Source organism: Chryseobacterium sp. X308 (assembly GCF_020733145.1).
Taxonomy (GTDB): domain Bacteria; phylum Bacteroidota; class Bacteroidia; order Flavobacteriales; family Weeksellaceae; genus Chryseobacterium; species Chryseobacterium cupriresistens.
The window spans coordinates 115,344-173,014 of the sequence record NZ_JAJFZH010000001.1; the positions used below are offsets into that span (position 1 = coordinate 115,344).

Below are 57,671 nucleotides of genomic sequence, written 5' to 3' on the forward strand. Positions count from 1 at the left end.
AAACAGATACAATTTCGTTATCAGATTTCATCATGTTTTTGCGGGTCTCCAGTTTGCTTTTTTCAATCTCAAGCTTAGCTTCCTGAATATTCCCTTTGTTACGGTCAAAAATGGGGAGATCCATAGAAACCCCCAGTCCTATAAAATCTTTCATGATATTTCCTCCACGGTCATATCCTATAGAAACTGCAACATCGGGCGTTTTCATGGCATTTTGAATTTCCAGATTTTTGGCAGCGTGTTTCTCTTTATTTTTGGAGATCATGATATCGGGACGGTTTTCTTTTGCCTTTTCCATCCATTGATTCACTTCCAGTTCTGATAGTTGTTTTTCGGGCATAACAAATGAATCTGAAATCTCCAGATACGTTTGAGAAGGCAGCATCAATAAAGCTTTCAGTTCTACCTGCTGGTCTTCGATTTCCTGCTTCAATGAAACCAGTTTCTTTTTGAATTCAATTTCCTGTGCTTTTAAGCGGACATATTCAGCTTTACTGATATTACCAAGGTTTAATTGATTATTATAGGATTTTGTTAATTTCTCAATGGAAGCAATCTGTCCCTGATAGATCTTTTGCTGTTCCTGATTGTAAAGAATTTCAGTAATGGTATTTCTGAGCGTCTTCTTAAGTTCACGTAAAACTTCCTGCAGTTCATACTTCTCTCCTTCCACTTCTATTTTCTGAAGTTCAATATTTTTTCTTCTTTTCCCCGCAGTCTGAATCACCTGTTCTATCTCGGCAGAAATCTGAGTACTTTTCCCCCAGTTTCTGATAAGTGCGGGTTGCTCTTCGATGTCATAGGTTCTCCATAAATTCACCTCACTGATACTCAATGTAGGATTAGGCCAGTATTTAGCCTGAACAGCTCTTGCCTCGGCTTGTGAAATTTCAAGCTTCTGTGCAATAAGGTCAAGGTTTTTAGCCAGAAAAATAGTTTCAGCCTCCTTTCTGCTGATTTTCATGGTGTCTGAAATCTGTGCAGAAAAGAAACTGAAACAGGGAATATAAAATAGTGTAAAAAATAGCTTCTTCAAGGGTCTCTTATTTAAGACCACAAAGCTATTTGCCTAATATTAGAGGGAATTGTAAAGAAAATTAAAATTCGGTTAGTTCAACATTAGAGTTTGATTAGAACTTGTTTAAAACACGAAAAACACAAATCTTTTCACAAATAACACGATTATGAATGGGCAGGAAATTCCAGGAGAACATTGGTTCCCACATTGACCGTAGAATCAATTTTCATGACAATATGATGATGATCAAAAATACTTTTTGAAAGTGATAAACCGATTCCGCTGCCTTTTACAGTATCTACATTTTTTCCTCTGTAGAAAGTCTCTGATATTTTCACAAGATCATCAGCCGGAATTCCTCTTCCTTCATCCCTGACCTCAATGTACAACTGACTGTTCTTTTCAGATAATGTGATCACTATAGGTTTGTCATAGGAATATTTGATAGCATTTTCCACAATATTATATAACGCCAGGTAGAGAAGCGTCTCATTTCCCGGGAATTCCAGCAAAGCAGGTTTCGTTACCTGAAGCTGTATTTTGATAGATGAATTGTTTTCTTTTGCCTTGGGTTCCAGTTTTTCATAAATCTTCCAGATCAGCTCATCCACTCTCATGAGTTTGTGAGAAGATTCCAGTTTGGTCATTCCGGACATCAGCAAAAGATTATTGAGAATATTTTCAATCTCATATACGTTTTCCAATGACTCTTTGGCCACTTCCCTATATTCTTCCGGTGTACGGTCTTTTTGGGCAAATACTTCCAGATTTCCGGAAATCGCAGCTAAGGGAGTTTTAAATTCATGAGAAACATAATTGATAAAGTTCTGCTGTAAAAGCACATTTTCGGAAATTCTGCCCAGCAGTTTATTATAAGATTTAATGAGATCTTCAATTTCATCATTGGTATTGGTGGAAGTAATAATTGCCGTAGAAATGTTATCATATTCCACTTTATTGATCCGTTCCACCACATTGGAAATAGGTTTATAAACTACCTTGGAAAGATATCTGCTCAGGAAATAAATCGCAAGCAGGCCGATGACCAATACCGAAAGCATGATAATAGCCAATCTCAGGATTTGCGACTGGAAAGAATCGTTGGAAGACTTCACAAAAACCACAAAGTCACCCTGGTTATCAGGATAAAAAATTCCGTAATAGAATTGATTATCAGACATAAACTGTATTCCTTTATTATTCCGGACAGCCTGCAAGTGGGAAAGTTTTATATTCTTATCGTTCAGATTATGTCCAAAAGTAACTTCGTTATTCTGGTTATAGACCGCAACCCTGTTATTCTGAATCAGATGATTGTATTCTTTTTTGATCTGGGCATGGCGGTCTTTCGGGAGTTCATCTTTTTCCAGATAATAAATAGCAGAGATCAGAGCCGTATTTCTTAGCTTTTCAAAATAAAAAATTTTGGTACTGTCATAATAGGCAAAAAATATCACCGCAGATGTGATAATAGAAACAATGCCGAATGAAAGGCTTGAAATAAGGGTAAATCTGTTTCTGAGGGTCATTTCAGTCTTTGATCAAATATCCGGTTCCTTTTACTGTATGAATAATTTTCTGTTCTGTCTCATCAATCTTATTACGGACATAGGAAATATAAACATCCACTACATTCGTTGTATTATCAAAATCAATTCCCCATACTTTATGCAAAATCTGGGTTCTGCTCAATACTTTATTTTTATTCTCCATCAGGAAAGTAAAAAGTTTATATTCCGTCGGTGAAAACTCTATTTCTTTACCGTTCTGGGTTACTTTATGAAGATCGGTATCAATGGTGATAGTGCCACAAGATAACAATTGGTCTTCTTTCTGATAACTTAATTTATTTCTTCTGGTTAATGCTTTAATCCTTGAAATCAGTTCTTCAAAATGGAACGGTTTTGATAAATAATCATCAGCGCCCATATCCAGCATTTTGATCTTATCATCAGGACTGTTCAAAGCACTTAAAACCAAAATCGGAGTATAATTTCCTTTAAATCTGATAATTTGTGTCAACTGCATGCCATCCAGTCCGGGAAGCATAATATCCATTAAAATAATATCAAAATCATAGGTATGAAGAAGCTCACGTGCCTTTTCACCGGAATCTGCCAGGGTCGTATTATAGCCAGCCTCGGAAAGGCCTTTTATCAGGAAATTACTGATTCTTTGATCATCTTCTACCAGCAAAATATTCATAAGTCTCTGAAATTTCCCATAAATATAGGTATTCTAATTCAGAAAGGAAGATGGAGGCTGGAAGAGAGAAGTAATAGAATTTTATAAAGCAATTGTTTCCATTTTATTTACCTTTAAAAAAAACAGTCAGTTCTTATCGGTCCAAAAGGAACTTCCAACATCCCGCTTCCAGCTTCCAGCCTTTTTTCATAATTTTGAAACATGGAGATGATATATTTAATTATTGGATTGGTTGCCGGTGGCATACTGGGAGCGGTTATTTTATATTTTGCACTGAAATCGTCAATGGTTTCAAGAAGTTCTTATGATGCACTGAACACCTTATCTATTAAAAATCAATCTGATCTTGAAAATTCCAACCTGAAAATTCAGGAGCTTAATCAAATCATCAGTGAAGAGAAAGAAGCCAATATGCTGCAGCAGGACCTTCTGGATGATCTGAAAAACGAATTTTCTAAAATCTCCGCCGAATATTCTGCTTTGAACATCCAGTTTCAGGAGTTAAAACAAATCAATCAGAGGCAGACTTCTCAGATAGAAAACCACATTCTTGAAAAGCAGACCCTTTTTGCTAAAAACTCTGAGCTTTCTGCTAAAAATGAAGGTCTTCAACAATCTCTTGACACCCAGAAAGAAGAAATTATCAAGATTCAGGAAGATTCAAAACTTCAGTTTGAGAACCTTGCCAATAAAATTTTAGAAGAAAAAACAGAAAAGTTTACGGCTTTAAATCAAAATAATTTAAAAAACATCCTTGAACCTTTTCAGGAGAAAATCGCGGATTTAAAAAACAAAGTTAACGAAGCCTACGAAAAGGAAAATAAAGAACGCTTCTCCCTTGCTGAAAAAGTGAAAGAACTGGCAGAACTGAATCAGCAGATTTCTGAGGATGCCAAAAAACTGACCCGTGCCCTGAAAGGAGAAAGCAAAACCCAGGGGAACTGGGGCGAAATGATTCTGGAAAGTATTCTTGAAAAATCCGGACTGGTAAAAGGAAGAGAATATTTCCTGGAGCATGAATTACGCGATGAAGACAATAAAGCTTTGTTTTCAGAATTCTCCGGAAAAAAAATGCGTCCTGATGCTGTTGTGAAATATCCGGATGAAAGAAATGTTATTATTGATTCTAAAGTGTCTCTGACCGCTTTCACAGAATTGGTAGATGAAACTGATGCTGATGTTTACGCCATAAAACTGAGCCAGCATCTTGGATCTATTAAAAATCATATTAATCAATTAAGTCAGAAAGCGTACGATGATTATGGAAAATCCCTGGATTTCGTAATGATGTTTATTCCAAGTGAACCGGCTTATATTGCGGCAATGCAGGCAGATCAGAATCTCTGGAACTATGCCTATGAAAGAAGAATCCTGTTGTTGAATCCAAGCAATCTGATCACTTCTCTTAAGCTGATTGCCGATCTTTGGAAACGCGAATATCAAAACCGAAATTCTATTGAAATTGCTGATCGAGGAGCCAGACTCTATGACAAATTTGTAGGTTTTGTAGAAAATCTGGAAAAAGTAGGACGAAATCTGGATCAGGCGAAAAATGTATTCAATGATGCTTACAAGCAGCTTCATACCGGAAATGACAACCTGGTAATCCAGACTCAGAAATTGAAGTCATTAGGAATTAAAAATAAAAAAGACCTGCCTCAAAGTCTTATTGACAACGGCAATTTTATTGAAACATCTGAAAGCTAAATCTGGATTTTATGTTTTCATTTACAGCACATCCATATCCAAAGTCTGAATCTTTCAAGGAAATTTTCGTTTCTTCACTGGGGGCAGGAATTGCTGTCTATTTGTTTCTGATTATTTTTCAGCCTTTTGGTACGGAAAACTTTCAGCATCCCTATAAATTTGTATTACTTTTTCCCTATTGCATAATCTTTGGAACTGCATTTTTAATGGCCAATCTTATAACTTCCCGTTTCAGCAACTGGAATATTGGTTCGGAACTCTTAAAAATAACTTTCATTCTATGCACGGGTTCTATTCTATCCTACTTTTACAATTCATTATTCTTGAGCCATGTAAAACTTGATATAGTCAATTACTTTTATATGTTCCTGTATACTTTAGCTGTCGGAATTCCTATTTCTATCATCTATATTTTATCACGGTATATCTATTTAAAGACTATTCATGAAAAGAAAGCCCGCAACATTTCACAACACCTTCCCGTTTCGCCTCCTGCTGAACGACAAAATCTGTTAAAAATATCAGCCCAGAATACCGAGCTTGTCATGAATAAAAAAGATTTTCTTTGCGTTCAGTCTATGGAAAACTATTGTACATTTTACTTTTTAGAAAACAACAGCTTACAAAAAGCACTGATTAGAATAAGTTTAACCAATGCTTTACAACAAATCGAAACAGGCTCTGTCAAAAAATGCCACCGTTCTTATATTGTCAACCTTGGAAGGGTAAAGAAACTCAAAGGAAATGCTCAGGGTTATAAATTAATTCTTCCAGAAGTTGATTTTGAAATTCCTGTTTCAAGAAGTTTTATTCCTTCAATTATTCCTCAGTTACAGAAGCAAAATCTATAAATTTTGTCATTCGTCACTATTCTTTGTCATTCATCACATTAACTTGAAAGCATTGATTTAAAGCTACATTTTTGCTCAAAATTAACAGACATGAGTAAAAACATCCGCTTCTTTTCCATCTTTATTCTAGGGTTTACAGCCTATTATTTCTTCGATTTTCTCTTTTTTAAAACCATACAGACTTTCTCAAAAGATCTGTTTCACAGTAAAGCAATAGCCCATATAATTGCTTATTCGGTAACATTAATTCCATTGATACTCACATTAAGAATTCTGTTACCCCAAAAACAGATCCTTGATCTGTTCTCATTAAACAAACCCATTATCAAAGGATTTATGTTAGCACTTACAGGAACTGCTCCTATGCTCATTGGATACCTGATTCATTTTAAACCAATCTCAAAAATAAATTTTGAATCTCTGTTTATCAATACTCTTTCATCAGCATTTTTTGAAGAGATTATTTTCAGAGCTTTTCTTATCGGAATACTATATCGTTTTACCAGACTCGGATTTTTATCCTCTGCATTATCAGGGTCATTGCTGTTTGCACAAGTACATTTGTATCAAAGTCAGAACTTAATAGAACTTACCGAAATATTTACTATTACATTTTTAGGATCAATATTTTTCGCCTGGGCATATTTTGAATCGGAATACAATTTATGGACCGCCATTTTCCTGCATTTTTTTATGAATCTGTACTGGGAAATCTTTAATGTATCAGAAAATGTTTCCGGGAATTTCTATGGAAACCTCTATAAATTCCTATCCATTGTCTCCCTGATCTTAGTAGTCATCTATTTTAAAAGAAAAAATAAAATTCCAATGGAGATGACATGGAAAAACCTTTTTATCAAAACCAGAGAAGTTCAATCATAAATTTTGCATAATTTTGCAGCATGTTGATAGAAAGTTTTCAAAACGATAAAATAAAAAATGTCACTAAGCTCCTTACTGACAACAGGTTTCGTAAAAAATCAAAAGTTTTTGTAGTAGAAGGCCAGCAGGAAAATGAAAGGGCCATTCAGTATGATTTTGAACCGCTGGAGTTCTTTATCTGTGAAAATATCTTTAAGGGAACTCTTCCCAATGGAAAAATCCATTATGTAAGTGAGAAGGTATATGAAAAAATCGCTTACAGAGGAAGTTCCGAAGGAATTATCGGCATTTATCATACCAAAGAAAATTCACTTTCATCATTTGTTCCTAAAGAAGATGCTACGATAATCATTGTAGAAGGAGTGGAAAAACCAGGAAATCTTGGCGCTATTTTAAGAAGCTGCGAAGCATTTGGTATTGATGCGCTGATTGTTGCTGACGGGAAAACCGATTTCTACAACCCTAATGTGATCAGATCCAGTGTGGGATGCCTGTTCGGAATGGAAGTCTATCAGGCGGAAAATACGGAAACATTGGAATTCCTGCAGAAAAACAGTTTTAATATCTATACTACGCTGATGGACGAAAGTGCTGAAGACCTTTATCGAAGAGATTTCAGACAGCGTTCTGCCGTATTATTCGGGACGGAACATTCCGGGTTAAGTAACTTCTGGATCGGAAAAGGAAAAAACACACTGATTCCCATGGCCGGAAGTATTGATTCTTTGAACCTGAGCAATGCGGTAGCAATTACGTGCTATGAATCTCTGAAACAAAAGAAGGGATAAACTCTTGGTCTTATTCTGATAGTAAACAGATTGCTTCACCTAAGTCTCGCAATGACTAAGCATAAAAAAACCGTTTCACTGGGTGAAACGGTTCTTTTATTGTTAAGCGTATGCTAGAATTATTTCTTAGCAGCATCTTTAGCAGCATCAGCAGCTCCTTTAGCAGCATCAGCAGCACCTTTAGCAGCGTCAGCAGCACCTTTAGCAGCATCTTTAGCAACTTCAGCACCAGCAGCAGTAGTAGCAGCAGCAGCATCTTTAGTAGCTTCTACAGCAGTAGTTGCAGCAGAATCAACAACTTTAGCAGCAGAATCAGAAACTACAGCAGCAGAATCAGCTACAGTAGCAGCAGCAGAATCAGTTGTACCTTCAGTAGCAGTAGCTTCAGTTTTTTTACAAGCAACTAGAGAGATTGCAGCGATAGCAGCTACGAATAATGACTTTTTCATAATAAATTAAATTTAATTTTGTTAATATTGTTTTATAAAATTTTCTTCTGTTCTGTTATTTGAACAAGACAAAGGTAGAGCAGTTAGAAAATTTGTCTATGAAAAATAATTGTAATACCTTTGTAAAATAGTTTTACAAAAAAACATAGCTGATAATCAACAATTTAATTATTTTTTGAAAAATTGACAGATTTGGATCTATTACACTTTGAACAGCTAAAAAAGGATGTTCAGGGTCAATACTTAAAAGAATATACCCCTTCTCAGGATGACATATCCAAGTGGAAGGGTATAGATATTATATATTTTCAGGAAGACCTTCGAAAAAAAGCGAAAGGAAACATCAGTGAAAAGTCATTTTACACTTATTTTAAAACTTCACCGGTTACGAAACTACCAAGAATAGACATGCTCAATTTATTGAGTATTTATGCGGGTTACGACTCCTGGTATGAGTTCAAAAAACAGCATCTTTTTGCGGGTGAACTGCTACAGGAAAATGAAAATTTTGATGAAGAAGATATTGATGAAATTGAAAAAACGGTTTCTTCAGCTCCCGAACTTCCAAAAACTGAATTTCAGCCTAAAAAAGTTGAAACCAGAGCTCAAGAAAACACTGATTTACAAAAATCAAATACTGAAAATCAATCAGTTAATCAAAATAAGACAATTACCCACCAAACTGAAATTTCATCTGTTCCGGCAAAGAAAAATTTCTTCAAAAAGAATGCCTGGGCACTTGTTACTTCAGTTTTGATTACCATTACCGGTCTTTTAGGTTTTAAAGATGTTCTTTTTTCAAAAACTTATAAATATTGTTTCATTGATAAGGACAGAGGTGTCTCTGTGATCAATACTTTAGAAATAATGGTAGTGAAGGAAAATGAATCTCCGTTGATGTATAAAATAAAGCCGGGCGAATGTTTTTATTATTCTACCAAGGATAAAAATTTAAAAATGCGAATCAGCGCTCCTTTCTATGAGCCTCTGGAAGTGAACAGAAATCTTGAAAATGCTCCTGAAGAAGAAAAGATCGAATTAAAGCCGGATGATTATAAGATGGCTGTCTATTATTTCTCTATAAAAGACATCAAAGGAGGAAATCCTGACGAACAGGTTGCACTCATTAAGCAGAAGAGAAACCAGCTGGAAAACCTAATCAGCAGTAATGCCGTGATCTACCAGGTATATGATAATGATACTTACGGCATTGAAAGGCTGGATAAGCAGAAGTATATCACGCTGGTAACGACTCCAACGACTTCACTGAAAAACCTGAATGTAATAGAAATGAAAAAGGATACCAAAGGTAAAATTGTATCCATCAAATTTAAAATTGCTACCACAGATGAAAAGAATAAGTAATTTTTTAATTTTCACCGTGCTTCTGACGTTATTTATTGCCTGTAATAATAAAACCTCAGAGGTAAGCGACCTCGATAAACTACGAAACAGCACCAACGAAAAAAGCTATCCTGCCGTACAGATGGATAGCATGCAGGCGATTAATTCCATCACCAAACAGAAAGTTCAGGAACTTCTTGACCTGTCTACCCTATATCTCAGCGGAAACAGAAATACGGAAATAGATACAGTCATTTATTCCCAGATGGAAAGCTATTTTCACAAACCGGATTCACTGACATTTAAAAGATTGCTGAAAGAACTGGACAGCATGAAAGTAAAAACCGCGAAAGTAAGCAATCTGAATGTATATAAAGATTTTTATAAAAAAGATACACTAGACTATGCCAGGTTTAATGTGGAATATTTTGATAGTAAGAACAAGTCTCTGGGAAGCTTTGAAAAGAATGCACAATACATCTTATTGTCTACATCAAAGCTTAAAAAAGAGTTTAAATTCTACTTTTTAGATTTTTATTCCAAACCGCTTCAAAAAGACAGTACTTCGGTAGGAGTAACCAAATAGTCAAGAGGAATATCATTTTCCCAGACATCATCCACATATTCATCGGGGGCAAAATAATTGACTCCGATTTTTTTTGCCTCGGGAGAAATACTTTGAAACAAGCTGTCATAAAATCCTTTACCATAGCCTACTCTATTCCCTTTTTTGTCGCAATACAACAAAGGCGTAATCACATAATGAAAGTATTTTTCGCCAGAATCTTCATTGGAAACAGGTTCTGAAATCCCCCAACTGTTGGTTTCAAAAGCAGTATCTTCAGAGATCTCAATATTAATCAGCTTATCCGCTACAATTTTAGGCACATACACCCGGATATTCTGTGCTAAAAAATATTGAATGAAGATTTGGGTATCAATTTCTTTCCTTGCCGGAATCGGGATAAAAACGTGTACTTTTTCTGATTCTTTTGGCTTAAAATATTGAATGAAATTTTCAAAAATCTTCTCAGATAACAGAAAAGCCTCATCGGCAGACAAGGCTTTCCTTTTTTGGGTATATTTTTTTCTAAGCTCAGCTTTCAGCATAATGATCAAGTAATTCTTACAGAAATAATTTTCACTGGACAGGCGTTGGCTGCTCTCTCCAAATATTCAAACGCTTCGTGGTCTGGTGTTTTTAACGTGTAAAAGCCTTTTTTATCAATAGTCTTAAGCAATACCGATTTACCATCTTTTTTAGACATTCTAAAATATTCCGGAGCAAATTCGACACAGTAATTACACCCAATACATTTATCTCTCTGAAGTGTAGCAATGACCATTACGCTTTAACAATTTTATATAATTTGTCACTTGGCCGTACACGGAACTTCGTAGGGAAAGTAATCACATCAGACTTTGTTGCCTTGTCTGCCCCTGCCTTCTCATCAACAATCATACTTTCGATGACCATTTCCTGTGATCCTGTAGTAGGTCCCTGTATAAGGACACTGTCTCCTACAGAAATATCATAGGCTTCAACCACAAATTCTGCGATATTGGATTTCGGATAGAAATGCCTTCCTTTTCCAATATAAACCTTCTTTTGTGTTGCACTGGAACCGGAGTTTGAAGACCACTCACCCAGCTCCTGACCAAGATAATATCCACTCCAGAAGCCTCTGTTGTATACGGTCTCCAGAAGTTTCATCCATTCATCCACTTTTTCCTGAGAAAACGTTCCTTCCGCAATACTGTCAATTGCTTCTCTATAACATTTTGTAACTGTTGCTACATATTCCGGAGCCCTTCCTCTTCCTTCTATCTTCAAGACTTTCACGCCGGCATTCACAATCTGATTCAGGAAACCAATCGTACAAAGGTCTTTGGGAGACATCATATATTCGTTATCAAGTTCAATTTCAAAACCTGACTCCTGATCAATCACAGTATATTTTTTCCGGCAGTTCTGTTTGCAGGCCCCCCTGTTTGCTGACGAATTATGGGAATGCAGACTAAGATAGCACTTCCCGGATACTGCCATACATAAGGCACCATGTCCGAAAATCTCCACTTCAACAAGATGACCGGAAGGTCCTTTTACCTGATCTTTTTCAATCTGAGTACAGATTTTTTTGATCTGGCTGATACTTAATTCACGGCTCATCACCATGGTATCAGCAAAAAGAGCATAGAATTTTACGGTTTCAATATTGGTTATATTAATCTGGGTGGAAATATGCACCTCCATACCAATTTGCCTTGCATAAGAAATTACAGCCTGGTCCATTGCGATCACTGCTGTAAGACCTGCTTCTTTCGCTTTATCTAAAAGTGTTCTGACGATAGAAAGATCATGATCATAGATGATGGTGTTAAGGGTCAGATAGGTTCTTACTCCTTTTTCAGCACATCTTCTGGCAATTTCCGGCAGATCATCAATGGTGAAGTTCATTGTTGCTCTTGCACGCATGTTGAGCTGCTCAACTCCAAAATAGACAGAGTCTGCACCGTTATCTATAGCTGCCTGAAGTGATATGAAATCTCCTGCAGGAGACATCAGTTCTATTTTTCCGCTTGTTGTCATTGTAAGTCCGGAATTATTAAGTTGTTAAAACAGAAACAATTGTATTGACAGATCTGAATTATGCATTTTGCACAATTCTGTACAATTTATCAGATAAACGAACTCTGAATGGCAGTGCAAACGTAATCTGATCTCCAATGTTTGCCGTTTCACAAGGCCCTCCGTTAGCATAGATTTCAGTAATGGTAACTTCCTGCTCTCCTGTTGTAGGACCTGAGATCAATACTTTATCACCCACTGATAAATCTTTATGCTCAATTAAAAACTGTGCAATTTTTGATTTTGAATAGTAATGCTCTGCTTTACCAATCAATTCTTTTTTAACAGCAATCTTCTGACGGATATTTTTTGTTTCAGCTTTTGCCAAAGGCTTATCAGTTAAATCTCCTGAGTTTTTAAATTTCAGTGCATCTGATTTTCCTTTTCTGAATACTTTATTTCCAACCTGTAATCCCTTTCTCAGTTTCACCTGTTCATCCCAAGGTAAATGAATGGTATCCAGACATTCTGTAGAACAGCAGTTTTCCATTGCCGCTTTACAGTCGTCACATTGGATGAAAAGAAGGTGACAGGCATCATTGGCACAATTGGTATGATTATCACAAGGTTTTCCACACTGGTGGCATTGTGCAATAATATCATCTGTAATTCTCTCCCCCAGGCGGTGGTCAAATACAAAGTTTTTACCAATGAATTTACTTTTTATTCCTTCTTCTTTGATCTGGCGTGTATATTCAATGATACCTCCTTCCAGCTGATATACATTTTTGAATCCCTGATGTTTGAAGTAAGCACTTGCTTTTTCACAACGGATTCCACCGGTACAATACATCAGCAGGTTTTTATCTTCTTTAAAATCCTGTAGCTGTTCATTGATGATGGGTAAACTTTCTCTGAAATTTTCCACATCTGGAGTAATGGCACCTTCAAAATGTCCTACTTCACTTTCGTAGTGATTTCTGAAATCTACGACAATGGTATTGGGATCTTCCAGCATATTATTGAATTCCTGAGCTTTTAAGTGAATTCCTTTATTGGTCACATCAAAAGTTTCGTCATTCAAACCGTCAGCAACAATTTTGTTTCTGACTTTTATGGTTAATTTTAAAAATGAGTAATTGTCCTGGTCTACCGCTACATTCAAACGGATTCCTTTCATGAAGTCATAAACTTCCAGCGTATCACGAAAAGCCTCAAACTGATCTGCAGGAACACTCATCTGAGCATTAATTCCTTCTGTCGCTACATAAATACGGCCAAGAGCATCAAGGGCATTCCAGGCTATAAATAATTCGTCGCGAAATTTTTTGGGGTCTTCGATTTTGGCATACGCATAGAAAGACAAGGTAAGACGGTCTTTACCGGCTTCATCAATAAGTTGAGCTCTTTCTTCTGCGCTTAAGGTGTTATACAGTTGCATGCTATAAACGTTTTAAGTGAGAATAAAAATTTTTGCAAAGATAATAATTTTAGAATTAAGTATATTTATAACACCAATCACGAACAATAAACAGTAACCTGCCAGCAATGAAAATCAGATCACTATGTATAATAAGTCTGCCATATTTTCTTTAATTTTTTTTTAAGTTTTGTTAACTGTGGCATTAACAATTATGACATAAGGCACAAAATCATATAATAGCCGTTAAATTTTAGTTAAAATTGAAACATAGCATACTAATTGCTTACTTATTTAACATTAAATTTGTTTACTCAAAAACATAAAAAGAAAATTAATTAATAAACAAGAAAGATATACAATGAAGAGTACTTTAAAAAAACTATTACCATTTGCAGTAGTTGGAGTCCTTTCCGGAGCTACTACCGTTGGAGCTTTACAATATTTCGGACACGGCTCCAACAATGGAGATCAATCTTATTTCACAACAGCAGCACCCAACACTTCATTCGCAGGAATGAATACGGGAGCAGTAGGTGATGATTTTGTAAAGGCGGCTAAAACAACCGTTCCTGCTGTAGTAACTATTAAAAATTATCAAAGCAGAACATCAAGCAGAGCTTCAGAGCAGGATTTGTTTGACTTTTTCTTCGGAGATCCTTTCGGAGGAAGAGGCCAGCAGAGACAAAAGCAGCAGGTTCCTGATAATATGCCATCGGGAATGGGTTCAGGGGTAATCATCTCTCCGGACGGTTATATCATTTCCAACAACCACGTGGTAGCAGGTGCCAATAAGCTGGAAGTCGTACTAAGCAACAAGAAATCATATATTGCAACATTGGTTGGAACAGACCCTAATACAGATATCTCTTTATTAAAGATTGAAGAAAAAGGACTTCCTTATCTGAATTTTGCGAATTCTGACAATATTGACGTAGGGCAATGGGTTCTTGCGGTAGGAAATCCACTAGGATTAAACTCTACGGTAACAGCAGGTATTGTTTCTGCTAAAGGAAGAGGTATCGGAATCCTGGGAAGCCAGGGAAAGGCTGCTAATCCTATTGAAAGTTTCATCCAGACGGATGCTGCTATTAACCCGGGTAACTCGGGAGGTGCGTTGGTAAATACCAATGGAGAACTTATCGGGATCAACTCTGCGATTCAGTCTACCACAGGATATTACCAGGGATACGGATTTGCCGTTCCTTCTAACCTGGCGAGAAAAATTGTTGAGGATATCAAGAAATTCGGAATCGTACAGAGAGGATTCCTTGGAGTTCAGTCTTTAGATCTTTCAAATGATCAGTTAGTAGCATCTTACAACAAGCAGTTTAAAACAAATCTGAAAGTAGGTTCAGGAATCTATATTACAGGATTTGGTGAAAACAGTGGTGCTGAAGATGCAGGATTGAAAAAAGGAGACGTTATCACCAAAGTAGACAACTACGATATTACAGACTTTGCTGATCTTTCCATGTCTATCGGAAGCAAGCGTCCTGGTGACAAAGTTCAGGTAACCTATTCAAGAAATGGTAAAGAAGGAACTACTTCGGTAACGCTTAGAGACCAGAAAGGAGGAACTTCAACCAGAACGAAAGCTGATCTTAGTGTAACAGAAAAAATCGGATCTGAATTCGACCCTCTTACGGAGCGTTTCAAAACAGAATACGGACTGAACAGTGGTGTAGTAGCTAAAAACGTATCTGAGGGCAGCGAAATGGCTAAAATCGGAATTGTAGATAACTATATCATCATTGAAGTCAATGGTAAACCGGTCAATTCACAAAAAGATGTTGAAAAGATCCTTGAGAAATACCAAGGAAATGTACAGGTGAAATTTGTGGATGATTACGGAAGAATTTATACAAAAGGATTCAAAATGCCTTAATTGAATTTTTTTAATTTCACATTAAAAAGTTAACCATTCTTGCTTAAGAATGGTTTTTTTTGAAAAAAAGTTAACTGAGTTCAATGCAGAAACTAACACAAGCCATATAAAACACTGATTAACACACTTCTATTTTTTATATATTTGAAAAAACAAAAGTGCATGAAAAAAGCTACCTATGAGGATAGAGAAAAAGTCGTTACTATTTTATGCCAGTCTTTCATAAATGTTCTTATTCCTAATTCTATCAATTTTGTCATAAAGACTTCTGGCAACAGATATAAGAGATTGAAAGCATTAATGGAATTTCAATTTGATTTATCAATGCTAAATGGAAGCATATTTCTCAGCGACGATCACAAAGCGTGCATTTTATACTTAGACAAATTCCCGATCAGTTTAAAAAAAATCTGGCTTGAAATAAAATTGCTGTTCAATTGTATTGGAATTGAAAATATCTTTAAAGTTTTAAAACGAGAAAAACTCTTAGCAAAATTTCATCCGGAAGAAAAATTTGTTCATTTATGGTTAATGGCTGTAGTTCCCGGTGAACAGGGAAAAGGAATTGGAACAAAACTTTTAAAAGAATCTATGAGTAAATATGAGAACGAACTCATATATGTTGAAACAACAACATTAGAAAACAGAACGTTCTATCAACAAAATGGATTTACCATTTTCCATGAAACATTTGAGCTGGATTATCCTCTTTATTTTTTGAAATATGTTTAGTATGGAAATCTACTAATTTTCTTCATATCAACAAAAAACGCTGCAGAATCTGCAGCGTTTTTTTTATTGTTTATTTAGACTTGTTCATTTTGTCAGCAATACTTTTCTTTTTATTTCTTTCATAGATCACTTCTACAATCTTCCCTCCAATCCAGGAAAACGGAAAGAACGTAAGAAAAATGGAGATCTTATAAAATGTAGGATGATAAGGAAAAATAATAACATCCAACATGGCAATAAAAAGCATAATAAAGCCAATCAGAATAGCATAGGCTACTTTAGCATATTTAACGATAATTGCTGTTGCCACTCCTCCAATAGTAGTTCCTAATCCGGAAATAAATAAAAGGAAGCCGAAAAACGCCTTATCATCTTTCATACTGAAAAGAAACCTTTGCCAATGCTCAAATGGAGCAAAAGCCTCAAAAGTTACCCATTGCGGAAAAGCCCTTATACCAAGAGTAATAATAAGCCCTGCAATACCAAGACCTATCAGAACCGCAATTGTATTTCTTATAAAATTCATTAATCCTGATGTGCAATCATAGAAATTTCGATATCCACATTTTTAGGCAAACATGAAACCTGTACTGTTTCACGGGCAGGATAGCTTTCTGAATCCAAGTAAGATGCATAGATATCATTCATTACAGCAAAATCATCCATACTTTTAAGAAAGATAGTAGCTTTTACAACGTTTTTGAAAGTCATGCCAGCTTCAGTAAGGATTGCTTCAAGGTTTTTCATTACCTGATGCGTTTCCTTTTCAATTCCTTCTACCAGTTTACCAGTTGCAGGATCTACAGGAATCTGCCCGGAGATATACAAAACTCCGTTGGCCATATTAGCTTGTGAATAAGGTCCGATCGCTGCAGGTGCATTAACTGTGTTGATTATTTGTTTCATATGCGGATATTTAATTTTTTTCTAAGGGTCATAAGCAATCACTATCTGCCATATTCTTTGGTCTTTGAATTCTGCCAACAGTGATTTCATTAGAATTTATTCTGCCTGCAAATATAAAATTTATATTCTCAAATGCCAATCTGATATTAGAAAGGTGCATTAGGCTGGGTAAAGCTTCTGTCTTTGTACTTCAAGGCATCACTTAAGATATTGGCTTTGATACCGATAAAGAAGTCATACACTTTATATTGTCCGAAAGGAACCCAGTTGAAATTGATCGTAAAGCTTCGCTGATCTCTTGAAAAACCAATTCTTGTATATGCCAATTCTTTGGTCACCATATCATAATGGGTACTTCCGTTGATATTCCAGTATGGAGTCAGTTTGAGGCTTCCATCCAAACCTAAAGATGCAATTTTATTACCAAACCTGCTTAATCCTTTAGAATAAGCGTAATTGGCGCTGACATTTAAAGTCCAGGCCTGATCAAAATGAGCATAATGATCATCATCAAAATAATAATTTTCATTTCGGATTTCTCCTTTTGAGGAATACTTTTTGGCATAATCTGTTTTTTCTCCAAAAATTTCGCTGCTTAAAGGATACGATAGCTGAACATTGAATCCCTGTACACTGAAGTGTCCGAACTGCTCTGTTCTTATTCCTGTATCCTGTCCCGGCAAGAACTCAATTTTATAAGGTTCCAGCGCAAGGCTGGTATTTACCGTCAGTTTATTATTGAAAAATGAAGACTGCCCGTTGATGGAGAACACAGACCAAGGGTGATCTTTAGCAGCAAAGTTGTAGCTTCCTGCAAGGTTTAAAGATTCAAAAATTTTGATTTTCTTTACCCCCGTAGAATCACTCTTAGACTTTACTTTCATCTCAATATTGTTACCGATATTGAAACCTAAAGCTCCCTGCATACCGCTTGACGGGCTTCCGACAATTCCTTTTTCAAAAATAGAATACGGCGTCAATGCTCCGTTTGCATTATAATAGTTTCTGTAATATCCGAAATTAGGACTTGAAAAATCCGGGGAATAAGTAAAGCTTACACTCGGGGTCATCATATGTCTTACCGCTTCCACAGCAGATCCTTTTTTGAATTTCATCATTCCGAAAAGTGTTGTCTGAAGACTGGCAGAAGTGGAGAAAGTAGAATATCCTGTAAAGTTTTTATTGATTTCATCAACAGTTACATTCTTTACCGGATCATAATATCTGTTCAGTGTTTTTGTTGTCAGGGCATTGTCAATATTCGCACTTAAACTGAAAGTAAAATATTTCGCCAATGTTGTATTGGTAGCCAATGCGATATTATTTTTAAGCCCGGTCTGCATTTTATCCCACATTTCTTTCTTAAACAACTCATTTTCCTGAGTATTCACGAAATTGGTAAGGTTGAAACCTGTATTCACTGTAATATTTTCAAGCAATCCCTGTCTGATCCCTGTTCTTGATTTAAATAAATAGAACTGGTTGATGGCCACGTTCATCTGCGGAAGACGAAGGTCTGCCAATCCTGTCGCAAAGTTCTGGGAATATGAAGCAGTTCCCGTAATCGTCATCGGCAGTTTCAGGAATCTTTTGGTAAGGGTTACCGTAGAGTTCTGCTGAGTATTCAATACATTCTGGTTGAAAATGTAATTGTTGTTAAGCGGGTTGTTATAGAACTTGGTACTTACAATATCTACAGATGCACTGAATGTAAGGAAAGGATTGGCTTTGGAATCCTGCGAGTGCGTCCAGTTGATTCTGTAGGTACTGTTTTTAGTATAATCGTCCAGACCTTTGATTCCTCTCACCATTGTACCGATATCTGCCGTAAAATTTCCGGAGTAACGGTATTTCTTCTGGTAATTCACCTGCGGACGTAAATTCCAGCTTCCTTTTGTATAAATATCTGCTAAAACCTTAAGGTCAAAATGTTCCCCAATGGGTTGATAATATCCTATTCCGTTCAGGAAGAAACCTACATCTTCTCTTTCTCCGAAACTTGGAATCAGAATACCTGCAGCTCTTTTATCGGAGAATGGTAAAATAGCGAATGGAAGATAAAGCGGTGTAGGAACCTGTTCGATAAACATCTGAATAGGACCGGTCACGATCTGCGATTTTGTTTTGGTTTTAATCAGCTTAATGTTATAAGCTCTCATAAAATAATCCGCTGCCGTATCTTTTTTCTTGATAAAATAATCATCCGTTGTATAATCTGCTTTTCTCATTGCAAATACGGAATCATTATATTTTTTGGTTTTCTGCGCTATAATTACCCCTTCACTTTCTTCTGTTCTTGCATTGAAGGCAATGGCCTGTTTTGTTTTTGTATTATAGCTGAATTCGTTGGTTTCGTATTTTTTCCCGGCCTGCGTAGTGATTACAGGCTCCACAATCTTGCCCAAAGAGTCTTGTTTTCCTCTTGCATAGATCAGATTTTTATTATCATCAATAGAGATATAATCTGCATCAATCTGCATATCCTGATACTTTACCTGAGCATTTTTGTTCAGGAATGTCATTTTTTTCGGAACGTCTCTTCTCTGATCATCCGCTTTTGTACGGAGAACATCATTGAGGGTTTCTTTTTTTACAACTATGGTATCCTTTTTGGAAATAGTATCATTAACCGCATTTTTAGGCAATTTTTCAGGAGTTTTCTGTGCTAAAAAATTGTTAAAAATTAGGATAATTAAAATTTGTAATATATTTTTGAAGACGGTTTTGGCCAATTTTATACTATATAATTAAGGCCCAAAATTAATATAATTTTTATAACTGTAAGATGCACAAACAAAATTTTAAAATAATTTTATCATTTCTCCTTATCCTTATCAGCAACTTTATTTTCTCCCAGAAGAAGTTTACTATCGTTCTGGATGCTGGACACGGAGGAAGTGATCATGGAGCCAACAGGACTTATTCCGACATCGGAAGAGTCGCAGAAAAAGACATTACACTTGCCATTACATTAAAAGTAGGTGCGATGTTAGAAAAAAACAGAGATTTTAAGGTAATCTATACCCGTAAAATAGATGAGTATCCGTCTCTGTCTGACAGAACCAATCTGGCCAACAGAAGTAAAGCAGACCTTTTTATATCCATCCACTGTAACTCTTCCCAGAGACCTACAGCATATGGAACAGAAACATATGTACAGGGACCTAACCAGAATAATGAAAACCTGGAAGTAGCCAAAAGGGAAAATGATGTGATTTTCCTGGATGAAAAAGATAAACAGATCTTTGGTTCTTATAATCCGGACTCACCGGAGTCATTAATTGCCCTGAAACTTCAGCAAAGTAAATATCTGGAATCAAGTCTTCTTTTGGGAGGATTGGTAGAAGATAACTTTGTGAATAAAGATAAAAGATCCTCAAGAGGTGTATTTCAGAAAAACCTTCACGTTCTCCGTATGAATGCCATGCCATCTGTACTGATAGAAACCGGGTTCATCAATCACCCTGAAGAAAGTCACTACATCGCTTCAGATAAAGGGCAGACTGAAATTGCAGAAAGTATCTACAATGCCATAATTGATTATAAAAAAGCGATTGACAGAAAATCCGGAGGTTCTATTGCAACAAGAAAGCCAGAGCCGGAAAAACCTGCAGAGGTTCCTTTGAAAAATGATTTCAGAATTCTATTAATGAGTTCTCCTACGAAATACAATGAAAATGATCCTGCCCTGAAAGGCCTGAACTATATTCTTACGCTTAAAGAAAACGGACAGTACAAGTATTATTATGCTGTAACCAATATGGCTTCGGTAAAAGATATTAACCTTAAAACAGCGAAAGATGCAGGTTTCAGAAATGCATTTGCCGTAGGATTTATGCCTAATCAGAGAATCAGCATGGGATATTATACGATTGAAGTATATGCAGGCGATAAACTGAACGGGAATTCTTATATCCTCCAGAATTTAAAAGATGTGGAACGAAATAAGGACAACGGTGTATTCTACTACACGTATGGAAAAGTATACACATTGGAAGATGCTGTAAAACTTCAGAAGGAACTTGAAGCTAAAGGTATCAAAAATACGGTGATACAAAAGGTCTACAGATAAATCAAAAAAAATAATTTTGAAGTTTAAAAGTTAATTCCTACTTTTGCAACCTCAAAATTTGGCCTATTCGTCTAGTGGTCAGGACTCAAGATTTTCATTCTTGCAACAGGGGTTCGATTCCCCTATAGGCTACAAAAAATACAAACCTTTAACTGCTCAGTTGAAGGTTTTTTTATAAGCTTCTTCATTCTGTTTTTTAATTTAAAAAAAGCTTTTTGAGCATTAGCAGGATGGAAGAATGTTTCAAATTTTGTGATTATAGTATAACAGATGACTTAATATCCGAATTTTAATATACTGACAGCATGAGAATTACTGTTATTCTATTGAAAGGCCATTACTTTTATTTGAAAAAAGCAATCCCTATATGTTATATGTCACAAAAGCATTATATTTGCAAAAAATTTATCCATAGTTGGTTCTACCAATAGGGTAACACTGATGAAAAATATTATTGATAAATCATTGTTTGCAGTTTTCTGCAGACCATCAAATTTTATATCATGCCGGATTTAAAAATACAAGAAGCGAAATTGCTTTTTAAGAAAATCCACTCTAACCCAAAAAGTTACGATTTACAAATCAATGAAGGCGGGATTACAGGCAGAGATGATAAAATCAGTTTCAGGCTTTACAGGACTGGAGAAAGGGTTGCTTTTGAAGTAACAATTGATGAACTTACTTTCACCAATACCACTGGAGAATGGAATAATGCACTGATCATGCTGGGAAATACGATCAAAAAATTAGAGAAAGAACAAGAAAATTTAAAAATAGAACAGGCAATAAATAAACTCAGAAAGTACCTATCAGAAGAAAATTAAAATTTTTAAAAATAAATTTGGTAGTTTAAAAAAAAGTTTATAGTTTTGCACTCACATTTAAACGATATGGCAAATCATAAATCAGCACTAAAGAGAATCAGACAAAACGAAACTAGAAGACTTCGTAACAGATATTACCACAAGACTGCTAGAACAGCTTTAAAAGCTTTAAGAAATGAAGAGAACAAAGCTGCTGCTACAGAACAATTGCCAAAAGTTATCGCTTTATTGGATAAATTAGCTAAGAAAAATATTATCCACAAAAACAAAGCAGCTAACTTGAAAAGCAAATTAACAAAGCACGTTAATAAATTAGCGTAACAATATAGCTGGCCCGTTCGTCTATCGGTTAGGACCTCAGATTTTCATTCTGGTAAGAGGGGTTCGATTCCCCTACGGGCTACTTACATTTTATAAGACCACTGTAACAACGGTGGTTTTATAAAGATCACTGTAGAAAAAGCTATATTTAAATAAATCTAACCGGCCCGTTCGTCTATCGGTTAGGACCTCAGATTTTCATTCTGGTAAGAGGGGTTCGATTCCCCTACGGGCTACAATAAGAGTTGACACTTATAAAAACAAAAGCTAACACATTACTTCGGTAATGGAAGATAGAGGGCCCGTTCGTCTATCGGTTAGGACCTCAGATTTTCATTCTGGTAAGAGGGGTTCGATTCCCCTACGGGCTACAAAAGGACTTTTTCGAAAGTCCTTTTTTCGTTTCTATATACAGGATTCCGGTAATTTCTTTTCAACAAGGTTAACAGATTTAAGCTTTCAACCGTACCTGGCTTTATCCAACTGAACAATAATACATCAAACAAAAACATCTCACAGGTAAGATTTGTATATTATTTTCGTTCCCAATGATGGAGTCATATTAAATTTCATTAAAAATATCACCAATAATGGAAATATTTTTTTTTACTTCTTCCATTAATCCTTAAATTTGAATAAAACTATTCATTTTTAAAATATATAACATGAAATTCAATTTATTTTCGGGAAGCCGATCCTCTTTAAAGGTCGGATTGATGGCTTTATTTTTATTTTCTGCCGGCACAATGTCCTTGGCACAAAACAGAATCTATGCACACGCACAAAGCTCCGGAGTATTCGGAGTAGCCTGCCTGGGATGTCATATTGATAATCCTCTTAATGCTGTAGGAGATAACGAGGATGACTATTCAACAATGGTATTGGGAACAGTCCTGTTGGGAGGAATTCAGCAAACCCTCATTTTTCCTGACCTAAGATCTGACACAAGACTGGTAGTAGGAATCGGAACAGACAACATCCCATTATCTGTACAGTTGTTAAGCGGAGTAACGCTTGAAACAATGAATGGCGGTACATCCAATGATGACCGGAGAACAATTGATGTAAGCCTTCTTAAACTGGGCGCAACCCCAAACAGAGGTACAATAGAATTCAAACCTACAAAGCCTTATGACGGGATAAGAATTGGATTAACAGGTGGTGTTCTAAGCCTTGGCGGTGGTTTCAGAGTTTATTATGCTTACCAGGATCCATTGATGAATATCATGGCTCACAGTCAGAACGGGCAGATTACTCTTGGTGGAAATGTTCCTGTGGAAGATTCCGAAGTTATCCTGTACAATACTTCAGGAAAAGAAGTATTCCGTTCCAAGCTGACCTCAAATACATTTGAGCCGAAACAGCCGGAAGGCATTTATATCATGAATGTACAAACGAAAGAAGGTAAAACCTATTCCAAAAAAATTGTAATCAAATAATTTAATGAATGATAGATTAAATGCGGTAGATTTTTTCAAGCTGCCGTATTTTTCGCATTCATTTTCAGGCTAGTACAAACAACCACTTCATTAAATAATAATAAATCATCAATTGCAAATATCAATAAATTATTAACAAATCACATAATTATGAAATAAAATATGCAACATAATTATTTTATTTATAAATTTACAAAAAAACTAAAATCCAAAATTTTCTATATATGAAAACTTATTTATTACGTGGCCAACGCACGATGAAAGCTGCAGTTTTGGCATCATTTCTATTTTTAACCAGCACAATGTCTTTTGCTCAGATTGTAAAAACCTACGCAAGCAGCCAGACCAATCAGGTGCTTGGAGTATGCCTGGGTTGTGGTGTATTGAATCCTCAGAATGCTGTAGGGAGCAACGAGAATGACTATTCTACTCTACAGGTTTCAGTGGGGCTTCTTGCAAGAACAGAGCAGACATTGATTTTCCCAACTACCAATATTGCGAACAATACCAATAAACTTGTTCTTGCGATAGGTTCAAACGGGACTCCTCTATCTGCACAGTTATTGGGCGGGGTATCTATTGAAACATTTAATGGAGATGTTTCCAATAACGATTACACAAGTCTTGCCACAAAACTGATCACTCTTGGAAGCGGAGATCCAAGCAAAGGAGAAATAGAGATGACGATGAACATCCCTTTTGACCGTATTAAAATAAATGTGAATTCCGGATTATTGAATATCGGTGGAGAGCTTAGAGTATACTATGCTTACCAGTACAAAGATCCTTTCATCAATTTTATGGCTCACAGCCAGGACGGGCAGTTCACTCTTGACAAAAATGTTTCTGCAGAAGGTTCCGAAGTTACTTTAACCAATACTTCAGGAAAAGAAGTATTCCGTTCCAAGCTGACATCAAATACTTTTGATACCAAACAGCCACAAGGGGTATATATTATGAAACTTCAGACAAAAGAAGGAAAAACATACTCTAAAAAAGTGATTATCAAATAAAGAAGATATACAACAGAATGAACCCGGCAAGCTTTAAAAGCTTGCCGGGTTTTTTATATCATCCCCTATTGATTGGTCAATAAAAACCCCTGACCAAAATTGATCAGAGGTTAAAATAACAAGATTACTATCTGCAATAGTATTAGTTTTTGATTAATTTCTGCTGATATACCGCTTTATCGGTTACAGCTTTTACAATATAAATACCCTTTGGAAGTGCACTTACATTAATCTGACCATTGTTCAGCTGTACATTGATTACTCTGCCTGAAGCATCGTAAAGAGAAACATTCTGAATTTTCTCCTGAGTTTTAATCGTAAGAATATCTGTTACAGGATTTGGATAGATGCCAAACTCAAGCTTCTTAACCTCAGCAGTTGCTAATGTTGAAGCAGTACTGTTTACTGTAAGTGTTTTTTCAACTAATTTACCGTTTGAGTTAAAGCTGATCACAATATCAGATATACCTGAAACAAGCGGTGTCAGAACCAGCTCATCATTATTATTAATTACAGCAGAGACCGTGGTAGGATTGCTGTTTGATTTTACAGTTTTTACAACAGATACCGTCATATTATCGGCATCAGAAACTATTGATTTCAGATCAATTGTCGTTGTGTTTCCTGCAGTAACCTGTGAAGGGAAAACATTACTTACAACAGGAACTGAGTTATTGGTAAATACCGTCAGCGAAGGGAACCAATAGTAGTCGTTCAGAGTTTTTGTATTGATAAGGGCTCCGGTCATATCATAGGTATGAATCCAGTTTTTCTGATAGTGTGCTCCATATCCGCTTTCTGTGGTATTCAGAACCAACTCTCCGGTAACAGGGTTTACACGAAGAGCCGCTCCGTATGGAATTTGTTTAAACTGACCTGTTTGTCCTGGAATTGCAGCAAAGTTTTCGTTAAATGTTTTCGTTGTAACATCAAATCTCACAATCTGTGTTCCTGAGCTCCAGCTGCTTATTGAATTGATCCAGTATAAAGCATTTTCTTTGTTACTTGCTGTGAATCTTCCGGCATTCCACGCTCCCCAGTCTCCGATATACTTTGTAGTTGGGATATTGTAGATCTGTGTTGCAAAAGTGGTAGGATTAATGCTGATCAGCTTCTGATCCTGAATTCCCCATACACTTCCGTCTTTAGCCTGAACCACCGAGTAGAACCCTCCTGCAATAGTACTCACTATCGTATCGGTATTAGGATTAATCACTAAAATTCCTACTCCCTGTTTTACGGCAAAAACATATTGTGAAGTACGGATCATATTTCCGATCTGCCCGTTTCCACCTGTTCCGGTAATTAAATTACCAACCTGTAAATTATCAATATTAAAAAGAACGATACCGGTGGAAGTACCAATATATCCTTTATGTTCATTAACACCTACAAATGATCTTCCGTCACCGCCTCCGATGTTATTAAAACCAGCAATTTTCTGCATGGTCTGTGCATTGGCTACAACCAATCTTCCTCCCGGAGTATATTGAGTATCTCCCCCATCAGCAGCCTGCTTTGATACGAAGTAAAATTTATCACCATAAATTGTTCCGTACTGTGTCGTTGCCCCGAAAGCCTGATTATTATTGGCATTACTGTACACACGGTAATTGATCTGGCCGTTATTATCAATGAAGTTTACAGAACCGTTGGTATGACCAAACCATTCTTCGTTCACCATAAAATATCCGTTGGTATAGTTTGTAGAAGCTACATATGGAGAAACCGGAGTCATGGTAGAAGAAACAGGTGTTTCATTAAATCCTACATTGAAATTCCATACATCCCAGGAACCATTTTGCAATGTCCGTGAGGAAGCTCCAACACTGGAATATCCGAAATCTGCATCCGTCGGATTCTTCACCCAGTACGCCCAATATCCGTTCACGGTCCAACCTGACTGCCAGTGATCGTTCGCAGCATCTACAATGGTGTAGCTGTCGAAATCATAAGCTGTTGTATTGACAAAACCATTGACCGGATATAACGGATAAGTGGTATTTCCGCTTTTGATCAGGGCATTGGTCCCCTGGCCGTTCAGATCAAATCCAATCCCTCCGACTGCTGATCCAAATTGTGTTCCCTGATAAAGCAACGTATATAATCTGTGGTCTGCTTTAGCAATAGCTTTCAGCATATCTTCTCCGGTAGCACTTCCGTTCCATTTGAATCCCCAAACCATCGCATCAGGATTTTTACCGTCGTTCCACTGTACTACAAAAGCAGCCTGATTGGTTCCCGACCCTACCCAATACTGAATATCAGAAAAACTGATGGCAGTGGTATTAAGATTACTGATCCCTGAAATATCATTTCTGGGCACACCCTGTACTTTTATCTGTGCATTGGATACGCATGCAAACAGAAAAAGCATCATAAAAAGATAAAACTTTTTCATTTTTTATTAATTTAAATAGATTGTATTATTATTTGAAATGTAAATCGTAAGCTCCTGCCACTTCTGTAGAAACTTCTCCCAGCCATCCTGCTTCCTGATTAACTCCCGTATATATTTTCATAAAGTCTACACCCGGAAGTTTTACATATTTTCCACTTCTGTCTACCGCCCATGAAATATCAATATTGGAAGAATCATCATTATTCGGAGCATTATCTGCATATCCGAACTCATATGATTTTCCTACCCAATACGATCCGTCACCGTTCTGATCATAAAAATTATTGGCGAGTCTTGTTCCCGAAAAGCCGTAAGAACTCTCGGTAAACCATAAGGGATAGTAACTTTGTACGTGAAATGTATTTTTTGTTTTGAACCCCTGATTTCCAAGGTTGTCACTCCACTTAATATATTCCACATCGGCCTGCCAGAATTCAGTTCCGGCTACAGGTGTTTTATTTTCGTCAGGCTTAAAATAAGTTATGCTATAATCTTTTACGGTAGCATTTTTAAAATATTCACTGCCTGCAATTTCGTACCATTCATCATTATCCGGCTTTCCATTTTTATTTCTGTCGTAGGCCACCATAATAATTCCCGGTTCACAGGATCCCGAACGTTGGTCAGCGGCGTCATTCCCAAAGAATACATTTCCGAGTATTTTAAAATCACGTCCATTTAAATTCGGAATGGTATGATCAAAACCGAACACTACATATCCTCCATATCCTCCCAGACTGATCATGGTTGAATTACCTCCCACCAAAGATTCATTGGCTTTCTGAAGCATATTCGCGGCAGTATTTCCGGGTTCGTATTCCGGAATTTCATTCATAAACTGTCCTACGGCAGGGCGGAACTCCAGTACTTTGGAAATGTATCTGGTATATGGTGTTTTTTCTTTGGTAACGATTATTTTAGAATGAAACACCTGCTCATTTCCTTTATTCCTGATCTTTAAAGTCAGAGGATAAGCATCTGCGTTCACACTGATAAATTCAAGTTCTGAGTTTTGGGAAATAATAGAATCGTTGATACTCCAAGTAACCGATCCTGATGCATTGGTAGGAATACTCAAAACCTTTAAACGCTCAATGGTATAGGAATCATCAAGGCCGTTAAAGGTAAATTCGTCTTCATCATCATGTTTACAGGCAATTGCTCCTAAAAGGAAAAAGGATAAAAGCCCGGTTTTTAAATAAGTAAAGGTATTTCTGTTCATGTCTTAAGGTTGGTTATTTGTATAAAAAAGCGAAGTGGGCAGGGATATTTCCGCCTTCCGTTTTCCATTTAAAGTGTCCGTTTTTATCAAAGCAATACACAAATCCCATGGATACATAATTTCTGGCATCTGTCATGTAGATATCTTCTGTGATTGGGTTTACGGCAATGCCGTAAGGGGTTTTAATGGCATCTTCATATTCTTTGTCAAAAATTCTGTTGGCGATGATCTGTTCTGTTTTTACATCAATGATTCCAAATGTCTTTTTATAGCTGTGGGTATTGTAGTTGAATTCATTGCCGTAGAAATAGAGTTTATCATTCACGATTGTCATTTCACTCACGGAGAGATGGAAATTTTTCTTAACTGTTCCTGTAGCTGCATCTATTAAATAAAGACTGGAAGGAACATTATAATAATCTCCTCTTGAGGTTACATAGAGATCACCGTAATTATCTTTTTTAATGTGATGAAGATTGATGGCAACATTTATTTTTTTAAGTTCTGTAAAAGTATTCAGGTCGATTACGGAGACTGTATTATCATAATCGGGAGCCTTATATCCTCCGGAATTGGCAACAAATAAGGTATTTCCCACAATTTCCATTTCTTCGGGCTGATATCCTACCACTACCTCACGCTGGATGGAAAGAGAAGTCGTATCAATTTCCACTACTTTCCCTTTCGGGGCTTTCGGGTTAATCGCTACAGGTCCGGCATAGCTGCTGGCATAAGCTTTTCCGTTTTTGAAAGCAAGGTACCGACAGTTTTGTAATGGAATAGAAGTAATACGTTTGGCCGTTTTGGCATCCAGCACTTCAATTTTATTGGAAACATTGACTACGATATAAAGTTTGCTTCCGTAAACTTTGATATCATTTCCCACATCTCCCAACTCTTTTACGACATTGGGATTGATTTCTGCGTAGATATTCCGGTAATAGGTTCCTTTGGTGTAATCAAAAAAATCAAGGGTACATTTATTGCTTCCCATGTTTCCTTCATTCAGCATGTAAAAGCCTTTTATTGCTGTGTTTTCTGAAGGAAGTCCTTCCACCACTTCCTGACGGACAATAATTTCATCTGTACGGCATGAGGTAAGAAAAGCTAATACCAGAAATAAAAAATAAAAGTTTAGTTTTCTCATAGGGTAAAGTTTAGAATAAGTTTAAAATTTCTTCCGGGCATCGGATAATTGAGGACCACATCATAGTACTGATTGAAAATATTATTTATCTCAAGGCTTATTTTAAACTGATGATTCGCCCAGTTGAATTTTTTCTGAACAGACAAATCGTGCGTATACCAGGGCTGCACATAATTGTATTGAATGTTATCCTGGTTCACGTCATATCTTTCTCCTACGTACATTGCACTGTAATTGAAACTCCAGTCTTTATAATCTGCCATCAGACTGAACGATCCGCTATTCCATGGGGTATAAGGAATCTGATTGCGGTAAAAAGTATCTTCAGGATCACTCATATCTCTTGCACTTTGATAAGTGTAGGAAAGCAACGGTCTAAGAGTAACTTTTCCCAATTGAAGTTCTGTCTGCACATTCACATCTGCACCAATGATTTCAACCAATCCAAGGTTCATCATCAGCCATCGGAACATGCTTCCGTTCGGAGCTGCCACAATTTTATCCTGTACTTTGTTGTAGTAACCGTCTACTTTAGCATAAAATGTTTTAAAGAGACGGTTGTTATAATTCTTCTGATAGGTAAATCCTACATCATATTGATTGGTGAATTCCGGTTTCAGATAGGTATTTCCGATATTGGTATAATACAAATCATTGAAGGTCGGAAGTCTGAAAATTCTTTTATAGAAAGCTCTTAGAGTAAGCTCCGGAATTTTTTCCGGCTGATAGCTCATAAACACCGCAGGTGTCCACTCTCTGGCATCTCCCGGTCTTTTATTTTTTCTTACTTCTTCAAATGTAAAGGTTCCTAAAAGGCTTCCCAAAATTTTGAATCTGTTCCACTGATACGTTGTTGCCAATGCTACCAATGTAGTATATCTTGTAGGATAAGAAAAATTATCCAGATTGGCATCCAGATTATTATACTGAAAATCACCGCTCAGGCTGACATCCCAATTGGGTGTAATTGAATAAATATTGGAAGAGGAAAGATAAAGTTCCCTTTGGATGTAGGTATTATCGGTATAAATAATAGACTGCGAACGAACCGTATCCATAAAATGGGTATAATCGTAGGCAAATTTTGCTTTCAGCTGCGTTTCAAATTTCGGGAACAGTTTTTTTCTCAGATTAGCCTGTACAAAATAATTTTCATCTGAAAGTCTCGCTCCTCTTCCTCCGAAACGTCCATTCACAATAGGTGCCGGCATTCCGCGGTTTGAAATATAACCGTAGCCACGGATATTCCAGCTTCCGTTATTTAAAGTTCCGTTGAAAGAAGTTTCAAAACGTTTTGCCCGAATATCTGAATCCTGTCTTTTGGCAATGGTATCATAGGCTTGCTGTCCATCAGGATATTTCTTAGCATATCTAAATCTGTAAATTCCGTCACTCTGCATAAATTCGCCACTGAAACTGGCAGAAACCCTGTCTGAAATTTTCTGCTCCAGCCGGAATGACGGATTGAAGAGGTCTATGGAAGCACTTTTGGCTCTTATCACAAGATTGGTTTTTCTTGTTCCTTTAAACACAGGAGTTTTAGGCTGTAAATAAATAGATCCTGAAGAACCGAAATCTTTTGCAGGTTGAAAAATTTCACTTTTCTGTCCGTTGTATAATGAAATTTCTTCCAGATCATCCAGAGAATACCTTCCCAGATCCACAAGGCCGTTTTGGGCATTTCCTAATTGAATTCCATCATAAAAAACCCCTACATGCTGGCTTCCCATACTTCGGATATTGATGGTTTTCAAACCACCCAATCCGCCGTAATCTTTAATCTGCACACCCGAAAAATACCGCAGCGCATCTGCTACAGAATGACTGTTTAATCTTTCCAGCTGCTCTCCCTGCAGGGTTTGTGCAGGAATAATTTCTTTAAAATTCTTTTTATAAAGATTGATCCCTTTAATGGTCTCTTCCTGAAGACTGTCTTTTTTCTTAGTTTGGGAAAGCACAAGTTGAGATGTTAACACTAATATTGTGAAAACAACTTTATGAATTGCAGAAGTAGTTAGTTTTGGCGTCATTAGCTCATTTAGGATAATGAAGACGCTAATGGGTATAAGAATACAACGACAAAGCACAGCTGTTACTGCACAGAATCATTGATGTCCTAAGCTTTATTCCACGAAAGCGTCAAACGATTATTGTCTGGCAGGTCTTCTGACTTACTCCATTTTTGAAATCCTTCCCATTAAAAAACAGTGGATATATTCTTCAAAAACTTGGTGTGGAGCTTACAGCAGCGGGTCTGTCCCGGATTTTCACCGGATTCCCTTTTAAGAGCTTTTTACGGCTCACCAAATTCCGGCAAAGATAAATAATTATTCCTAATCCCCAACTAAAATCATGATTTATAAACAATTAAAGCTCCCGAAGGAGCTTTAACATGATTTCAACAAGGGTTTCTTTTTAAATTCCAATATTCAGAAAAATACTAAATCTTGATTGAGCTTCAATATCTCCTCCCGCCAGGCGCGTGTACATGGGAAGCATGACTTCACTTCCCAGGCTCAGCTTTTTATAAGAGGCTTCAAAACCTAATTTTCCGTACAAAGCACTTCCTGCAGTGTTCGGCAATGCTTCATCAAATTGTTTATTCTGAGCATAAACTTCTCCCTGCACTCCAGTTTTTACAGAAAAAATGGATTTTTCATTTCCAGCAACCTGATAAAAACCTGTTGCTGCATAGTTCCATTGGTTTCCAAAACGGTAATTTTTCTTATTCTCTGTTTTGACCGTATAGTCTGTATTGACCAATACGGCTACTTTATTTTTCTGAAACTTATAATTCAAAGCGGCCTGATAGTCCCAGCTGCCAGTTCCCAGCTGAAAGCTTGGGTTGACACCGGATGCTCCTTTTTCATCAAACTTCCCGAGTGGAATTTTCACGCCCAAACCTCCGCTCAGATGATGGAAATTATCTTTAGAGCTCATCAGCTGGTAAATTCCCATCAGGTTTAAATCTCCTATTCCATTGATTCTGATATCTCCCTGCATGGTTTTCTTTTCATGAAAATGGAATGGCAGACTCGCATAAACACTCAGTTTTTTAGTCAGAGGAATTTTCCCCCAAAGTTGCAGCGTATTGAAATACTGATCCTGGGTAAGGTCTTTTACAAACAAGTTCTCTTTAGCTTTGTAATGCTGCGCAAAATACTTAATTCCGACAAACTGTGGATTCAACAATGACTCAAAGCCGGAAGATCCGTTTCCTGCTGCACAGCCGCAAGCATCACAGTCATCATCAAAATTGAATCTGCTGAAAGTTTCCGGAGCAATATAAGCACTGTCTCTGATGATCTTTGCCTGATACTGACTAAACAGGATCAAACTTACTATCACTATAATCTTCTTCATGTTTCTATAAATTATTCTGCAAATTTTGGATTGGATATAAAACTTTTATCCGATAATGTTTTCAGGAATGCAATGATCGATTGTTTTTCCTGACTGTTCATGGCAATTCCTACATGACCGTTCTGTTTCAGGCGGGGATCAAGATTGGGATTATCTTCCACCTGATCTGAATAGAAATTGAGTACTGCTTCCAAAGTGTAAAACCTTCCGTCATGCATATAAGGCGCAGTATATTCAACATTTCTCAGACTTGGAACCCGGAATTTCATCCAGTCAACCTGATTAAGAGTAACCCTGTAACGTCCGGCATCTTTGAACTCTGTATTGTAATAGAGTCCTGTATTTCTGAAACTCTCATCGGTAAATAATTCGCCGCTGTGGCAAGAAGCACATTTCTGATTAAATAGTGCCATTCCCTTGGCTTCTGTGGAAGTCAGCTGCTCTTTTCCCTGTTTGAATCTGTCATATTTAGAATCTGCAGAGATTAAAGAAGCCATAAACTGCGACAATGCTTTCAGAATTCTTTCTCCGGTAATGGTTTCGTCTCCATAAGCTTCTCTGAATAGTTTTTTATATTTCTGATCATCTTTTATTTTCGAAATAGCTTCCGGTATAGAACTGTCCATTTCATTCACGTCAGTAATCGGGCTGATCGGCTGCTCATTCAGATTGTGAATCACTCCGTCCCACATATATCTTTTCAAAAAAGCCATATTCTGGATGGGCGGTGCATTCCTGATTCCGATTCTGTCGTCTACCCCGTGGCTTACCGTATGACCATGATGGGTAAAGGCATTTTCCTGGATATGACAGAAACCGCATGAAATGGTATTATTCCTTGAAAGTCTACCTTCATAGAATAATTTTCGTCCCAGCTCCACTCCATTTTTGGTCACCGGATTGATGGATTTGTCAAAAGTCATTTCCGGAAAATAAGAAGGAAACTGCAGGTTGTAGGCTTCGTCCTTTTCCAATGGCTGCATCACCTCATCAGAACATGAAATGAAGCTTAAGACCAATACAAGAAGAACGAGTATCGTTTTAAAAAAATTAATCATTGTGAACATGGTCTACTTTAAACATTTTTGTAAGATTATTGGTAACGTCTACCAGGTGCTGGTTGGACCCCATAAGCATATCATTGGATGTGGTAAGAGTCAGTGCCTTATCTCCGCTCAGAAATTGGTTCAGGTCTGCAAGAATGTGAACAGAAGGACGGATTTGTCCTGTTACTCTGGCTGTTGTTGGAAGATTCAATGTAATTTCGCGATAAAGATCCGGTGTATTGTTGGCAGCAGTATTTCCCATATTTCCTGTGTGATTCATGAATTCTTTAGAAGGAGAATCTGTACCGTATTTCCCTTCCAGTTTTGCAAATACATAACCGGCCGCCCATGACCAGGACATTCCCTTCTGCTTGGCTTTTGTCCAGAATTCAGCCTGCCCGTCCTGTCCCAGCAAATACGCTTTCTGGCTGACACCCAATCCAAATCTTATTTTTTTATAATTATTTTTCGGGATACCATCCAGATTAAGATAAACAATTCCGGCTACAGCATCTGCCTGATCTACGATAAAAGCTCCTTTGTCAGGATTATTTTCGTTGTATTTAAATTCGTTTCCGTTTTCGTCTATCAATGCGATATTACTGATGACGTATTTCAAAGCAGAAAAGTTATGTTTCTGTCCGTTAGCAGAAGTCTGAACCGTCTGATTTAGAACGATATCTCCCACATTGTTAAATCCATTTTCAAATTTGATCTGAAGTTTTCCAGGCGTAGTATCCTGTGGGTTCTCATCATCCCTGCTGCTTCCGCAGGCTGTAAAAGAGAATACAGTAAAGGCAATAAAGAATAGTGATAAAAATTGAGAAATTTTCATTGTTGATTTTTTAAGTTGAATTATAATTTTTGAATGCAAAAACATTCTTTTTTTACTCAAAAGGCACAAAAGTTTTACACTTAAGTTGATCAAGTGATAAATTTTATGCACAATAAGAACACTTAGCTTTTAATTTATCTAAGCTTTTGTGACTTTTGTGGTTAAATAGTGATCGTTCAACTTAAAAAACCGGTGGTTTGAAAATATGGGTAAGAAACAGAAAAGAATAGGCTGTTTCGTAGGTAAAATTGAAATTGAAAAGCGAAATTTTTCCAGTAGTGTTGATCTCTGTAGTCTCCGGCAGAATATAGGTATCAAGAATTTTCTGCCCAGAGTTTTTGAGTTTCTGAAAAGGTGAAGATTCTGAATCATTGGCTTTAGCGAGTTCTTTACTCAGGTAACATTTTCCGTTACAGTGAACCTCCGGCCTGGTTTTATTGATACAGAGAACTTTAACGATATAATCATAATTTACAGCATACTCTACCACGGGCACTAAAGGTCTTAGCACCATATAGAAGGTAAAAAGTATGCTGTACAATATTTTCATCAGATTATTTCCTGCTTATCGCTTCATCATATCTTCTGCTGATCTCTTTCCAGTTCGTAACATTCCAGATAGCGGTAAGATAATCTGCTCTTTTATTCTGATATTTTAAATAATAAGCATGCTCCCATACATCAATGCCGAAGATTGGAGTTCCTTTTTCTTCTACAACATCCATCAAAGGATTGTCCTGATTAGGAGTAGAGGAAACAAACAGTTTCCCATCTTTCCCTACAGAAAGCCAGGCCCATCCTGAACCAAAACGGTCTGCACCTGCCTTAGACATTTTTTCTTTAAAAGCATCCATACTTCCGAAAGTTTCATTGATGGCTTTTGCTAATTTTGCTGAAGGCTGTGTATTTTTCTGAGGAGTAAGAACCGTCCAGAACAGTTCGTGGTTGTAGTGCCCTCCTGCGTTATTTCTTACAGCAGCAGGCAATTTTGAAACATTGGAAAGAATCTGAAACAAAGTTTCTTTTTCCTGTGGAGTTCCAGCAATGGCTTTATTCAAGTTAGCAGCATATGCTGCACCGTGTTTTGAATAATGAATTTCCATCGTTTGGGCATCAATATTTCCTTCTAAAGCATTATAAGCATACGGCAAAGGTGTCTGCTTAAACTGGGCCAGTGCAAACTGAGCCGCAAAAACTGCACTTAAAGCAGCTATTTTCATAATCTTCATAACTTTTTTGTTTATGGTTGAACAATGTTTTCTTGTTAAGCGGGAGGATGGGTGATGGAAGCTGGAAGTAATTAATTTTATAGCCTAACTTTTTCAACTTCTATTTCCTTTTACAGCCATCTCAAAAAACTGCTAGAGTTTCATCGTCTGGAATAACTTCCAGCTTCAGACATCCGGCTTCCCTCCTTCCCTATTTCAATAATTTCTTAATATCCTCAATCAGAATTTCTCTGTCCGGGTGATATTTTCCCGTCAGCATGGGTGTTTTTCCTTCCGGATCTTCATAATTCAGTCCTGAATAATACAGAATGGGCATGTTCTCTTTGTTGTATCTGCAGCGGATATTTCCCTCCTGATCTACCAATGCAATCATTCCGCTGTGGTTCAGGCTTTCTCCTTCATCTTCTTTGTCACCTACGTAGATATTAAACTGATCAGCGAGATTTCCAATATAGGTACGATCTCCGGTCAGGAAATGCCAGTTGGGAGATTTTGCACCAATTCTTTGGGCATGTTCTTTCAAAGCTTCAGGCGTGTCATTTTCCGGATCAATACTGATGGAAATAATGCCGAAGCTGGGATCATTAATCTGGTTTTGGATGGCCTTCATATTGGTATTCATCACCGGGCATATCGTAGGACATTTGCTGAAGAAAAATTCTACGAGATATACCTTTCCCAGCATATCTTTATTGGTAACTTTTTTACTGTTCTGATCTGTAAGTTCAAAATCCGGAACTTTCATGACAGTATAAAGATTCTTTTTAAAATATCCCATTCCTACCCCGATTCCCAGAAAAAGCAATGCAAATACCGCAATGGGTATGATCACTTTACTTTTATTTGCGGTCTTTTTATTTTTGGGCATATTTCTCAGGATTTTTTTTGAATTCATCTTTGCAGTACACACTGCAAAAACCGTACGTTTTATTTTTATATACCGCAGTATCTTTAAGAGATCCGGCAGTTTTCATGTGGCAGATAGGGTCTTCTTCATTCACTACCTGTATATTTTCTATTTTCTTTCCGGAGGTGTCCATGTGGCTTGCATGCTTTACCTTAGGCGTTTCTTTCGCACACGACACCAATGATATCGACAGCACAGCAGCCGAAATAATGAGAGATTTCATTGTAATGTTAAATTGAAATTAATACTATTAAATAAAGTTATGACATTATGCATAAACCGGAAAAGCACAACATTTTTTAAGAATAACTGATGCATCCTTTATACTTACAACAGTTAATTTTAACTGCAGAATGTTCCTTTAACGGCTTATTAATGAAGATTTTGAAAACCTTCAATTATTAAACTAAAAGTATAGTTTACATACAATTATGCCAATGGAGGATGGAAAATCCTTGAAAAGTATTCTGAAGAATGAGAATTAAAGTAGCTTGAATCCGGAACTTTAGTAAGTAATTCTAAGTTCAGCTGCGACGAAAATGAAAGAATATCATGAGAAATAAAAACATCTAATCCCGCAATCTTTATAGTTTGGGAACTATTGGACTGCTTTTCTGTTTTTGCCAGTTCTTTTTCCACATAGCATTTTCCCTTACATGTTGATTGTGGTACATTCCTTTTCTCACAAAGGTTTTTTACAATGTAATCATAGTTCACGGCATAGTTTAACAATGGCAAAACAGGGCGTAATGCAATCGTAAAAATGACAAATATGGAAATAAATAACCTCAACGATTTTTTCTCTGTTACAAATATACTATTTCAAAACTGTTTTATATTCCATTTATGATGAATGTCATTGGAAAGTTGAGCTGTTACCGTTAAAATTTACAAAACTGTGGCTGTTGCTGCCATCATATTATCCCGAACTTTGAATACAATTTAGTTCTTTATATACAATTTAATCTTGTTGATAAAAACTCTGCTGATGTATTTGGCAGAGTTTTTTTAAACACAACTAATTTATCACCACATAATAAGCATCACTGTTTTGTGTTAATCTTTCAAAAAGCTGTACTCCAATTTTATATTTTTGAACCAAGATCAAAGCTAACACATCTTTGCAAAAAAATCGTTTTTTTATTCAATCTCTTATTACTTTTAGAAAATAAAAATCACTCCAGGAAAAACCTGGAGTGAGATAATATTGATGAGTGAGTCATTTACTTTTCTACGATAAGCTTAGAAACCGTATCAATTCCAAGCCCTTTTATTTTTACCATATACACCCCATTTGTTAATTGATCAGTGGAAATTGATTTTTTAGCATTTGTTGATATTTTTCCTTCCGAAAAAATTAATTTTCCAGACATATCGTAAATATCAACACTTACTTTTCCTAACATATTATTTGGGAAATTAATGTAAAATTCATTTTTAGCAGGATTGGGATAAATTGAAATTGAATTTTTAGCAATCTTTGCCTCGTTTGTAGCAAGTGCACATTCCGCAGGAACCGTAAAATCCTCAACCTGATCGTTAATATCAGTTTTACTGCCAGCAGAAGCATTAACTCCCAGCCCTCTTTTAGCAAAAGTATTCCAAATCATACATTTATCCAAACCTCCTGTAGCAGCTAAATCCGCTGCCAAAATAGCATTTCTTCCGTCAATAAATGTAGGATTACAAGCTTGAAGCTTTAATGCATCTGTAACTATTTGTAATACTCTTGAGCTTCCATTGGTCATATCAGCTGTTACATCTGAAGAATAACCATATTTTTCAACATATTTCCAATGCAGATCCCATAGCATGGTTGCCCAGACAAAACCGATAGAATGAACATTAGGAACAAGCCCACTAGTGGAATTTATTTCCATTCCATTAGTTTTTCCATATGTATAATTGTTTATCGCGAAATCCGGTGAATATTTTGCAGGTCTTATTCCTGCGCCTGTAATAGGCTGTCCTATTACATATGTTCCCATTCCTCTCGGTACAGAAACATTATCTCCCGCTTTATTGGTTAGCATAATAGCAAAGAAATCAGACCAGCCTTCCCCCATTTGTTCTTTATCGACTGATGAGTCTAAACAGCTATATCCGTCCCCGGTTAGTCTATTGGAAATTCCATGTCCATATTCGTGGGTAATAACGCCATTGTCAAAATCTCCATCAGGGGTTGTTCCGGTTGCAGGATCATTTTTTAAGGTAACATTTACAACCGTTGAAGCAGAAAGCAAATTTTTAATATATTCTCCTTCAGTATTATCAATTAAAACAGAAGGGATTGTAATAGTAGCGTCTGTTCCCCCCATCTGGCTAGTTGCAGTAGATGTCGGAGTATTATAAATGATAGCTGCTGTTGCTCCTGCATTTTGAGCATTTTTTACTTTAACCGCAAAAGTACAGGTTCCTCTTTCTATTAATCCTATTTTCCCGGTAAGTGAGCCGGCTGGCAAAGCAGAGCATCCATCCAGAACTGATGATAATTGTACATTTCCAGTAATTCCTGTTGCATTTAAGGCTGGACCAAACTGTGCTGTCACAACAGCCGGTTGTCGTGAAATAGCTACATCGGGTGCATTATAAAAAAACATTCTGTTAAGGGCTGACCATAAGTACATTTGCATCCTTCCGCTGCTACCATCCGGAGGAGTAAAAAAATTGGCATTATTTGTTCCTCCTCCATCTTGAGCTTCAGCTTTTACATAGTCATTTCCAACACCTCCAAGTCCAAAATTATTTTGTTGAAAATTTCTTGCAGATTCTGTAAAACCAAATTTGTAAAATATGTCATGAACCTTATTATTCATGTAGAATAAATTGGTAATAGCAGCGCTTTGATTAGCTGCAGGAGTCCCGTTTGTACTATAAGGGAAATTGAAATCTCTGGCAGCCCCGCCATCAGGAGAAAATCCCGGGGCATTTGCATGTGCGGTATCTTCGTAAGCATGTACATTATTACCTCTTGTAATTGTGTAGTGATTGGTACCGTCAGAATGCCACCCTTCCGGGGAAGAAGCTAAAATCCAAGGATTTGAAACAATTGATCTTGAACCAAATGTAGGAGCTTCAATAGGTAACGGAAATATATTATATGAAGCATTATCTGGAGCTAAAAAAGGAAAAATCTGCTGTTGAGTTCTAAAATCCGGGACTTCACTAGTCATATTTTTTTCTGAATTTCCTGAATGGGATATATCATGATGATAGGCATTTGTATCGAAATTACATGACAAAGTCAAATTTTTCTTACTAATAATTTCTCCTGTCTGGGCATTAACCAGAATATCCCAGAAATTGGAAGATTTTGGCTCCTGAATTGAGAATTCGTACGCAAGCACTAAATCACCATTATGTTCTGCATAAACTAATCTTTGTTTGGCTGTATTATGAGCGTTCTCAGGTTCAGCTTCTGAAAAACCAAGAATAGAATACGCTTGAATTTCCTGCTTTCCAATCGCGTCTGCAATTTTTTGGAGAATAACAGGTTTACTAATTCCTGCAGAATTAGGTGTGGACTGTGTATAATTTTTCACAAAATTGTCTGTGTAATAAACAATCTTATTATTTTGAATAAGCGCTGTTCCAACAGAATTATAAACAGGAAATCCATTATAAACCTGCTGAAACTTCACCAGATCACCATTTAATGATTTTGATACATCTGTATTTTCAATAATAAAATTAGTGAGGTCAGATTTTTTATATTCTCTGATCTTGTTTTGTGAGATATAATCTCTGATTAGTTTTTCATTATCCTGAGAAAATAAATGTAAGGATGGAAAAGCCACAAATGCAGCAACCAGAATTGGTAATTTTATATTTTTCATATTTGATTGTTTTACCTGCTAATTTAAAAATAATAAGCATTAAAAATGACATTTATTTGAAAATTCAACAAAGATTTTGTTTTACAATAAATTTTTCTAAAAATATTATTTAGCAAATTATTTAATTTTGTATATATAAATTTTCAACTATTATTTTTTTGTAATAAAATGGGATGAAATATGAAAATAAGAACTGATAACTATCATTAATTGTTACAAATTGTTTTTTAATTGAATTTCAATTCATTAACGATCAGACCAATATGGAGAAAACGCCTGACTTAAATTTACTTTCAATGAGATTAACAAAAGCAGCATATTGCATGCTTGTAGTACCTGCGGAATGATTAACATAATGTATATTAAAAAAACAAAAGCCCCGCTGAAAATTCAGCAGAGCTTTTATTGAATATAATTGAGTTGTGTTTATTATTTGCTTCTTAAAATTTCATTCTTTGGATTCTCACCGCATTCAAAATAGCTAGCAATGCGACTCCTACATCGGCAAACACGGCTTCCCACATCGTTGCCAGTCCTCCTGCTCCCAGGATAAGAACAACGGCTTTTACAGCAAAAGCGAGGACAATATTCTGCCAAACGATCTTTTTAGTTTGTTTTCCGATATTGATGGCCATCGGGATTTTACTCGGTTTATCATCCTGAATCACTACATCTGCCGTTTCAATGGTGGCATCACTTCCCAAGCCTCCCATCGCAATTCCTACATCGCTTAAAGCCACTACAGGCGCATCATTCACTCCGTCTCCTACGAAGGCTACGGTCTCGTTTCTGGCTTTGATTTCTTTAACTTTGTTTACTTTGTCTTCAGGTAACAGATCTCCGAATGCATTGTCGATACCCAATTGATCTGCTACATATTTTACAACGGTACTTTTATCACCGCTCAGCATCGTAGCCTTTACATTCATTTTATGCAGGTTGTCTACGGTTTGCTTTGCATCTTCTTTTATACTATCTGCAATGGTGATATAGCCTGCAAACCTTTTATCATACGCTACCGCAATCACCGTATACACAATATTGCCGTGGTTAAGATCATAACGGATGTTAAACTTATCCATCAGCTTAAAATTCCCTACCAGAAGTTCTTTTCCATTAATTGTTGCTTTTAATCCATGACCAGCTATCTCTTCTACATTTTCCAAAGGAATGTTGTGATTGATTTCTCCAACATAATTGTGAATTGCTGTTGCCACCGGATGGGTACTTTTACTTTCAAGAACATTGACCAGCTGAAGGATTTCTTCTTTGTTAAACTCAGGGCTTATGCTTACTTCCTGAACTTTGAATACGCCTTCTGTCATGGTCCCGGTTTTGTCCATCACTACATTCTGAATCTCTGCAATACTGTCCAGAAAATTACTTCCTTTGAACAGAATTCCGTTTCTACTTGCTGCCCCAATTCCTCCGAAATATCCTAAAGGAATTGAAATTACAAGGGCACAAGGACAGGAAATCACAAGGAATATCAATGCTCTGTACAGCCAGTCTCTGAACTGATAATCGCTTACAAAGAAATAAGGCAGTAAACAGATTCCTATAGCAAGAAATACAACAATGGGCGTGTATACTTTCGCAAATTTTCTGATGAACAATTCTGTCGGTGCTTTTTGGGCTGTGGCATTCTGAACCAATTCCAGGATTTTGCTCAGTTTACTGTCTTCATAAGCTGTATTTACTTTTACCAGGGCAATACTGTTCATATTGATCATCCCGGCAAGAACCACTTCGCCTTTATTTTTGGTATCGGGTTTACTTTCTCCCGTTAAAGCTGCGGTGTTGAATGAAGCCGAATCTGAAAGCAATTCCCCATCCAGCGCCAGTTTTTCACCGGGTTTCAGCTGTATGATGTCTCCAATTTTAGCTTCTTTGGCCTTCATAGTCTTGGGCTGATTATTTTCCATAACCGTTACCTCATCAGGACGCTGATCCAATAATGCTTTTATATTTCCTTTGGCTCTGGTAACCGCCATAGACTGGAATACTTCTCCTACCGCATAAAAAAGCATTACCGCTACTCCTTCAGGATATTCTCCGATGGCAAAAGCACCAATGGTTGCAATGCTCATCAGAAAGAATTCTGAAAACACATCTCCCTTAATGATACTTTTATAAGCATCTTTCAATACCGGAAATCCCACGGGAATATAAGCCGCCAGGAACCATGCCAACCGTACCCAGCCTGTAAACCATGCAGGTTTTATATAGTTATCAAAGGCAATTCCCAATAATAAGATGACAAATGATATTATGGCCGGAAGAAACATCTGGAAGACTGTCTGATCTCCTGAGTCATGAGAGTGATCATGCCCATCGTGGTCATGTCCGTCTCCTTCTGAATGGTTATGTTGGTGTCCTTTTGTATCTGGTTTTTCCGGGGTTGTACTACAGCATTTTTCCATAACTGAATATTTTTATACAAATGTAAAGATGAGGCTGATGCAATGCTATTGCAAACTTTCAAGACAGTTTTCGCAGATTCCTTTGGCAAAGAGTCTTATTTCGTCAATCCTGAAATTGGTCTGGATGTTTTCAGGGAAGGAAATATCTTCTTTGCAGGTAGTCTGCTTGCATATTTTACAGTAAAAATGCAGATGCCAGTCTTTATGGGTTTTCTCATCACAATCGTCTTCGCAGAGTTTGTATTTTGTGGTTGTATTTTCCTGAATGCTGTGAACAATTCCTTTTTCTTCAAAGGTTTTCAATGTCCTGTAGATGGTGATTCTGTCAGCATTATCAAAATGATTTTCTATTTCAGAAAGGGATAAAGCCGCTTCCTGAGAGCTTAAGAAATCATATACCAAAATCCTCATACTGGTAGGTTTGGTATTTTTATCAATGAGTTTGTGTTCTATGTCTTTTTTCATTGTACGCTTTTAAATGGTTACAGATGGACTTCATTTTCTTCATAGCCTTCTTCTTCGATCTGAAAAGTGGTATGACTGATTTTAAAATTAGCCATCGTTGTATCTGTCAATGTTTTTAATAATTGATTCTGGGAATACCCGTTCTCTTTTACAACGTGTGCGCTCATCGCATTGACACTGGATGTCAGTGACCACACATGCAGATCATGAACACCTTTCACTCCGGGAGCTTTTTTCAAAGATTGACGAAGTGCATGAATATCCACATCTTTAGGGGTTCCTTCCAGCAAAACATTAATGGCTTCTTTCAAAAGTCTCCATGTTCTTGGGAAGATCAGCAGTCCGATTGCTGCTGAGATCAACGGGTCGGCATAGTACCAGCCTGTGGTCAGCATAATTACTCCTGCGATCATGACTCCTACAGAAGTAAGCATATCTGAAAGAACTTCAAAGTAGGCACCTTTCATATTGAGACTGCCTTCTGAATCTTTTCTTAAAATCATCATTCCGACAATATTAACGATCAATCCGATTCCGGCTACAATCAGCATGGATTTACTTTGTACTTCCGGCGGGTTCTGAAAACGCTGATAGGCTTCAAACAAAACATAGATTGAAATTCCCAGTAAAACCACAGCATTCACTACTGCTGCAAGTATTTCTGTTCTATAATAACCGTATGTTCTGGATGGATCTGCTTTTCTTTCTCCTATTTTAATGGCAATAAATGCCAGCAATAATCCTACCACGTCGGTCAGCATATGGGCTGCATCCGCTAATAGTGCAAGACTATTGGTAATGATTCCTCCTATTACCTCGGCAATGAGATAGGTTCCGCTAAGGCAGAGAACAATCAGGAGGTTCTTTTTGTGTCTGCTTCCTGCAGAAACGGTTTGTGTTGGTGTGCTTTCCATATTGTGTATGGTTTATTTACATTTCATAATAAGATGTATTCTCTTTTTTGGGTGGAACATTCTGCTCACCGGTCATCTGTCTGATATTGATTTCTATGGTATGCGCCAGAGAAGTCATTGGAGTATCTACAGGACCATTTTCAAACGGATCCTGCATGATGATGGATGTTTTTTCAATCGCAATGAATGTCACCGGAACCAGGAAAGTAATCGCAATTTCTACCAACAGCTGCGAATCATCAAGCCCAAACGGAAGGATAGCCGCAAAAACATAGATCAGAATATGAACCAAAACACTGTAAGACCGTGGAAAAACGGTATTCTTCAGTCTTTCGCATTTTCCCATACTGTCGCAGAGTCTTGTAATGATATCATTCAGCTGCATTTGCTGGAAATCCGTCAATCCTTTGGCTGCTGCCATTTCTTTCAGCTGTCTTGAATGTTCATCCAGAATAGCATTGGGAATATTGACCGCGTTGATCTGATGTTGATCCAGATACTGCTGAACTTTTTCAGAAAACGGAAGCTTTCTCAGAGATTCTCCAAGGGCATAGGTCCAGATGATCTGTCTTTCGGCAAAACCTTTTATTGCTTTATCATCTCCGGCAGGCATAAACTGAATGATCAGTCTCACAAAAGTCCGGGAATCATTTACGATAGCACCCCATACTGTTCTGGCCTCCCACCATCTTTCATAAGATTGGGAAGTCCGGAATGCCAGCAACAATGACACCGCAGTTCCCAGCAATGCAGGGATATTTAAGGGCAGTGATATTTTGCGAAACCATGGCAATTCGTCCAGAAGACCAATGGCAATAGCAAATATTCCGATGAACAGAATTTGGGTTTTTATTTCACGGATGAAATACCAGACTGATATTTTTTTGTTTAGTAACATAATCAGGTCATTTATTAAAAACTCGGTGAGATACTCTTTACTTTTTTTCTGCCGTTTCTATTCAATAAAAATTCCGTAAACAGCTCTAATGTAAGGATTAAAATCGACATTTTACTGGTTCCGGCTGCTTTCATTAATGTTCGTGTTCTCCTGAATTCACCAGTTTTGCATTCACGAAAAAGGCTCCTTTCACTACTATTTTTGCATTGTCAGGAATATTTCCAACCGGAGTTATCGCTGTATAGCCCATATCCGACGTTCCTTTCACCACTTCTATTTTCTCAAAGTTTAAAGTTTTCGGATGAGGTTTCCCTTTTTCTTCATGTTCTTCTTCCACCTTTTTATCAGTCTGAATAAACACGTAATATTTCCCGTCTGCTTCTACAATAGCTTCTGTAGGAACGGCTGGTGTTGTACTTTTATCAAGGCTTACAATTCCCGTAATATTCATTCCATCGATCAGTCCGGATTTGTTTCCAATCACTTCGCAATGCATAGAAATGGTTTTACTTTCGTTCTCAAAAGAAGATCCTATGCTGTAAATTTTTGCATCATATTCAGTTTCCGGATTGTTGGTCAGTTTAAAATGAACAATCTGCCCTACCCTCATTTTAGGAAGGTCTTTTTCAAATACCTGAAGATCAAGATGAATAGAACCGTTATCAATGACTGTTGCCACCGGAGAAGAAATATCAACATAGCTTCCTATCTGTGCAGTAATACTGCTGATTGTTCCACTGATAGGCGCTGTGATCACCAGACCGGATTTCATATTGCCATTGCTGACTTTTCCCGGGCTTATTCCCATCATCTGAAGCTGTTTCAAAAGAGAAGCTCTTTTTGTTCTTAATGTTTTAAGTTCTGCATCAGCACTCTGAAGGTTTTTCTTCGCTCCTGCATCGTTATCAAAAAGTTCTCTCTGTCTTCTGTATTCCTGCTCTGCATAGGTAATTCTGCTGTTGGTGGTCAGATAATCTTCCTGAAGCTGGATGTATTCCGGGTTAGCAATAGTGGCAATTACCTGCCCTTTTTTTACAATACTTCCTACCTGAATATTGATGGTTTTAATGATTCCACCATAAAGAGATGTGATGGTAGCCTTATTGCTGTTGGGTACACTCAGCAAACCATTTGCTTTTATCGTAGAGGTAAGCTCTTTCATTTCTACAGTTCCCAAAGCAACTCCTACAGATTTCATTTGTTCTTCTGTAAGAGAAGCTATGTTTTGGGGCTCTTCGTCGTGGCCTTTTTCGGACTGCTCAGTTTTTACATCAGCATTTTCCGTTTCTTTTTCCTGTTTTCCGCAGCTTATGATCGACAGGGCCGTGACTGCAAGATATATGATATTGTGTTTTAGTTTCATGTTATTTATTGATGATTGAATTAATAGTAACGACAGATTGGTTTACCTGCTGGATAGATTCCAGGTATTTTAACTGAATATTGGTGGCAGTCTGCAGGGCAAAAAGATATTCTACATAGGAAATTTCGCCTGTTTTATATCCTAATTGTGCTGCATTCACGATTTTCTCAGCGTTAGGAAGCGCCTGACCTGTGTAATATTCATATTGCTGGATATCCTGCTGATATTGGCTAAAAGCATTTTCCAATTGTGCAGAAAGCTGTTTTTGCTGCATTTTAGCATTGGTTTCAGCAACCTGCCTTTCATATTCCAATGCCTGAATTCTTGCTTTTGTAGCTCCAAATGTCAACGGAATCGCTACTCCTACTGTTGCTGACTGAAAACGCTTTCCGGAATTATAAAAATTCTCCTGCCCGTTAATGGTATGGAAACCTATCAAAGACTGATTGGTATATCCCAGACTGAAATCGGGAAGCCCAAGCGATTTTTCAACTTTTTTGTTTTTATCAGCAATCTCCATTTGCTGGTAAAAAGCTTTTACAGCAGGATTGTTGGCAACAACTGTACTGTCGAGTATATTTTCTGCCTTCAAAGGTATGTAGTCTTTGTTAAACGGGACTTCAATATCTTCTGAAGTGTTCATAAGGGTTTTTAAATTCTTATACGCATTGTTCAGAAAGACTTCATTTTGTCTGAGCAGCAGATCAATTTCTCCTTTTTGTGTTTCTGCAGTACTGATTTCAATCTTTTTAATATCACCTGCTTTGAATCTCACGGTAGCAATTCTTATAAATTCCTCATAGTATTGGGCCAGACTGGTCAGCTCGGCTTTATTATATTGGAGATATTCAATCTGATAATAATAGGTACGCACCTGTTTTATCAGTTCATTCGCTGTGATTTCCTTATCAATCTGTTTGCTTTTAATATTCTCATTAATTAAGTCTTTTCTTGCTTTAAATAGTGTTGGAAAAGGAATACTTTGTGAGATTGCGAATGACTGGTCAAACTTAGGACTGTTGTATTGCCCAAGCTGAGCTTCAAAACTTAACTTAGGAAGTTCTTTTGCCGTAGGTCTTAATGCTTCGGCGGATTTAATGCTTAAGTCTTTTGACTGCAAAGTCAGATTATTATTCAAAGCCTGTTCTACCGCCTGTTCTACAGAAACTGGTCTTGACTGTGCTTTGAAGGTCTGTCCCAGCATCATGAACCCTACAACAAGGATCGCAGTATACATGCCTGTATTATTCTTTCTTCTTTTCAAAATCTTTGTGTTAAAAATGATGTACAGCATCGGTAAAACAAATAACGTAAGGAAAGTTGCTGTTACCAAACCTCCGATCACTACTGTAGCAAGAGGTTTCTGTACTTCGGCTCCTGCTCCGGTGGAAATAGCCATCGGTAAGAATCCTAACGAAGCTACTGTAGCGGTCATTAATACAGGTCTTAATCTGGTTTTTGTTCCTTCAAATACTCTTTTCAGAATATCGGTTTCACCCTCTTTTTCTAATTGGTTGAATGTCCCGATCAAAACAATTCCGTTCAGTACTGCTACTCCAAAAAGTGCAATAAATCCGATTCCTGCGCTGATACTGAATGGCATATCTCTTAATAAAAGGGCAAATATTCCACCTATAGCACTCATAGGAATCGCAGTAAAGATCAATGCAGCCTGTTTAAATGAGCGGAATGTAAAATACAGCAGCATAAAAATAAGAAGTAACGATACGGGAACAGCAATCATCAGACGCTTACTCGCTTCCTGCAGATTTTCAAATTGCCCTCCATAGGTGAAGTAGTATCCGGAAGGAAGTTTCATTTTATCCAGTTTTGCCTGAATATCTTTCACCACACTTTCCACATCCCTGTCTTTCACATTGAATCCGATCACAATTCTACGTTTTCCCTGTTCGCGGCTGATCTGTGCCGGTCCAAGTTTATAGCTAATATTAGCCACCTGCGATAATGGAATCTGTGCTCCGCTGGCGGACGTAATCATCAGATTATTCACATCCGAAATGTCTGTTCTGTGAAGACTGTCCAGACGGACTACCAGGTCAAAGCGTCTCTCATTTTCAAAAACCTGACCGGCAGCTTTTCCGGCAAAGGCTGTGCTTACTGCATTATTGACATCTTCGATATTCAATCCATAATTAGCAATTCTTGTTCTGTCATACTGTACATTGATCTGTGGAAGACCACTCACCCTTTCAATCTGAGGAGCTGTAGCCCCATCAACAGTCTGAATGACTTTCCCAACTTTATCTGCATATATGGCAAGAGAATCAAGGTTCTCTCCGAAGATCTTTACGGCAACATCCTGTCTGATCCCGGTCATCAGCTCATTGAAACGCATCTGGATGGGTTGATTTTTTTCAAAGAATACTCCAGGAATCGTTTCCAGTTTTTCACTGATTTCATCAGCCAGTTCGTTGTAGGATTTCTTGGTTTTCCATTCACTTTGTGGTTTTAGCACAACAATCATATCGGTTGCTTCAGGTGGCATTGGGTCTGTAGGCACCTCAGCAGAACCTGTTTTACCGACGACCATTTTCACCTCATCAAACTGCTTGATAATCCTTGATGCCTGCATGGAGGTTTCTATACTCTGACTCAATGAGCTACCCTGCGGTAAAATACAGTGGAAAGCAAAATCTCCTTCCTGCAGCTGCGGGATAAATTCCCCACCCATATTTTTAAAGATAAAAGCCGAGATAAGAAAGACTACAGCAGTTGCGGAAACAATGATATATTTTACTTTGATTGCTTTCTGCAATAATGGCTGATAGATCTTTTGCAGGCGGTTCATCATTTTATCAGAGAAAGTTTCTTTATGGGATATTTTCTTAGATAAAAACAGGGCACTCATCATCGGAATGTAGGTTAGTGACAGAATCAATGCTCCCAGAATGGCAAATCCTACTGTTTTGGCCATTGGAGTAAACATTTTTCCTTCTACGCCGGCCAATGTAAGAATCGGAATATATACAATAAGGATGATGATTTCTCCAAAAGCGGCACTGCTTCTGATTTTTGATGCAGAAAGGAATACTTCTTCATCCATTTCGGACTGCGTCAAAGCGCGGACAGATTTTCTGACACCCAAATGATGTAAAGTAGCTTCTACAATAATTACCGCTCCATCTACAATCAATCCGAAGTCTATAGCTCCAAGACTCATCAGATTGGCACTTACCCCGAAAACATTCATCATTCCTAAAGCAAACAATAAGGAAAGCGGAATGGCCGAAGCCACGATAAGTCCTGCTCTCAGGTTTCCTAAGAAAATGACAAGAACGAAAATAACGATCAGGGCTCCCTCGATGAGGTTTTTCTCTACAGTATTGATTGCCCTATCTACCAAATCTGTTCTGTCAAGGAATGGTTCTATCACCACATCATCCGGAAGAGATTTCTGAATGGTGGGAATTTTTGCTTTAATATTGCTTACTACTTCATTACTATTGGCTCCTTTAAGCATCATTACAACTCCCCCTACAGCATCTACTTTTCCGTCATATGTTAATGCTCCGTAACGAACGGCGCTGCCTAAACGGACATCGGCAACATCCTTTATAAAAATCGGGACGCTCCCTGTTTCATTTTTAACAGCAATGTTTTTGATATCCTCAAGTGAAGTTACCAAACCAATTCCACGGATGAAATAGGCGTTGGGCTTTTTATCAATATAAGCTCCTCCGGTATTTTGATTATTTTTTTCAAGTGCTGTAAAAATTTCGGTGATGCTGGTTCCCATTGCTTTCAAACGATTGGGATCAATAGCGACTTCATACTGTTTTAATTCACCTCCGAAACTATTGATTTCCGCCACTCCCGGCGTTCCGTTCAGCTGTCTTCGGACAATCCAGTCCTGCATGGTACGAAGTTCCTTGGCATTGTATTTCTTCTCGCTTCCTTTTTTAGGGTGAAGAATATACTGATACACTTCTCCAAGGCCCGTACTTACGGGAGCAAGCTCAGGAGTTCCTACTCCTTTGGGAATTTCTTCCACTGCATTTTTCAGCTGTTCATTAATGAGCTGTCTCGCAAAGTACACATCTACATTTTCTTTGAACACCACGGTAATTACAGAGAGTCCGAATCTTGAAATACTTCTTGTCTCCTGAATATCGGGAACATTGGCAATGCTCTGTTCAATGGGAAAGGTAACCAGCTGTTCCACTTCCTGTCCAGCCAGCGTAGGACATACGGTAATGATCTGTACCTGGTTATTGGTGATATCCGGTACAGCATCTATCGGTAATCTGGTGGCACTCCATGTTCCCCAGATGATCAGCACCAAGGTCATTAAACCAATGATCACCTTGTTTTTGATACTGAATTTTATAATTTTATCTAACACGATTTGTATTTAATTTTTATTGAAAAGTGAATGCATACAGCGTAAAATGCTGCAGCAAAAATATCCTGAAAAGCTCTGCAATAGTATTGCAAAGTTTCAAGCACAGATAACTATCAGAAAGCAAAACTTTCTGAAAATCAATAAAAATTAAACTTTAGGAGGCTGCCAGATAGGATCATAAATCTGGTAAGCAAAATCGTTTTTATGGAATAAAATCTTCTTTGAAAAGTAAGCCGGAATCGGCTCCGGAATTTCCAATAACGGATCCATCTTAAATGCTGAAACCGTCATCTGGCAACAGCTGCAGGCACACAGAGGAGAACAGATATCTCCTTTTTCATTTGAGTGATTTTCCTGAACACTCAGGGAAGCTACTTTCCCTGAATTCTGCGGATGAGACACGTCAGCACATGGCATTAATGATAACGCCATAAAGTAAATTGCCAGTATCCATCTTAAGAGATTCATTGTTACAAAGATAGAGATTTTTTATAAAATGAATATTTGTTGAGCATTTACCCAATATTCTTTTGGAAAAACTTATTCACAAATACTATACCAGACCTTTATGATAAAAATAAAATTCATATCATTGAAAATAAAAAATAACTTAACATCAAAAAGACACATATGAATAATTTTCCCTTGATCATCTATTGTTCTTCAATACAAATGAAGTGAAACAATTTTCCACTATAGCATACCAATAAAAACTTTTGATTATGATTAAAAATATTTTTTCAATACTCTGCGTGATGATGTTTTTAAACAGCTGCGGACAAAAACTATATAAAATAGAAAAAGATAAATGTGATGAACCTTTATTAAATGATAAAGCACAATATTCATTTACAGAAAAACCTTCTGAAGAAGATCTAAAGAGGATAGATACTACCACATATTATGTTCAGATCTTTGAGGGGAGATATTACAATGAAGAAGAAATGAAGAATCCAAGGATAATCATTTTTCATAATGATGGTTTTTTTAAGAATGAATCACTTATGTATTTTGGAAAATTTAATGAGCAGAGAGGAAAAAACTCTGTTTATTATGGGGGAAAATATAGAATAAAAAATAATATCATCCAACTAGAACAATTTGGAAGATCTCCAGATTCAAAAAAATGGTATACCAGAAGAATAACTAATGGTAAAATAGATGGTAATAAGATTATTTGTAATGAAGGGCTAGTTTCTGTTTTTGAGAAAAGAAAAAATTTGCCCATAAAATAACAAGATCTTTAATTGGAGAGAGGATACTTTTTAATAACTTATGAAATAATTTTAAAAACAGAAACCGTTGCTCTTTTAGCAACGGTTTTTTAATAAAAAAAGCCACAGCAAAAGCAGTGGCTTAAAAAAATCAATCTAATTATGGACTATATCCTATAAATTCGGGTTATTCTCAAATTCCCTCTGTGGAATACTGAATAAATAATAGTTGCTGTTCGGTACAAAAGCAGATTTATCCGGAAAATCAAGAACAGAATGCCCTTTACCGTCTACTGTTTTCACGGTACCATCCGGTGTAGTTACCTGAACTTTTATCGGTTTACCGTCAGCATCTACAAACGGCTTTCTTATTACTGTGCCCTGTGTTCTGATAATATCTGAAAGGGAGAATCCTTCTCCGAATAATTCTTTTCTTCTTTCAATCAAAACTGCATCTACTACTGCATTCTGTGACAATGATCCAGAATAAATATTGGCATTTCTGGCAGATTTCAACTGGTTCAGTACGGTTACCGCCTGAGAAACATTTCCGCTTCTTGCTTCAGCTTCAGCTTCGATCAGATACATTTCTGCAGCTCTCATATAAACAATATCTGCAATAAGGGTAGGTTTAAATTTAAACTTGGCATACCTCAGCAATCCTTCTCTTCCTTTCTGCCCGTCCCATGAAAACAACTGGTATCTGATGTCATTGGTATCAAAAAGGTCTTTAAAATAAGGATCTGCCATAAAGCTGTAATAATAACTTCCTGAGGAAGATACATCCAGATAATGGAAGGCATAACTTTCATCAGACTGTTCCTGAGTCTGTGCATGTCCCCAGATCCACTCGACATTGTTGATATCATTGAAACCTTCTTTATACTTTTCCGGATCCATCAACGGGAAACCTTCTCTTGCAATTTTGGCTGATGCTGCAGCTTTACTCCACTCGCCCGTATTCAGGTAAGTTCTTGCTAAAAGCCCATTCACTACAGAACGGTTGATTTTATCTTTATTATTTCTTGTATAATTTTTCAACAGATTATCGGCGTCGGTAAGATCACTTTTAATCAATGTATAGATTTCTTCAAGGCTTGCTCTTTTCTTCCCTACCGTGCTTGTTGTGGAAGGTTCTGTATAAATAGGCGCAGTCAAAGCTGATTTGTCTTTGAGATAGCTGAACTGATAAAAGCTCGCCAGATTCAGATAACAGAAAGCACGTAATGCTTTTGCCTGTCCCTTCACCTGATCTTTTTTCTCCTGGCTGCCTTCTGTGCCATCAATTCTTGTAATCACATTGTTCATATTATTGATGGTGGAATACAACAGAGACCAGATAAACAAAGGCCGGCTAGCCGTATTATTCACCATTTCTGTAAAAGCATAAGTAGAAGCAAAACCATATTTATTGGTCAATACTGCCACATCACTTCCCATCGCATCACTGGCTCTTAACACAGTGGAATACCCGATATTGGCATAGGTTGTCCCGTCATTATTAAACTTTGCCCAGGTACCGTTCACAACTGTTTCAGCACTTTCGGCGGTTTTGAAAACTTCTACGCTGTTAGCCTGATCAGTCGGAGCAGTGTCCAGATCACTTTCACAGCTTGCCAGTGACAAAAATCCAATGATTGCAAACGATATGTATTTTATTTTTTTCATTATTTCAATTTTAAAAAGGTTAAAGCGTTGCCTGAAGACCAAAAGTGATCGTTCTCATTGCAGGATATCTGTAATATGTTGTTCCGTCCAAAGCCTGCTCAGGATCCATTCCTTTATGTTTATAGAATGTGAGAAGGTTTTCTGCCTGGATATAAATTCTGAATTTTTTCAATCCTATTTTCTCAAAATAATCTTCAGGAAGTGTATATCCCAAGCTTACATTTTTAAGTCTTGCATAAGTACCTGAATACAGGAATCTTGAAGAGGTTGATGTCCAGTTATTTGTTGTTGTGCTCAATGCGGGAACATCTGTATATGGATTATCCGGTGTCCACCTGTTCAGGATTTCCGAACTCCACGCACGTCCTCCGGCACTTCCGTTATGCATAATGGAAGTATAATCGGTATCTAAAATCTTCCCTCCGATTTTGAAGGTCAGTAATCCTGAAAAATCAAAATTCTTATAGGTGATGCTTGTACTGATTCCTCCTGTCAGTTTAGGCAATGCAGAACCCTGTAACAGTTTTGTAGCTTTTGAATATTCTGAAGTCTTTCCTTCCACTGAGTTTCCGCTGGCATCAGTAGAAACTGTTTTCCACAATGGCTTTCCATTGCTTGGATCTACTCCAACCCATTCAGGAATAAAGAAATCGTACACAGAACCTCCTACCGTTAAAAGCTTGGTTCCTACCACAAGAGAACCACCAGGTAATTTTGTGACTTTATTGTTTAAAGTACTTAAGTTCACATCCACATTCCACTGGAAATCATCATTTTTAACCGGTGTTGTAAATAATGAAAATTCAAACCCTGTATTCTGAATGATTCCGATATTGGCAGGATAATCACTGATTCCCAGCGATGGTGCCACCGGCATATTAAACAGAAGATCCTGGCTTTTTCTTTTGAAGTATTCAATATTTCCTTTAACTCTGTTATTCAGAATCGCGAATTCCAATCCTACGTTTAAATTAAGGTTGGTTTCCCATTTTACATTATTGGTAGACGTTTTCTCCAATGTTGTTCCCGGTTCTCCACCAAGGCTGATAAACCTGTATAACTCCTGATACGCATAATAAAGCGGCTGCCCGTTAGGTCTAAGTAATTTATCGTTTCCCTGTCCTCCATAGCTGGCACGCAGTGTTAATTGATTAAAAACATTAAGGCTTTTAATAAATTCCTCATTCGAAATTTTCCACGAACCTCCCACTGACCAGAATCTGCCCCATCTGTTATCTTTCACAAATCTTGAAGAACTGTCTGCTCTTCCCGATGCAGATAAGAAGTAAGTATTATTGTAGTCATACTCTACTTTTCCAAGGAAACTCAATAAGCTTAATTTATTACTGTTTCCACTGAAACTTCCCAGCAGAGAAGCAGCATCCGGCTCATAGTAATAAGGCAGTGAAAACTGACTTCTCGTTCCTGAAATCGTCTGATAATCGTATTTGTAGAATTCATGTCCTGCTAATGCATTAACATGATGCTTTCCAAACTTTTTATCATACGTCAGAATATTGCTGGTTGTATAGGAAAGTGTTCTGGTATTGGTCTTCGTCACTGAACCTCCAATTTCCGCACCTTGCCCAAGTAATGGATTTGAATAATAATGTCCGTTATAATTCACCAGATCAACAGAAAAACTTGTCTTGAACTTCAACTCCGGTAAGAAAGTGAATTCCATGAATCCTTTCCCTGAAAAGTTATCTTCTTTATTTTCGTTTTTATCTAAAGGCAACGTTGCAGCAGCATTCTGATTTTGAAGTGCATTTGTGGGCCTGTACTTTCCAAAATCATAAATTGGATTTCCGTCGGCATCTAAAACGTAAGTGCCGTCTGCATTTCTCTCATAATAAGGATAGAATGAAGGAATAAACCTTGCCGCATTGATGATATTACTCGCTTTTGAATCCGAAGAAGTAGGCGCCTGCTGAATACTGTTCGTATAGCTTAAGTTGACTCCAACATTCAGCCATTTTTTAACTTCGGAATTAATTTTCAGCCTGGTATTATATCTTTTAAAACCAGATTCAATGGCCATACCTTTGTCGTCCAGATAACCAAGGGAAAAGAAGTAATTACTTTTATCACTTCCTCCGCTGATATCAAGATCCACCTGGTTTCGTGAGGCCACTCTCTGTAGAATATCTCTCCAGTCATCATTCCAGAGTGGTGATGCCCCTGACAATAATTTTCCATCTGTTCCCACCGGTTTTGGATAAGCAGTTCCATATGGATTAATTCCAAGAGTAGAAACAAGATTATCTGTTGCCATCTGAGCAGCCTGCTGAGAAGAGACTTTACCGGACTGATATCCGTTTCTCAACGCTTCCCAATATAATTGAAAGTACTGATCCGTATTTACCTGTTCATAATCTTTGACAGCTCTTCCGGAGAATCCCTGACTGATATTAAAATTAACTTTTGCTTCTCCTTTTTTTCCTGATTTTGTAGTGATGATGATAATTCCGTTTGCCCCTCTTGAACCATACAAGGCACTTGCTGTAGCGTCTTTCAAAACACTGATGGATTCAATATCACTTGGGCTGATAGAGTTAATATTTCCGTCAAAAGGAATTCCGTCTACTACGTATAAAGGATCACTGGAAGCACTGATAGAACCGATTCCTCTGATTCTGATAGTAGAAACCGCACCCGGCTGCCCTGAGGCACTGGTAGTCTGAATCCCTGCAACCTGCCCTTCCAATGCTTTGGTAATATTGGTTACAGGTCTGTTATTGATTTTATCACTGGAAATGGTGGCTACAGAACCGGTATAGCTGTTTCTTTTTGCTTTTCCGTAAGCTACCACTACGACTTCATCAAGCTCCTTTTCATGAAGACTATCTTTTTTCAGTCTGGAATTCTGTGCACTTAAACTGGTGACTCCCAGAAAAAAAGCCGCAACCGGAGGTATCCAGGCTTTAGAATTAAATAAATTTTTACTAATCATAATCAATTTTATTTATCATATATTAAAATTTAACCCTTTGCAGAAAAGTCAGCAAAGGGCATCGATAAATACGATAAACCAAATGCTTATTTTTCCTTAAAAGGCTGAACGTAACACCTTGCCCCAAGGGTAGGTTGTTAAGACTTCACAGGGTCAGTTCCCTCCATCTTTCTTTATAAGCCGATCGAAATATGGTTGCAAAGCTAAAAACTTTTAGTCTACAAAACAAGTAGACTTATTGTTTTTTCATGATAAATTTTTAATAATTAACATAAAATTTTAATAAAAGCCATAACAATAAGGAGTTGTAAGCTTTATCATTTATTTAAATATGACAAATATCATTATTAAAAACTCAATTGAAACAAATCTACATCACATTGAAATTTTTGACCATTAATTAAAAAAAGTTTTTAATTTTATGGTATGAGAGTTTTAATCATCAACGGGCCTAATCTCAATCTTTTAGGCACAAGAGAACCGGAAATCTATGGAAATGTTTCTATGGAAAGTTATTTGGAAAATTTGAAATCCGAGTTTCAGGTTCATGATATAAAATATTATCAGTCTAATATTGAAGGCGAGCTTATTAACAGGCTTCAGGAGGATGACTTCGATGCAGTAGTGATCAATCCCGGGGCTTATACTCACTATTCATATGCAATTGCAGACTGTTTAAAAAATATCAAAAAACCTAAAGTAGAAGTTCATATCAGCAATATCTATAAAAGAGAGGAATTCAGACAGAAATCTGTAACAGCAGCTAATACGGATGCGGTCTTATCAGGCTTTGGAATGGATGGGTATCGGTTGGCCTTATTAAGTTTAAAATAACTTATATTTTTTTATTTAACCACGGATTTCACAGATTTTCACGGATGATTATGAAAAATAATTTATGAAGATAAAGGATAAGATTTACTGTAAAAGCATTGGCATATATTCCGGGCAATTAACAAAAAGAAAATCTTATATCGTTGAAGAAATAAATGCTGA

The 57,671-nt window shown here is 37.1% G+C and carries 49 protein-coding genes, 4 tRNA genes and 2 riboswitches (2 of these 55 cut by a window edge); of the genes, 20 read left to right on the forward strand and 33 right to left on the reverse strand.

The genetic code is table 11. The features are described from left to right. The 3 genes from LIV57_RS00595 to LIV57_RS00605 form a co-directional block, all read right to left on the reverse strand. Positions 1-1,036: the 5' portion of a TolC family protein gene (locus LIV57_RS00595; RefSeq protein ID WP_227940957.1), read on the reverse strand. It extends 239 nt beyond the left edge of the window; 1,036 of the gene's 1,275 nt are visible here — the first part of the coding sequence; its start codon is at positions 1,034-1,036; the stop codon falls past the left edge of the window. 146 nt (positions 1,037-1,182) lie between these two features. Continuing rightward, positions 1,183-2,547 (reverse strand): sensor histidine kinase, encoded by a 1,365-nt coding sequence (locus tag LIV57_RS00600; protein WP_227940959.1) that lies wholly within the window; start codon positions 2,545-2,547, stop codon positions 1,183-1,185. A 1-nt stretch (position 2,548) separates the two neighbouring features. Further along, on the reverse strand, positions 2,549-3,223 hold the full coding sequence (locus LIV57_RS00605) for a response regulator transcription factor (RefSeq protein WP_227940961.1): 675 nt from the start codon (positions 3,221-3,223) through the stop codon (positions 2,549-2,551). 201 nt (positions 3,224-3,424) lie between these two features. Between LIV57_RS00605 and rmuC the strand changes: the two genes are divergently transcribed. From rmuC to LIV57_RS00625, 4 genes are all read left to right on the forward strand, one after another. After that, positions 3,425-4,930, forward strand: coding sequence for a DNA recombination protein RmuC (rmuC, locus tag LIV57_RS00610; RefSeq protein ID WP_227940963.1), 1,506 nt, complete (start codon positions 3,425-3,427; stop codon positions 4,928-4,930). A gap of 11 nt (positions 4,931-4,941) precedes the next feature. Then, positions 4,942-5,781, forward strand: a complete 840-nt coding sequence (locus LIV57_RS00615; RefSeq protein ID WP_227940965.1) for a LytTR family DNA-binding domain-containing protein — start codon at positions 4,942-4,944, stop codon at positions 5,779-5,781. Positions 5,782-5,871: 90 nt separating this feature from the next. Continuing rightward, positions 5,872-6,663, forward strand: coding sequence for a CPBP family intramembrane glutamic endopeptidase (locus tag LIV57_RS00620; protein ID WP_227940966.1), 792 nt, complete (start codon positions 5,872-5,874; stop codon positions 6,661-6,663). Positions 6,664-6,683: 20 nt separating this feature from the next. After that, entirely contained in the window at positions 6,684-7,451 is a 768-nt protein-coding gene (locus tag LIV57_RS00625) for a TrmH family RNA methyltransferase (protein ID WP_227940968.1), read from the forward strand. Positions 7,452-7,570: 119 nt separating this feature from the next. Here LIV57_RS00625 and LIV57_RS00630 read toward each other — a convergent pair whose 3' ends face one another. Beyond that, a complete protein-coding gene (locus LIV57_RS00630; RefSeq protein ID WP_034694620.1) occupies positions 7,571-7,900 on the reverse strand; it encodes a hypothetical protein in 330 nt (109 codons plus the stop codon). Positions 7,901-8,083: 183 nt separating this feature from the next. Here LIV57_RS00630 and LIV57_RS00635 point away from each other — a divergent pair, with 183 nt between their 5' ends. Together LIV57_RS00635 and LIV57_RS00640 are read left to right on the forward strand one after the other, a co-directional pair. Beyond that, positions 8,084-9,265 (forward strand): hypothetical protein, encoded by a 1,182-nt coding sequence (locus LIV57_RS00635; RefSeq protein WP_227940969.1) that lies wholly within the window; start codon positions 8,084-8,086, stop codon positions 9,263-9,265. After that, positions 9,249-9,830: a hypothetical protein gene (locus LIV57_RS00640; RefSeq protein ID WP_202840883.1), complete on the forward strand. Its 582-nt coding sequence runs from the start codon at positions 9,249-9,251 to the stop codon at positions 9,828-9,830. Before LIV57_RS00635 ends, LIV57_RS00640 begins: the two co-directional genes overlap by 17 nt. On the opposite strand, the gene LIV57_RS00645 is transcribed toward LIV57_RS00640, so the two are convergent. From LIV57_RS00645 to LIV57_RS00660, 4 genes are read right to left on the reverse strand one after another with little or no spacing between them, the layout of a single operon-like run. Continuing rightward, positions 9,794-10,354: a 5-formyltetrahydrofolate cyclo-ligase gene (locus LIV57_RS00645; protein ID WP_227940971.1), complete on the reverse strand. Its 561-nt coding sequence runs from the start codon at positions 10,352-10,354 to the stop codon at positions 9,794-9,796. The two genes, LIV57_RS00640 and LIV57_RS00645, sit on opposite strands and share 37 nt — an antisense overlap. 5 nt (positions 10,355-10,359) lie before the next feature. Next, complete coding sequence (locus LIV57_RS00650) at positions 10,360-10,590, reverse strand: ferredoxin (RefSeq protein ID WP_062673534.1); 231 nt, start codon at positions 10,588-10,590, stop codon at positions 10,360-10,362. Next, entirely contained in the window at positions 10,590-11,834 is a 1,245-nt protein-coding gene (locus LIV57_RS00655) for a peptidase U32 family protein (RefSeq protein ID WP_227940973.1), read from the reverse strand. The genes LIV57_RS00650 and LIV57_RS00655 overlap by 1 nt, the downstream gene beginning before the upstream one ends. Positions 11,835-11,892: 58 nt before the next feature. After that, entirely contained in the window at positions 11,893-13,254 is a 1,362-nt protein-coding gene (locus LIV57_RS00660; RefSeq protein WP_227940975.1) for a rhodanese-related sulfurtransferase, read from the reverse strand. Between the two features lie 340 nt (positions 13,255-13,594). Here LIV57_RS00660 and LIV57_RS00665 point away from each other — a divergent pair, with 340 nt between their 5' ends. Together LIV57_RS00665 and LIV57_RS00670 are read left to right on the forward strand one after the other, a co-directional pair. Next, a complete protein-coding gene (locus LIV57_RS00665; RefSeq protein ID WP_202840891.1) occupies positions 13,595-15,121 on the forward strand; it encodes a trypsin-like peptidase domain-containing protein in 1,527 nt (508 codons plus the stop codon). A gap of 162 nt (positions 15,122-15,283) precedes the next feature. Next, complete coding sequence (locus tag LIV57_RS00670) at positions 15,284-15,853, forward strand: GNAT family N-acetyltransferase (RefSeq protein WP_227940977.1); 570 nt, start codon at positions 15,284-15,286, stop codon at positions 15,851-15,853. A 70-nt stretch (positions 15,854-15,923) separates the two neighbouring features. On the opposite strand, the gene LIV57_RS00675 is transcribed toward LIV57_RS00670, so the two are convergent. The 3 genes from LIV57_RS00675 to LIV57_RS00685 all read right to left on the reverse strand — a co-directional run bounded on the left by LIV57_RS00675 (position 15,924) and on the right by LIV57_RS00685 (position 19,491). After that, positions 15,924-16,379, reverse strand: a complete 456-nt coding sequence (locus LIV57_RS00675; RefSeq protein WP_034694594.1) for a hypothetical protein — start codon at positions 16,377-16,379, stop codon at positions 15,924-15,926. Next, positions 16,379-16,759 carry a RidA family protein gene (locus LIV57_RS00680; protein ID WP_034694591.1) on the reverse strand — a complete coding sequence of 127 codons (381 nt, stop codon included), beginning with the start codon at positions 16,757-16,759 and terminating at the stop codon, positions 16,379-16,381. Before LIV57_RS00680 ends, LIV57_RS00675 begins: the two co-directional genes overlap by 1 nt. Positions 16,760-16,905: 146 nt before the next feature. Then, entirely contained in the window at positions 16,906-19,491 is a 2,586-nt protein-coding gene (locus tag LIV57_RS00685) for a putative LPS assembly protein LptD (protein WP_227940979.1), read from the reverse strand. Between the two features lie 53 nt (positions 19,492-19,544). Here LIV57_RS00685 and LIV57_RS00690 point away from each other — a divergent pair, with 53 nt between their 5' ends. The 9 genes from LIV57_RS00690 (at position 19,545) to LIV57_RS00730 (ending at position 24,428) form a co-directional block, all read left to right on the forward strand. Further along, positions 19,545-20,831 carry an N-acetylmuramoyl-L-alanine amidase gene (locus LIV57_RS00690; RefSeq protein ID WP_227940981.1) on the forward strand — a complete coding sequence of 429 codons (1,287 nt, stop codon included), beginning with the start codon at positions 19,545-19,547 and terminating at the stop codon, positions 20,829-20,831. A gap of 60 nt (positions 20,832-20,891) precedes the next feature. Next, positions 20,892-20,963, forward strand: a tRNA-Glu gene (locus LIV57_RS00695). A gap of 371 nt (positions 20,964-21,334) precedes the next feature. Next, the gene (locus LIV57_RS00700; RefSeq protein ID WP_105683297.1) at positions 21,335-21,655 is read left to right on the forward strand and encodes a hypothetical protein; all 321 of its coding nucleotides are present in this window, start codon (positions 21,335-21,337) and stop codon (positions 21,653-21,655) included. 66 nt (positions 21,656-21,721) lie between these two features. Next, positions 21,722-21,976 carry a 30S ribosomal protein S20 gene (gene rpsT / locus LIV57_RS00705; protein WP_002983073.1) on the forward strand — a complete coding sequence of 85 codons (255 nt, stop codon included), beginning with the start codon at positions 21,722-21,724 and terminating at the stop codon, positions 21,974-21,976. A 10-nt stretch (positions 21,977-21,986) separates the two neighbouring features. Continuing rightward, positions 21,987-22,058: transfer RNA gene (locus LIV57_RS00710), tRNA-Glu, on the forward strand. Positions 22,059-22,140: 82 nt separating this feature from the next. Further along, a tRNA-Glu gene (locus tag LIV57_RS00715) sits at positions 22,141-22,212 on the forward strand. Between the two features lie 63 nt (positions 22,213-22,275). Continuing rightward, positions 22,276-22,347 (forward strand) — tRNA-Glu (locus tag LIV57_RS00720). Positions 22,348-22,641: 294 nt separating this feature from the next. Continuing rightward, entirely contained in the window at positions 22,642-23,415 is a 774-nt protein-coding gene (locus LIV57_RS00725) for a T9SS type A sorting domain-containing protein (protein ID WP_227940983.1), read from the forward strand. A gap of 224 nt (positions 23,416-23,639) precedes the next feature. Then, positions 23,640-24,428, forward strand: coding sequence for a T9SS type A sorting domain-containing protein (locus LIV57_RS00730; RefSeq protein ID WP_227940985.1), 789 nt, complete (start codon positions 23,640-23,642; stop codon positions 24,426-24,428). Between the two features lie 142 nt (positions 24,429-24,570). Here LIV57_RS00730 and LIV57_RS00735 read toward each other — a convergent pair whose 3' ends face one another. From LIV57_RS00735 to LIV57_RS00830, 20 genes are all read right to left on the reverse strand, one after another. Further along, positions 24,571-26,829 (reverse strand): DUF5074 domain-containing protein, encoded by a 2,259-nt coding sequence (locus LIV57_RS00735; protein ID WP_227940987.1) that lies wholly within the window; start codon positions 26,827-26,829, stop codon positions 24,571-24,573. A 28-nt stretch (positions 26,830-26,857) separates the two neighbouring features. Then, a complete protein-coding gene (locus LIV57_RS00740) occupies positions 26,858-28,051 on the reverse strand; it encodes a cell surface protein (protein ID WP_227940989.1) in 1,194 nt (397 codons plus the stop codon). 13 nt (positions 28,052-28,064) lie between these two features. Further along, positions 28,065-29,198: a YncE family protein gene (locus LIV57_RS00745; protein WP_227940990.1), complete on the reverse strand. Its 1,134-nt coding sequence runs from the start codon at positions 29,196-29,198 to the stop codon at positions 28,065-28,067. Continuing rightward, positions 29,195-31,228, reverse strand: a complete 2,034-nt coding sequence (locus tag LIV57_RS00750) for a TonB-dependent receptor plug domain-containing protein (protein WP_227940991.1) — start codon at positions 31,226-31,228, stop codon at positions 29,195-29,197. The genes LIV57_RS00745 and LIV57_RS00750 overlap by 4 nt, the downstream gene beginning before the upstream one ends. A gap of 108 nt (positions 31,229-31,336) precedes the next feature. After that, positions 31,337-31,521: riboswitch (cobalamin riboswitch) on the reverse strand. A gap of 92 nt (positions 31,522-31,613) precedes the next feature. After that, positions 31,614-32,561 carry a transporter gene (locus LIV57_RS00755; RefSeq protein ID WP_227940992.1) on the reverse strand — a complete coding sequence of 316 codons (948 nt, stop codon included), beginning with the start codon at positions 32,559-32,561 and terminating at the stop codon, positions 31,614-31,616. Between the two features lie 11 nt (positions 32,562-32,572). Next, positions 32,573-33,619, reverse strand: a complete 1,047-nt coding sequence (locus LIV57_RS00760; protein ID WP_227940993.1) for a cytochrome-c peroxidase — start codon at positions 33,617-33,619, stop codon at positions 32,573-32,575. Beyond that, positions 33,612-34,442 carry an MbnP family protein gene (locus LIV57_RS00765; RefSeq protein ID WP_227940994.1) on the reverse strand — a complete coding sequence of 277 codons (831 nt, stop codon included), beginning with the start codon at positions 34,440-34,442 and terminating at the stop codon, positions 33,612-33,614. Before LIV57_RS00765 ends, LIV57_RS00760 begins: the two co-directional genes overlap by 8 nt. A gap of 181 nt (positions 34,443-34,623) precedes the next feature. Beyond that, a complete protein-coding gene (locus tag LIV57_RS00770) occupies positions 34,624-34,992 on the reverse strand; it encodes a hypothetical protein (RefSeq protein WP_227941000.1) in 369 nt (122 codons plus the stop codon). Positions 34,993-34,996: 4 nt separating this feature from the next. Next, the gene (locus tag LIV57_RS00775; RefSeq protein WP_317259030.1) at positions 34,997-35,671 is read right to left on the reverse strand and encodes a superoxide dismutase; all 675 of its coding nucleotides are present in this window, start codon (positions 35,669-35,671) and stop codon (positions 34,997-34,999) included. 190 nt (positions 35,672-35,861) lie between these two features. Then, entirely contained in the window at positions 35,862-36,539 is a 678-nt protein-coding gene (locus LIV57_RS00780) for an SCO family protein (protein WP_227941002.1), read from the reverse strand. Next, positions 36,526-36,801 (reverse strand): YHS domain-containing protein, encoded by a 276-nt coding sequence (locus LIV57_RS00785; RefSeq protein ID WP_227941004.1) that lies wholly within the window; start codon positions 36,799-36,801, stop codon positions 36,526-36,528. Before LIV57_RS00785 ends, LIV57_RS00780 begins: the two co-directional genes overlap by 14 nt. A gap of 206 nt (positions 36,802-37,007) precedes the next feature. Beyond that, positions 37,008-37,295, reverse strand: coding sequence for a hypothetical protein (locus LIV57_RS00790; protein WP_227941006.1), 288 nt, complete (start codon positions 37,293-37,295; stop codon positions 37,008-37,010). A gap of 506 nt (positions 37,296-37,801) precedes the next feature. Next, positions 37,802-40,414: a T9SS-dependent M36 family metallopeptidase gene (locus tag LIV57_RS00795; RefSeq protein ID WP_227941008.1), complete on the reverse strand. Its 2,613-nt coding sequence runs from the start codon at positions 40,412-40,414 to the stop codon at positions 37,802-37,804. 440 nt (positions 40,415-40,854) lie between these two features. Continuing rightward, entirely contained in the window at positions 40,855-42,837 is a 1,983-nt protein-coding gene (locus LIV57_RS00800; protein ID WP_227941010.1) for a heavy metal translocating P-type ATPase, read from the reverse strand. 45 nt (positions 42,838-42,882) lie between these two features. Next, positions 42,883-43,302, reverse strand: a complete 420-nt coding sequence (locus tag LIV57_RS00805) for a Fur family transcriptional regulator (RefSeq protein ID WP_002983024.1) — start codon at positions 43,300-43,302, stop codon at positions 42,883-42,885. 17 nt (positions 43,303-43,319) lie between these two features. Next, entirely contained in the window at positions 43,320-44,216 is an 897-nt protein-coding gene (locus LIV57_RS00810; RefSeq protein ID WP_227941012.1) for a cation diffusion facilitator family transporter, read from the reverse strand. Between the two features lie 16 nt (positions 44,217-44,232). Continuing rightward, on the reverse strand, positions 44,233-45,114 hold the full coding sequence (locus LIV57_RS00815; RefSeq protein ID WP_227941014.1) for a bestrophin family protein: 882 nt from the start codon (positions 45,112-45,114) through the stop codon (positions 44,233-44,235). A 133-nt stretch (positions 45,115-45,247) separates the two neighbouring features. After that, positions 45,248-46,477, reverse strand: coding sequence for an efflux RND transporter periplasmic adaptor subunit (locus tag LIV57_RS00820; protein ID WP_227941016.1), 1,230 nt, complete (start codon positions 46,475-46,477; stop codon positions 45,248-45,250). 1 nt (position 46,478) lies between these two features. Continuing rightward, positions 46,479-50,840, reverse strand: a complete 4,362-nt coding sequence (locus LIV57_RS00825; protein WP_227941018.1) for a CusA/CzcA family heavy metal efflux RND transporter — start codon at positions 50,838-50,840, stop codon at positions 46,479-46,481. A 147-nt stretch (positions 50,841-50,987) separates the two neighbouring features. Next, positions 50,988-51,308, reverse strand: coding sequence for a DUF6660 family protein (locus LIV57_RS00830; protein ID WP_227941020.1), 321 nt, complete (start codon positions 51,306-51,308; stop codon positions 50,988-50,990). A gap of 254 nt (positions 51,309-51,562) precedes the next feature. Here LIV57_RS00830 and LIV57_RS00835 point away from each other — a divergent pair, with 254 nt between their 5' ends. Then, on the forward strand, positions 51,563-52,075 hold the full coding sequence (locus LIV57_RS00835) for a hypothetical protein (protein WP_227941022.1): 513 nt from the start codon (positions 51,563-51,565) through the stop codon (positions 52,073-52,075). Between the two features lie 153 nt (positions 52,076-52,228). On the opposite strand, the gene LIV57_RS00840 is transcribed toward LIV57_RS00835, so the two are convergent. Both LIV57_RS00840 and LIV57_RS00845 read right to left on the reverse strand, forming a co-directional pair. Then, a complete protein-coding gene (locus tag LIV57_RS00840) occupies positions 52,229-53,722 on the reverse strand; it encodes a RagB/SusD family nutrient uptake outer membrane protein (protein WP_002982992.1) in 1,494 nt (497 codons plus the stop codon). Positions 53,723-53,741: 19 nt separating this feature from the next. Further along, complete coding sequence (locus LIV57_RS00845) at positions 53,742-56,675, reverse strand: SusC/RagA family TonB-linked outer membrane protein (protein ID WP_227941024.1); 2,934 nt, start codon at positions 56,673-56,675, stop codon at positions 53,742-53,744. An 83-nt stretch (positions 56,676-56,758) separates the two neighbouring features. Continuing rightward, positions 56,759-56,857: riboswitch (SAM riboswitch) on the reverse strand. A 244-nt stretch (positions 56,858-57,101) separates the two neighbouring features. On the opposite strand from LIV57_RS00845, the gene LIV57_RS00850 reads away from it, so the two are divergent. Together LIV57_RS00850 and LIV57_RS00855 are read left to right on the forward strand one after the other, a co-directional pair. After that, positions 57,102-57,509: a type II 3-dehydroquinate dehydratase gene (locus LIV57_RS00850; protein ID WP_227941026.1), complete on the forward strand. Its 408-nt coding sequence runs from the start codon at positions 57,102-57,104 to the stop codon at positions 57,507-57,509. Positions 57,510-57,573: 64 nt separating this feature from the next. Continuing rightward, positions 57,574-57,671 carry the 5' end (the start) of a hypothetical protein gene (locus tag LIV57_RS00855; RefSeq protein WP_202841637.1) on the forward strand. The gene runs 340 nt beyond the window's last position, so the window shows 98 of its 438 coding nt (coding positions 1-98); the start codon lies at positions 57,574-57,576; the stop codon falls past the right edge of the window.

Coding starts and splice junctions, on each gene's coding strand:
- LIV57_RS00600 (WP_227940959.1), bottom strand. CDS start 2,547: ATGACCCTCAGAAACAGATTTACCCTTATTTCAAGCCTTTCATTCGGC.
- LIV57_RS00605 (WP_227940961.1), bottom strand. CDS start 3,223: ATGAATATTTTGCTGGTAGAAGATGATCAAAGAATCAGTAATTTCCTG.
- rmuC (WP_227940963.1), top strand. CDS start 3,425: ATGGAGATGATATATTTAATTATTGGATTGGTTGCCGGTGGCATACTG.
- LIV57_RS00615 (WP_227940965.1), top strand. CDS start 4,942: ATGTTTTCATTTACAGCACATCCATATCCAAAGTCTGAATCTTTCAAG.
- LIV57_RS00620 (WP_227940966.1), top strand. CDS start 5,872: ATGAGTAAAAACATCCGCTTCTTTTCCATCTTTATTCTAGGGTTTACA.
- LIV57_RS00625 (WP_227940968.1), top strand. CDS start 6,684: ATGTTGATAGAAAGTTTTCAAAACGATAAAATAAAAAATGTCACTAAG.
- LIV57_RS00630 (WP_034694620.1), bottom strand. CDS start 7,900: ATGAAAAAGTCATTATTCGTAGCTGCTATCGCTGCAATCTCTCTAGTT.
- LIV57_RS00640 (WP_202840883.1), top strand. CDS start 9,249: ATGAAAAGAATAAGTAATTTTTTAATTTTCACCGTGCTTCTGACGTTA.
- LIV57_RS00645 (WP_227940971.1), bottom strand. CDS start 10,354: ATGCTGAAAGCTGAGCTTAGAAAAAAATATACCCAAAAAAGGAAAGCC.
- LIV57_RS00650 (WP_062673534.1), bottom strand. CDS start 10,590: ATGGTCATTGCTACACTTCAGAGAGATAAATGTATTGGGTGTAATTAC.
- LIV57_RS00655 (WP_227940973.1), bottom strand. CDS start 11,834: ATGACAACAAGCGGAAAAATAGAACTGATGTCTCCTGCAGGAGATTTC.
- LIV57_RS00660 (WP_227940975.1), bottom strand. CDS start 13,254: ATGCAACTGTATAACACCTTAAGCGCAGAAGAAAGAGCTCAACTTATT.
- LIV57_RS00665 (WP_202840891.1), top strand. CDS start 13,595: ATGAAGAGTACTTTAAAAAAACTATTACCATTTGCAGTAGTTGGAGTC.
- LIV57_RS00670 (WP_227940977.1), top strand. CDS start 15,284: ATGAAAAAAGCTACCTATGAGGATAGAGAAAAAGTCGTTACTATTTTA.
- LIV57_RS00675 (WP_034694594.1), bottom strand. CDS start 16,379: ATGAATTTTATAAGAAATACAATTGCGGTTCTGATAGGTCTTGGTATT.
- LIV57_RS00680 (WP_034694591.1), bottom strand. CDS start 16,759: ATGAAACAAATAATCAACACAGTTAATGCACCTGCAGCGATCGGACCT.
- LIV57_RS00690 (WP_227940981.1), top strand. CDS start 19,545: ATGCACAAACAAAATTTTAAAATAATTTTATCATTTCTCCTTATCCTT.
- LIV57_RS00700 (WP_105683297.1), top strand. CDS start 21,335: ATGCCGGATTTAAAAATACAAGAAGCGAAATTGCTTTTTAAGAAAATC.
- rpsT (WP_002983073.1), top strand. CDS start 21,722: ATGGCAAATCATAAATCAGCACTAAAGAGAATCAGACAAAACGAAACT.
- LIV57_RS00725 (WP_227940983.1), top strand. CDS start 22,642: ATGAAATTCAATTTATTTTCGGGAAGCCGATCCTCTTTAAAGGTCGGA.
- LIV57_RS00730 (WP_227940985.1), top strand. CDS start 23,640: ATGAAAACTTATTTATTACGTGGCCAACGCACGATGAAAGCTGCAGTT.
- LIV57_RS00735 (WP_227940987.1), bottom strand. CDS start 26,829: ATGAAAAAGTTTTATCTTTTTATGATGCTTTTTCTGTTTGCATGCGTA.
- LIV57_RS00740 (WP_227940989.1), bottom strand. CDS start 28,051: ATGAACAGAAATACCTTTACTTATTTAAAAACCGGGCTTTTATCCTTT.
- LIV57_RS00745 (WP_227940990.1), bottom strand. CDS start 29,198: ATGAGAAAACTAAACTTTTATTTTTTATTTCTGGTATTAGCTTTTCTT.
- LIV57_RS00750 (WP_227940991.1), bottom strand. CDS start 31,228: ATGACGCCAAAACTAACTACTTCTGCAATTCATAAAGTTGTTTTCACA.
- LIV57_RS00755 (WP_227940992.1), bottom strand. CDS start 32,561: ATGAAGAAGATTATAGTGATAGTAAGTTTGATCCTGTTTAGTCAGTAT.
- LIV57_RS00760 (WP_227940993.1), bottom strand. CDS start 33,619: ATGATTAATTTTTTTAAAACGATACTCGTTCTTCTTGTATTGGTCTTA.
- LIV57_RS00765 (WP_227940994.1), bottom strand. CDS start 34,442: ATGAAAATTTCTCAATTTTTATCACTATTCTTTATTGCCTTTACTGTA.
- LIV57_RS00770 (WP_227941000.1), bottom strand. CDS start 34,992: ATGAAAATATTGTACAGCATACTTTTTACCTTCTATATGGTGCTAAGA.
- LIV57_RS00775 (WP_317259030.1), bottom strand. CDS start 35,671: ATGAAGATTATGAAAATAGCTGCTTTAAGTGCAGTTTTTGCGGCTCAG.
- LIV57_RS00780 (WP_227941002.1), bottom strand. CDS start 36,539: ATGCCCAAAAATAAAAAGACCGCAAATAAAAGTAAAGTGATCATACCC.
- LIV57_RS00785 (WP_227941004.1), bottom strand. CDS start 36,801: ATGAAATCTCTCATTATTTCGGCTGCTGTGCTGTCGATATCATTGGTG.
- LIV57_RS00795 (WP_227941008.1), bottom strand. CDS start 40,414: ATGAAAAATATAAAATTACCAATTCTGGTTGCTGCATTTGTGGCTTTT.
- LIV57_RS00800 (WP_227941010.1), bottom strand. CDS start 42,837: ATGGAAAAATGCTGTAGTACAACCCCGGAAAAACCAGATACAAAAGGA.
- LIV57_RS00805 (WP_002983024.1), bottom strand. CDS start 43,302: ATGAAAAAAGACATAGAACACAAACTCATTGATAAAAATACCAAACCT.
- LIV57_RS00810 (WP_227941012.1), bottom strand. CDS start 44,216: ATGGAAAGCACACCAACACAAACCGTTTCTGCAGGAAGCAGACACAAA.
- LIV57_RS00815 (WP_227941014.1), bottom strand. CDS start 45,114: ATGTTACTAAACAAAAAAATATCAGTCTGGTATTTCATCCGTGAAATA.
- LIV57_RS00820 (WP_227941016.1), bottom strand. CDS start 46,477: ATGAAACTAAAACACAATATCATATATCTTGCAGTCACGGCCCTGTCG.
- LIV57_RS00830 (WP_227941020.1), bottom strand. CDS start 51,308: ATGAATCTCTTAAGATGGATACTGGCAATTTACTTTATGGCGTTATCA.
- LIV57_RS00835 (WP_227941022.1), top strand. CDS start 51,563: ATGATTAAAAATATTTTTTCAATACTCTGCGTGATGATGTTTTTAAAC.
- LIV57_RS00840 (WP_002982992.1), bottom strand. CDS start 53,722: ATGAAAAAAATAAAATACATATCGTTTGCAATCATTGGATTTTTGTCA.
- LIV57_RS00845 (WP_227941024.1), bottom strand. CDS start 56,675: ATGATTAGTAAAAATTTATTTAATTCTAAAGCCTGGATACCTCCGGTT.
- LIV57_RS00850 (WP_227941026.1), top strand. CDS start 57,102: ATGAGAGTTTTAATCATCAACGGGCCTAATCTCAATCTTTTAGGCACA.